The sequence below is a fragment of the Psychromonas aquatilis genome, from assembly GCF_038155185.1.
Lineage (GTDB): Bacteria > Pseudomonadota > Gammaproteobacteria > Enterobacterales > Psychromonadaceae > Psychromonas > Psychromonas aquatilis.
The window spans coordinates 1-57671 of record NZ_JBAKAZ010000011.1; the positions used below are offsets into that span (position 1 = coordinate 1).

Annotated in this window: 51 protein-coding genes and 1 riboswitch (1 of these 52 running past the window's edge); of the genes, 26 read left to right on the plus strand and 25 right to left on the minus strand. The window is 37.2% G+C overall.

The window, feature by feature from the left end; all coding sequences use genetic code 11:
• The first annotated feature begins 312 nt into the window (after positions 1 to 312).
• Both V6256_RS04565 and V6256_RS04570 read left to right on the plus strand, forming a co-directional pair.
• Entirely contained in the window at positions 313 to 1641 is a 1329-nt protein-coding gene (locus V6256_RS04565; RefSeq protein ID WP_341596891.1) for a Na+/H+ antiporter family protein, read from the plus strand.
• A 282-nt stretch (positions 1642 to 1923) separates the two neighbouring features.
• On the plus strand, positions 1924 to 2265 hold the full coding sequence (locus V6256_RS04570) for a DUF3316 domain-containing protein (protein ID WP_341596892.1): 342 nt from the start codon (positions 1924 to 1926) through the stop codon (positions 2263 to 2265).
• Positions 2266 to 2338: 73 nt separating this feature from the next.
• On the opposite strand, the gene V6256_RS04575 is transcribed toward V6256_RS04570, so the two are convergent.
• The 4 genes from V6256_RS04575 to V6256_RS04590 form a co-directional block, all read right to left on the minus strand.
• Positions 2339 to 3280, minus strand: coding sequence for a LysR family transcriptional regulator (locus V6256_RS04575; protein ID WP_341596893.1), 942 nt, complete (start codon positions 3278 to 3280; stop codon positions 2339 to 2341).
• Positions 3281 to 3392: 112 nt separating this feature from the next.
• Positions 3393 to 4046 carry a lysophospholipid acyltransferase family protein gene (locus tag V6256_RS04580; RefSeq protein WP_341596894.1) on the minus strand — a complete coding sequence of 218 codons (654 nt, stop codon included), beginning with the start codon at positions 4044 to 4046 and terminating at the stop codon, positions 3393 to 3395.
• Positions 4047 to 4065: 19 nt separating this feature from the next.
• Positions 4066 to 4998 carry a phosphatidate cytidylyltransferase gene (locus V6256_RS04585; RefSeq protein WP_341596895.1) on the minus strand — a complete coding sequence of 311 codons (933 nt, stop codon included), beginning with the start codon at positions 4996 to 4998 and terminating at the stop codon, positions 4066 to 4068.
• Positions 4998 to 5663, minus strand: coding sequence for a CDP-alcohol phosphatidyltransferase family protein (locus tag V6256_RS04590; protein WP_341596896.1), 666 nt, complete (start codon positions 5661 to 5663; stop codon positions 4998 to 5000). The genes V6256_RS04585 and V6256_RS04590 overlap by 1 nt, the downstream gene beginning before the upstream one ends.
• A 150-nt stretch (positions 5664 to 5813) precedes the next feature.
• Here V6256_RS04590 and V6256_RS04595 point away from each other — a divergent pair, with 150 nt between their 5' ends.
• Complete coding sequence (locus V6256_RS04595) at positions 5814 to 7691, plus strand: DUF294 nucleotidyltransferase-like domain-containing protein (RefSeq protein WP_341596897.1); 1878 nt, start codon at positions 5814 to 5816, stop codon at positions 7689 to 7691.
• 9 nt (positions 7692 to 7700) lie between these two features.
• Positions 7701 to 8417, plus strand: a complete 717-nt coding sequence (locus tag V6256_RS04600) for a 3'-5' exonuclease (protein ID WP_341596898.1) — start codon at positions 7701 to 7703, stop codon at positions 8415 to 8417.
• A gap of 119 nt (positions 8418 to 8536) precedes the next feature.
• Here the strand turns inward: V6256_RS04600 and V6256_RS04605 are convergent, their stop codons facing one another.
• Positions 8537 to 10111: a BCCT family transporter gene (locus V6256_RS04605; protein WP_341596899.1), complete on the minus strand. Its 1575-nt coding sequence runs from the start codon at positions 10109 to 10111 to the stop codon at positions 8537 to 8539.
• 290 nt (positions 10112 to 10401) lie between these two features.
• Here V6256_RS04605 and epd point away from each other — a divergent pair, with 290 nt between their 5' ends.
• Positions 10402 to 11421, plus strand: a complete 1020-nt coding sequence (gene epd / locus V6256_RS04610) for an erythrose-4-phosphate dehydrogenase (RefSeq protein WP_341596900.1) — start codon at positions 10402 to 10404, stop codon at positions 11419 to 11421.
• Positions 11422 to 11470: 49 nt separating this feature from the next.
• Here the strand turns inward: epd and V6256_RS04615 are convergent, their stop codons facing one another.
• The 10 genes from V6256_RS04615 to moaA all read right to left on the minus strand — a co-directional run bounded on the left by V6256_RS04615 (position 11471) and on the right by moaA (position 17932).
• Positions 11471 to 11761 carry a YkgJ family cysteine cluster protein gene (locus V6256_RS04615; protein ID WP_341596901.1) on the minus strand — a complete coding sequence of 97 codons (291 nt, stop codon included), beginning with the start codon at positions 11759 to 11761 and terminating at the stop codon, positions 11471 to 11473.
• A 210-nt stretch (positions 11762 to 11971) separates the two neighbouring features.
• Entirely contained in the window at positions 11972 to 13027 is a 1056-nt protein-coding gene (modC, locus tag V6256_RS04620; RefSeq protein ID WP_341596902.1) for a molybdenum ABC transporter ATP-binding protein, read from the minus strand.
• Complete coding sequence (gene modB / locus V6256_RS04625; RefSeq protein WP_341596903.1) at positions 13020 to 13706, minus strand: molybdate ABC transporter permease subunit; 687 nt, start codon at positions 13704 to 13706, stop codon at positions 13020 to 13022. The genes modC and modB overlap by 8 nt, the downstream gene beginning before the upstream one ends.
• Complete coding sequence (gene modA, locus V6256_RS04630; protein ID WP_341596904.1) at positions 13706 to 14425, minus strand: molybdate ABC transporter substrate-binding protein; 720 nt, start codon at positions 14423 to 14425, stop codon at positions 13706 to 13708. Before modA ends, modB begins: the two co-directional genes overlap by 1 nt.
• Before the next feature lie 157 nt (positions 14426 to 14582).
• Positions 14583 to 15029, minus strand: coding sequence for a molybdopterin synthase catalytic subunit MoaE (moaE, locus tag V6256_RS04635; protein ID WP_341596905.1), 447 nt, complete (start codon positions 15027 to 15029; stop codon positions 14583 to 14585).
• Positions 15030 to 15278: a molybdopterin converting factor subunit 1 gene (moaD, locus tag V6256_RS04640; protein WP_341596906.1), complete on the minus strand. Its 249-nt coding sequence runs from the start codon at positions 15276 to 15278 to the stop codon at positions 15030 to 15032.
• Positions 15275 to 15769, minus strand: coding sequence for a cyclic pyranopterin monophosphate synthase MoaC (gene moaC / locus V6256_RS04645; RefSeq protein WP_341596907.1), 495 nt, complete (start codon positions 15767 to 15769; stop codon positions 15275 to 15277). The genes moaD and moaC overlap by 4 nt, the downstream gene beginning before the upstream one ends.
• Positions 15769 to 16287, minus strand: a complete 519-nt coding sequence (moaB, locus tag V6256_RS04650; protein ID WP_341596908.1) for a molybdenum cofactor biosynthesis protein B — start codon at positions 16285 to 16287, stop codon at positions 15769 to 15771. Before moaB ends, moaC begins: the two co-directional genes overlap by 1 nt.
• 1 nt (position 16288) lies before the next feature.
• Entirely contained in the window at positions 16289 to 16915 is a 627-nt protein-coding gene (mobA, locus tag V6256_RS04655; protein WP_341596909.1) for a molybdenum cofactor guanylyltransferase, read from the minus strand.
• Between the two features lie 39 nt (positions 16916 to 16954).
• Positions 16955 to 17932 carry a GTP 3',8-cyclase MoaA gene (gene moaA / locus V6256_RS04660; RefSeq protein WP_341596910.1) on the minus strand — a complete coding sequence of 326 codons (978 nt, stop codon included), beginning with the start codon at positions 17930 to 17932 and terminating at the stop codon, positions 16955 to 16957.
• Positions 17923 to 18074, minus strand: a riboswitch (molybdenum cofactor riboswitch). (Overlaps the previous gene by 10 nt.)
• A 133-nt stretch (positions 18075 to 18207) precedes the next feature.
• Here moaA and V6256_RS04665 point away from each other — a divergent pair.
• From V6256_RS04665 to V6256_RS04690, 6 genes are all read left to right on the plus strand, one after another.
• Complete coding sequence (locus V6256_RS04665) at positions 18208 to 19830, plus strand: histidine kinase (protein WP_341596911.1); 1623 nt, start codon at positions 18208 to 18210, stop codon at positions 19828 to 19830.
• Positions 19831 to 19923: 93 nt separating this feature from the next.
• Positions 19924 to 20559 (plus strand): response regulator, encoded by a 636-nt coding sequence (locus tag V6256_RS04670; protein WP_341596912.1) that lies wholly within the window; start codon positions 19924 to 19926, stop codon positions 20557 to 20559.
• 361 nt (positions 20560 to 20920) lie between these two features.
• Positions 20921 to 22978 carry an ATP-dependent DNA helicase DinG gene (dinG, locus tag V6256_RS04675; protein WP_341596913.1) on the plus strand — a complete coding sequence of 686 codons (2058 nt, stop codon included), beginning with the start codon at positions 20921 to 20923 and terminating at the stop codon, positions 22976 to 22978.
• Position 22979: 1 nt separating this feature from the next.
• Entirely contained in the window at positions 22980 to 23762 is a 783-nt protein-coding gene (locus V6256_RS04680) for a TSUP family transporter (protein WP_341596914.1), read from the plus strand.
• Positions 23747 to 24310, plus strand: coding sequence for a primosomal replication protein (locus V6256_RS04685; RefSeq protein ID WP_341596915.1), 564 nt, complete (start codon positions 23747 to 23749; stop codon positions 24308 to 24310). The genes V6256_RS04680 and V6256_RS04685 overlap by 16 nt, the downstream gene beginning before the upstream one ends.
• Positions 24303 to 24470: a YbaM family protein gene (locus V6256_RS04690; protein WP_341596916.1), complete on the plus strand. Its 168-nt coding sequence runs from the start codon at positions 24303 to 24305 to the stop codon at positions 24468 to 24470. The genes V6256_RS04685 and V6256_RS04690 overlap by 8 nt, the downstream gene beginning before the upstream one ends.
• Before the next feature lie 90 nt (positions 24471 to 24560).
• Here the strand turns inward: V6256_RS04690 and cysS are convergent, their stop codons facing one another.
• Positions 24561 to 25961: a cysteine--tRNA ligase gene (gene cysS, locus V6256_RS04695; protein ID WP_341596917.1), complete on the minus strand. Its 1401-nt coding sequence runs from the start codon at positions 25959 to 25961 to the stop codon at positions 24561 to 24563.
• Between the two features lie 129 nt (positions 25962 to 26090).
• On the opposite strand from cysS, the gene V6256_RS04700 reads away from it, so the two are divergent.
• Both V6256_RS04700 and V6256_RS04705 read left to right on the plus strand, forming a co-directional pair.
• A complete protein-coding gene (locus tag V6256_RS04700; RefSeq protein ID WP_341596918.1) occupies positions 26091 to 26585 on the plus strand; it encodes a peptidylprolyl isomerase in 495 nt (164 codons plus the stop codon).
• 7 nt (positions 26586 to 26592) lie between these two features.
• Positions 26593 to 27333 (plus strand): UDP-2,3-diacylglucosamine diphosphatase, encoded by a 741-nt coding sequence (locus tag V6256_RS04705; protein WP_341596919.1) that lies wholly within the window; start codon positions 26593 to 26595, stop codon positions 27331 to 27333.
• Between the two features lie 5 nt (positions 27334 to 27338).
• Here V6256_RS04705 and V6256_RS04710 read toward each other — a convergent pair whose 3' ends face one another.
• The 3 genes from V6256_RS04710 to proQ form a co-directional block, all read right to left on the minus strand.
• Positions 27339 to 29006: an AMP-binding protein gene (locus V6256_RS04710; RefSeq protein ID WP_341596952.1), complete on the minus strand. Its 1668-nt coding sequence runs from the start codon at positions 29004 to 29006 to the stop codon at positions 27339 to 27341.
• 274 nt (positions 29007 to 29280) lie between these two features.
• Entirely contained in the window at positions 29281 to 31272 is a 1992-nt protein-coding gene (prc, locus tag V6256_RS04715) for a carboxy terminal-processing peptidase (RefSeq protein WP_341596920.1), read from the minus strand.
• 10 nt (positions 31273 to 31282) lie between these two features.
• Positions 31283 to 31912 carry an RNA chaperone ProQ gene (gene proQ / locus V6256_RS04720; protein WP_341596921.1) on the minus strand — a complete coding sequence of 210 codons (630 nt, stop codon included), beginning with the start codon at positions 31910 to 31912 and terminating at the stop codon, positions 31283 to 31285.
• A 267-nt stretch (positions 31913 to 32179) separates the two neighbouring features.
• On the opposite strand from proQ, the gene trhP reads away from it, so the two are divergent.
• From trhP to V6256_RS04770, 10 genes are all read left to right on the plus strand, one after another.
• A complete protein-coding gene (gene trhP / locus V6256_RS04725) occupies positions 32180 to 33523 on the plus strand; it encodes a prephenate-dependent tRNA uridine(34) hydroxylase TrhP (protein ID WP_341596922.1) in 1344 nt (447 codons plus the stop codon).
• Position 33524: 1 nt separating this feature from the next.
• Positions 33525 to 33773 (plus strand): YfhL family 4Fe-4S dicluster ferredoxin, encoded by a 249-nt coding sequence (locus V6256_RS04730; RefSeq protein WP_341596923.1) that lies wholly within the window; start codon positions 33525 to 33527, stop codon positions 33771 to 33773.
• A gap of 126 nt (positions 33774 to 33899) precedes the next feature.
• Positions 33900 to 35504 (plus strand): ABC transporter substrate-binding protein, encoded by a 1605-nt coding sequence (locus V6256_RS04735; RefSeq protein WP_341596924.1) that lies wholly within the window; start codon positions 33900 to 33902, stop codon positions 35502 to 35504.
• A 1-nt stretch (position 35505) separates the two neighbouring features.
• Positions 35506 to 36480 carry an ABC transporter permease subunit gene (locus V6256_RS04740; RefSeq protein ID WP_341596925.1) on the plus strand — a complete coding sequence of 325 codons (975 nt, stop codon included), beginning with the start codon at positions 35506 to 35508 and terminating at the stop codon, positions 36478 to 36480.
• Positions 36470 to 37360 carry an ABC transporter permease subunit gene (locus V6256_RS04745; RefSeq protein WP_341596926.1) on the plus strand — a complete coding sequence of 297 codons (891 nt, stop codon included), beginning with the start codon at positions 36470 to 36472 and terminating at the stop codon, positions 37358 to 37360. The genes V6256_RS04740 and V6256_RS04745 overlap by 11 nt, the downstream gene beginning before the upstream one ends.
• The gene (locus tag V6256_RS04750) at positions 37360 to 38373 is read left to right on the plus strand and encodes an oligopeptide/dipeptide ABC transporter ATP-binding protein (protein ID WP_341596927.1); all 1014 of its coding nucleotides are present in this window, start codon (positions 37360 to 37362) and stop codon (positions 38371 to 38373) included. The genes V6256_RS04745 and V6256_RS04750 overlap by 1 nt, the downstream gene beginning before the upstream one ends.
• On the plus strand, positions 38373 to 39155 hold the full coding sequence (locus V6256_RS04755) for an ATP-binding cassette domain-containing protein (RefSeq protein WP_424141046.1): 783 nt from the start codon (positions 38373 to 38375) through the stop codon (positions 39153 to 39155). Before V6256_RS04750 ends, V6256_RS04755 begins: the two co-directional genes overlap by 1 nt.
• Positions 39156 to 39344: 189 nt before the next feature.
• A complete protein-coding gene (gene ttcA, locus V6256_RS04760) occupies positions 39345 to 40274 on the plus strand; it encodes a tRNA 2-thiocytidine(32) synthetase TtcA (protein WP_341596929.1) in 930 nt (309 codons plus the stop codon).
• Between the two features lie 183 nt (positions 40275 to 40457).
• Positions 40458 to 41210 (plus strand): triose-phosphate isomerase, encoded by a 753-nt coding sequence (tpiA, locus tag V6256_RS04765; protein WP_341596930.1) that lies wholly within the window; start codon positions 40458 to 40460, stop codon positions 41208 to 41210.
• 196 nt (positions 41211 to 41406) lie between these two features.
• Positions 41407 to 42063 (plus strand): Bax inhibitor-1/YccA family protein, encoded by a 657-nt coding sequence (locus tag V6256_RS04770; protein WP_341596931.1) that lies wholly within the window; start codon positions 41407 to 41409, stop codon positions 42061 to 42063.
• Between the two features lie 1121 nt (positions 42064 to 43184).
• Here V6256_RS04770 and lolE read toward each other — a convergent pair.
• From lolE to V6256_RS04785, 3 genes are read right to left on the minus strand one after another with little or no spacing between them, the layout of a single operon-like run.
• Positions 43185 to 44426, minus strand: coding sequence for a lipoprotein-releasing ABC transporter permease subunit LolE (lolE, locus tag V6256_RS04775; protein ID WP_341596932.1), 1242 nt, complete (start codon positions 44424 to 44426; stop codon positions 43185 to 43187).
• On the minus strand, positions 44419 to 45108 hold the full coding sequence (lolD, locus tag V6256_RS04780; RefSeq protein WP_341596933.1) for a lipoprotein-releasing ABC transporter ATP-binding protein LolD: 690 nt from the start codon (positions 45106 to 45108) through the stop codon (positions 44419 to 44421). The genes lolE and lolD overlap by 8 nt, the downstream gene beginning before the upstream one ends.
• Positions 45101 to 46327: a lipoprotein-releasing ABC transporter permease subunit gene (locus V6256_RS04785; RefSeq protein WP_341596934.1), complete on the minus strand. Its 1227-nt coding sequence runs from the start codon at positions 46325 to 46327 to the stop codon at positions 45101 to 45103. Before V6256_RS04785 ends, lolD begins: the two co-directional genes overlap by 8 nt.
• Before the next feature lie 439 nt (positions 46328 to 46766).
• Between V6256_RS04785 and mfd the strand changes: the two genes are divergently transcribed.
• Positions 46767 to 50246 (plus strand): transcription-repair coupling factor, encoded by a 3480-nt coding sequence (gene mfd / locus V6256_RS04790; RefSeq protein WP_341596935.1) that lies wholly within the window; start codon positions 46767 to 46769, stop codon positions 50244 to 50246.
• Between the two features lie 766 nt (positions 50247 to 51012).
• On the opposite strand, the gene V6256_RS04795 is transcribed toward mfd, so the two are convergent.
• The 3 genes from V6256_RS04795 to rluC are packed head-to-tail and all read right to left on the minus strand — an operon-like array spanning position 51013 to position 53602.
• Positions 51013 to 51984 carry a glycosyl transferase family protein gene (locus tag V6256_RS04795; RefSeq protein WP_341596936.1) on the minus strand — a complete coding sequence of 324 codons (972 nt, stop codon included), beginning with the start codon at positions 51982 to 51984 and terminating at the stop codon, positions 51013 to 51015.
• A 33-nt stretch (positions 51985 to 52017) separates the two neighbouring features.
• On the minus strand, positions 52018 to 52662 hold the full coding sequence (locus V6256_RS04800; RefSeq protein WP_341596937.1) for an HAD family hydrolase: 645 nt from the start codon (positions 52660 to 52662) through the stop codon (positions 52018 to 52020).
• A gap of 1 nt (position 52663) precedes the next feature.
• The gene (gene rluC / locus V6256_RS04805) at positions 52664 to 53602 is read right to left on the minus strand and encodes a 23S rRNA pseudouridine(955/2504/2580) synthase RluC (protein WP_341596938.1); all 939 of its coding nucleotides are present in this window, start codon (positions 53600 to 53602) and stop codon (positions 52664 to 52666) included.
• A gap of 318 nt (positions 53603 to 53920) precedes the next feature.
• Between rluC and rne the strand changes: the two genes are divergently transcribed.
• Both rne and trxB read left to right on the plus strand, forming a co-directional pair.
• Positions 53921 to 57025, plus strand: a complete 3105-nt coding sequence (rne, locus tag V6256_RS04810) for a ribonuclease E (RefSeq protein ID WP_341596939.1) — start codon at positions 53921 to 53923, stop codon at positions 57023 to 57025.
• A 192-nt stretch (positions 57026 to 57217) separates the two neighbouring features.
• On the plus strand, positions 57218 to 57671 hold the 5' portion of the coding sequence (gene trxB, locus V6256_RS04815; RefSeq protein WP_341596940.1) for a thioredoxin-disulfide reductase. 497 nt of this gene lie beyond the right edge of the window; only the first 454 of its 951 coding nucleotides appear in the window; it begins with the start codon at positions 57218 to 57220; its stop codon lies off the right edge, out of view.

Consider the following 57671-nt stretch of genomic DNA (forward strand, 5'->3'; position numbering starts at 1 on the left):
AAAACGAAATAAAATCAATCTAATCTTGATTGACAAAGAGTGACCATATATGTCCTAGAATTATTTAAAAAGAAAACTTATGGGTGTCCTAGAATTATTAAGAATTATTAAGAATCAAGAATTAACCATATATATCCTAGAATCACTATAATCATCTAGAATCACCTAATATATACCCAAAATCACTACTAAAATCAGGTAAAACCTGAGGCTTTAAATTTATTTGTAGTTTTTTCTGCAAAAGTACAACCTATCTAGTAGAATGCCTGCGATTTTTACCCTTTCACCCAATTGTATTCACAAGGAAGACATATGTTTAACCCGGTTTTACTCGCAGTTTGTATCATGCTGATATTATCAATGATGCGAGTCAACGTTGTTATCGCTTTAACCCTCAGTGCATTAGTAGGCGGCTTAACTGCTGGACTATCTGTGCAAGACACTATCTCAGCTTTTGAAGGTGGTCTAGGCGGCGGTGCTACTATTGCATTAAGTTATGCAATGCTTGGTGCATTTGCTGTTGCCATTTCTAAATCTGGTATTACTGACTTATTATCACAAGCAATTATTAAACGACTTAATACACAATCGACTACACCAACACATACTACTTCGGTCATGATCAAGTACGTCGTGTTTACCATTGTTTTATTAATGACTATCTCTTCGCAAAACATTATTCCAGTTCATATCGCCTTTATCCCTATTTTAATTCCACCGCTACTTGGGGTTTTTAATAAATTGCGTGTTGATAGACGTTTAACAGCTTGTATTTTAACTTTTGGTCTAGTGACACCTTATATGGTGCTGCCTGTTGGTTTTGGTGGTATTTTCTTAAACGAAATTCTACTGAAAAACTTACATGACAATGGCTTAGATATAGTTGCTAGCCAAGTACCAACAGCAATGTTATTACCGGCGCTTGGTATGGTTATCGGCTTGTTAACTGCTGTATTCATCAGCTACCGTAAACCTCGCGTATATGAAGAAAAGCAACAAGCAACCAACGAGTTTAAAAAATTGAATACTGCTCATATTATTGTGGCATTTATAGCAATCATTGCGACGTTAACAGTTCAAATCATCACAGGCTCCATGATCATTGGCTCGCTGGCTGGTTTCACTATCTTCACATTGGGTGGTGTTATCGCTTGGAAAGAAACGCATGATGTATTCACTAAAGGAGTACATATGATGGCGATGATTGGCTTTATTATGATTACCGCTGCGGGTTTTGCTGCTGTAATGAAGGCTACTGGAAGCGTTGATACTTTAGTACAAGGGTTATCATCTTCAATCGGTGATAATAAACCATTAGCAGCATTACTAATGTTAGTTATTGGTTTATTAGTTACGATGGGGATTGGCTCATCTTTTTCAACAATTCCAATTATCGCGACTATTTACGTGCCTTTGTCTGTCGCCTTTGGCTTTTCACCAATGGCGATTGTAGCCTTGGTAGGGACTGCTGCAGCCTTAGGTGATGCTGGGTCACCTGCTTCAGATTCAACCTTGGGACCAACATCAGGTTTAAATTCCGACGGTCAACATGACCATATTAGAGATACCGTTATACCAACCTTTTTCCATTACAACATTCCGTTGATTGCTTTTGGTTGGATAGCGGCAATGACGCTATAATTTAAAATTAAGCTATTAAAGGAAAAGGTTTTCTTTCCCTTTCTTCTACTTTTTCTACGTTAGATCTCCAATCCTCATAATATACACACCAAGCCGTACACCTGCCGATAGGTTTTCAACCCCTTATTGTTGCCAAAAAGTCCATAATGAATGGAAGATAAGTGTGATGACGATCACATAAATAGATTGCATAATAGATTCATCGAGTGGGGCAATGAGGCCAAGACAAGAATGTTATTCACTCTACCAAACAGTATTAAAAAATATTATATAGGTACTATCATGAAAACATTAACAACTTTAGCAGCAACTTTATTAATCAGCACAAGCGCATTTGCAGGCACTCAAATCATTCATTCAGACAAAAACTTTAATACTGAATATTTCGCTGATAAAACCGCTGCTTATGACGCAGGATTTGATTACATTGACAGCTTAAATGATTTATCAAACTCTGCTTTAAAACATAAATTAGCAATCATTACTCAAAACCAAGTTAAAGATCTTAACATTGATGATTCTGAAGTTATGATCGAAGAAGTTGCTAAAAAACGTGGTGAAGTAGCTTACCGTGCTATCATCAATGTTGATTACCACTTCTCTACATACGATAACAAGAAATAGAAGCACTAGATTCAGGAGGCTACCCTCCTGATAGTCGACTTCAATGTTATTTACAATAAAACATACAAAGGTTTTATTGGTACATATCTTCAAAGCCATCGATATAACTATCCCAGATCGGTGGCTTTCCTATTAACTCTTGCACTGCATCGATAAATAATTTCACTAATGGTGTTTGGTTTCGATGAGGATAGAGCGCAGAAATCCCCCAGTCACGATGTGATAATTTATAATTTGTTAGCAAGGGAACAAGTCCCATCTCTTTAATATTTCTATCTAATGTAAATATCCCTCGCTGAGAAAAACCTAAACCAGCTTTAACCGCCTCTAATACTGAGCTTAACTCATTCACCTCAAGTTGCCCTTGTATATTATAGCTTTTCATAATATCGCTGCCGGGTGCTTCAGAGATCAATATTTTGTTAAATTTTTGCTCGGTATTATTATAAACAACAGAAGGTAATTTAATGAGCTCTTCAGGTGTTTTAGGATCCCCATATTTTTTAATAAAGCTCTCAGAGGCCAAAATGGCAACCTTAGCATCGCCAAGTTTACGAGCAATTAAGTTCGAATCTCGTGCTGGGCCAATACGAAAAGCAATATCGAAACGCTCACCAATAATATCACTACGAGTATCATCAAAAACCAATTTAATATGAACATCGGGGTACTTTTCCATAAATTGAAAAGCCGCTTTTTCAATATAGAGCCGCCCAAATAAGCTTGGACTAGTCACTCTTAATAACCCTTTTGGCTGAGATTGAAAAGACTCTGCTAGGCGTCGTGTATTGGCCAATATTTCTCGTACTGATTCAGCCTGGGTTAATATTTCTTTACCCGCATCAGTTAATGATATTGCCCTCGTTGAACGATTTAATAAACGTACGCCTAATTCATCTTCTAGTATTTTGATCTGTTTTGATAATGCAGAACGGTCAATATTACGAATACCTGCGGCTTTTGCAAATGAACCTTGTTGAGCTACGTCTATAAACAAGTCTAGTCTCGTCGACATTCCCATCTTTTATGTATTACCTTATTTATATTAGATTGGTATAAAAAACCAAGAGCTTAGAATGTTTGTGAATTGCTTTCAATAGTCTAATGAAAAGCGACCAAAACACTTATTATTCATCTACAACCACTGTTTTTCTGGTCATGCATAAAGCGAGCAGTTCATTAAATGACGCTGATACTGCTTCAATGTAACATCGCGCATCCTCGTTAAATTCTATCTTTTCACCAATCACCACATCACAATTATAAGGCACAAAAACCGCTTCACCTTTTGGTAAAGCTCGTCCTAAGCCATGTAACATCACGGGCACCACAGCTAATGCTTTTCTTTGTCTAATAATATGGTGTATTCCACGTTTTAATTCACTCAATTGCTCTGGTTTACCGCGTGACCCTTCTGGAAAAATTAATAATATATCATCATTGTCCAGTGCTGCATGACAAGCTTGAAAAAGTGCCTCTTTGTCTCTGATATGTTGGCGCTTAATAGGAATAATACCGATAATATTCAACGAAAACCAAGCAAGGCATTTATTCGATAAAAAATAATCTGCCGCGGCAACTGGCCTTACTTTATGAATTTGACGTAATGGGTATAGACTCATTAACACCATGGTATCCAAATGACTATTATGATTTGCTACAACTATCGCCGGACCTTCTGTCGGCAACCTTTTTTTAAAAAAAACATTTAACCCCAAGCCCAATAAAACTAAAGGTTTAATAAAAATGGCAAAAAATAATACTTTCAAAAAACGATGCATCACAACCTCTATCATGAATCTAGTAGTGTAAGTAATAGACAAAGTGGAAAAACAGTGGCGCAGTATAAATCAGACTATCTATTCTATCTAATAACCCACCGTGACCGGGAATAAGCGTCCCACTGTCTTTGATCGCTAAATCACGTTTTACGGAAGAAATAACCACATCACCAATAAAACCACTAATTGCAATTAAGCAACCTGCGACTAAACCCTGTCCTGTTGTTAATGGCGTTAAGTAAGGTGCCAATCCACCTGAAATAAGGGTAACGGTGAACACGCCTCCAATGAAGCCTTCCCAAGTTTTCTTAGGACTGACCTTAGGGATAATTTTATGCTTACCTAATGTTTTACCCCAAATATACTGGCAAACATCATTAAACTGCGTAATAAAAATAATAAATAACACTAAGCCTAATGCACCGCCTTGTTCATTAAGCACTGGTAATTTCAATAAATAAGCGAGATGACTAACACACAATACACACAACATGACCGCCCAATGAATGGTGCCTAGTGAGCGAATGAAGCCTTTCGTTTCACCAATAAATACGGCACGCATCGGTAAAAACAAAAATACATATATAGGGATGAATATCAAGAACATGCCATACCATTCCGAGGCAACCCAATAATATTGCAGCGGAATAGCAAGGTATGCCCATAACAAAACCCGTCTATCCGCCTGGCGTGTAGGCATTATTGAAAAAAACTCTTTCAAGGCTAAAAAACTTAACAACGCAAAGAAAGAGATCCCGACCGGTGTGGGCGCTAGTAAAATCCCGAAAATAATCGCAATCATCCACCACCATGATTGAATACGTTGCTTTAATTCTGTGTAATCACGATCTGGATTTTTTAACGTTAGGCGGTAACAAACAAGTGAACCAACCACTAACAAAAATACAACAAACATCATCATATAAAAAGAATGTAATGGTACGTTCCACATTATTTAGTCTCCTTATCTTGTGGTGTTTCTAAATAAACATAAGCAGCTCGTGAACGATTATAAAGCGTTAATAAACATCCAAAAAAAATCACCATAAGAGCAAATAATAAACTATAACCTTGTGTATTAAATAACATGTATTCAAGTGGCATAATAACTAATGCGCCAGTCATAATTGCCATACGATGTTGTTTTGCCATCGGCCCTTTAAATAAAGTAGGCGCACCTATTGATGACGCCAGTACACGTACATAAGCAGTTTTCACCGCAAGCAAACCAGCCAACCAGCCCAGTTCAACGGCCCAAGGACAAAAAGTAATCGCATACCCAGCACTCACTAAAATCAATGGGTCAGCGATGCGGTCAGGAATATCATTAAATAGCTCCCCAGAAGCGGTTGACTTGCCGCCTTCCATTGCCACCATTCCATCAAATAAATTACATAATAATCGGCATTGAATGAATAACGCAGCTAACCAACAAAACCAGATATTGGCGTCCAATCCAACGGCTATCAAACAAATAGCAGCTAACAATGCAAATAATACACTGGTGATTGAAATTTGATTAGGGGTAATATTTTTCTGCGCTAAGTAACTGGCAATGTTATTTATTATGGTTAATTCCCGGACTTTTAGTGGGCGACGTGCATTGTCTTCACTCATTATTATTCCCTTTTATAAACTATTGTTTACACTCAATCATTTTTATTACATGAATAGCAAATTTTATTGCTTTTGTTATACATCACTAACATCGTTTACTCTAGTGGTGTAAAATATTTCTCTATCTATTTACTTTAAATCGAGCTCATTATGGAAGTTGAATTACTAGAAATTAAAGATTTTATCAGTCAGTACGCCCCTTTTGATCAACTTCCAGAAGAAGCTATTATCGAAGTCGCACAAAGTATTGAAATATCTTACCATCGCGCTGATGCGAACGTCATTGAATTTAAAGATGATATCAATGAATTATATATGATACGCAGCGGTGTTGTTGAGATATACCGTCGAAATGGCAACCTTTATAATAAGCTTGATCAGGGCCACACCTTTGGCCAAATGGGTTTATTAACTAATAATAAAGTAAGGTTTCCAGCCAAAGCCGTTAAAGATACCTTGCTCTATTGTATCCCAGGTGAAATTTTTTACAGTCTATGTGATCGCTTTGAGTATTTTGCTGACTTTGTTGAAGCAGAAGATAGCGCACGATTGAAGCATGCCTTCGAGAGCACCACTGACAACAATAATGATTTAACCACTTCAAAGGTGAAAACATTGATCACGCGTGAGCCTTTGATGTTACCAAGTGATACGAGCATCCAAGCAGTGGCACAAATCATGGCACAAGAATATCAATCTGCGGCTTTAATTACCGCTATTGATGGAGAAGATGACCCTTCTGAACAATTTGTCGGTCTGATCACTGAACATGACCTCTGTGCCAAGGTGATCGCCACAGGGTTAAGTGTTGAGAATTCCGTCTCAGAAATTATGTCTACTGAATTGATCTCATTAGATCATAATGCTTATATCTTTGAAGCTATGCTATTAATGCTTCGTTACAATGTACATCACTTGCCTATTTTAAAGAACAAATCCCCTATTGGCCTAATTGAAGTGTCAGATATTGTGCGTTACGAATCTCAAAATAGCTTATTATTTGTCAGCAGTATTTTTCAACAGCAAACTCCTGAGGATCTGGCTCAACTATCCGAACAATTGAAAGATTGTTTTATGCGCATGGTAAATGAGGATGCTAACTCGCATATGGTCGGCCGTGCAATGTCTGAAATTGGTCGTAGCTTTAAGCAACGTTTATTAACACTTGCAGAAGAAAAATTTGGTCCTCCACCTATTCCTTACTGTTTTTTAGCATTAGGCTCAATGGCTCGTGACGAACAGTTATTGGTAACAGATCAAGATAATGCCTTAATTCTTGATAATAGTTACGATGAAGCATTACACGGTGATTACTTTAAAGCGCTAGCTGAATATGTATGTGATGGGTTAGCTGCTTGTGGTTATAGTTACTGTACTGGCGATATTATGGCGACAAACCCAGAGTATAGAAAAACTCAATCACAATGGGAGGCTTGTTTCTCTGATTGGATAGATAACCCCAACCCGCAAGCTTTACTAAATTGTAATATTTTCTTTGATTTAAATGGCGTTTATGGTCGTATCAAATGGGCTGAGCAACTGAATGCATTTATTCTCCGTCGAGCGAAAAAGAATAACCGCTTTCTAGCATGCCTAGCGAGAAATGCGTTAAACAGAAAACCACCGCTGGGATTCTTTAGAGACTTTGTCATGGAAAGCGATGGTCAACACAAAAACTCTATTAACTTAAAACGTCGTGGAACTGCACCACTTGCGGACCTAATTCGCGTCCATGCATTAGCAATTGGCTCTTCTTCGCAAAACTCCTTTCAGCGCTTAGAAGATATCATTGAATCTGGTATTTTACCGCACTCTAAAGGCGCTGATTTGCGTCATGCCATGGAGTTAATATCCTTAGTGAGGCTACGCCATCAAGCATCTGATGTGGAGATGGGTCTTGAACCAGATAACAATATTGAACCTGAGAATATGTCGGACTTAGAACGACGCAATTTAAAAGATGCATTTCTCGTCTTAAGTAATGCTCAAAATTTCTTAAAATTCCGTTATACCGCGAATAAGTTTTAGGGAGTCACTATGCCAGGACCTATTCATAAAGAGATCTTAAATTGGAGTGCATTTTTGCAGATGCAATCTCAACTTTGTAAGGATACTCGTCTAAAAAAATTCTATGATCAAGGGACTTACCCTAATGATACAAAATTAAAAGACATAGAGTTTGTCGCACTAGACTTTGAAACCACTGGGTTGGATGCTAGACAAAACAGCATTATTAGTATTGGTTTGATCCCTTTTAATTTACAGCGTATTTTTTGTAATCGCGCCAAGAAATGGTACATCAAGCCCGAGGATAAGCTACAAGAAGAGTCGATCATTATTCATGGTATAACACATTCCGACCTGCAAGGTGCGCCTGATTTATTAGGAGTATTAGCGCCCTTACTCGATGAGCTAGCAGGAAAGGTTGTGGTAGTACATTACCGTAATATTGAGCGTGACTTTTTAGATCGAAATCTTCGATCAATGATTAAAGAAGGTGTGGTTTTTCCGCTTATTGACACGATGCAAATAGAAGCGAATATCCAACGCCAACAAAGCGCTGGACTACTAAATTGGTGGAAAAAAAAGAAACCAAAATCAATTCGTTTGGGAAATACTCGTTGGCGTTATAACTTACCAAGTTATCAGCCTCATGATGCGCTGACCGATGCTATTGCAACTGCTGAATTATTTCAAGCTCAAGTAAGCTACCACTATGACCCTGAAATGCCTATTCAAGAGTTATGGCTGTAAGTTATCTCTAGAAATGAGATTAGAGCTAACAATAAAAAAGCCGATTAATATACATTAATCGGCTTTTTTGTTTTTACTTATTCGCCGCACCTGATGGTTAACGGTGAATAGAGATTAGTTTAGCGTTTTTCTTCTGTTTTCATTCCCATTACCAAGCTGATACACATGATCAACAAGATAAATGTAAACGGTAACGCAGTTGAAATAGTACCGGCTTGTAATGCTTGTATCGCATTTGTACCACCAACCCATAACAGTGCAATTGCGATAGCACCTTCAATGCTTGCCCAAAAAACACGTTGAGGAACAGGTGCATCAACTTTACCGCCTGCGGTAATACTATCAATAACTAATGAACCAGAATCAGAAGAAGTAATAAAGAATACTAATACTAATACTACGGCTAATATCGACAAAATATTACCCATTGGTAATTCATCAAACATTTGGAACATTGCCAGCGGTACTTCAGTTAAACCATTAGCGCCTAATTCACCAACATTATTCATGATTTGTTCAATCGCAACGCCACCAAATACAGACATCCAAATGATCGTTACCAAAGTAGGTATAATCAACACTGCAGTTAAAAATTCACGTACTGTACGGCCTTTAGAGATACGCGCAATAAACATACCAACAAATGGGGACCATGAAATCCACCATGCCCAGTAGAACACAGTCCAACCATGCATCCAAGCTTCATCTTCACGACCATGCGGATTACTTAATGGAATTAGGTTTTCAATGTAGCCCATTACCGTTGTTGGAATAGTGCCCATTGAAACAGCAAACGTCACTAAAGCAACGAAGACAACTAATGCTAATGCTAATAACATATTAATGTTACTGATTAGTTTTACACCGCCATCAATACCACGAATAACTGAAATTACTGCTAACATAGTCACGCCTACGATCACAGTAACTTGTGTGGTGATACCCGCACTGATACCGAATACATGATGTAGACCACTCGCAGCCTGTTGTGCCCCCAAGCCTAATGATGTAGCTAAACCGAACAGAGTAGCAATAACCGCAAGGATATCAATGATGTGACCAGCCCAACCCCAAGTACGATCACCTAAGATTGGGTAAAAAACAGATCGCATTGAAAGTGGTAATCCTTTGTTATAAGCAAAGAATGATAAAGATAATGCAACAACCCCGTAAATTGCCCATGGGTGTAATCCCCAATGGAACATGGTTGCACCAAGCGCTAATTTTGCCGCTTCAGGTGTATTGGGTGTGACATTTAATGGTGTTTCATACCAACCGGTAAAGTAAGCAGCGGGCTCCGCTACCCCCCAAAACATCAAACCAATCCCCATCCCAGCAGCAAATAACATTGCTATCCATGACAGTGTTGAATAATCGCTTTTTGCATCATGTCCACCAATACGAATTTTACCAAAAGGGGTTACAATTAATGCAATACAAAAAATCACAAAAATATTTGCAGACCACATAAACAGTCCATCAAAACTACCGATGATATTCCATTTCAAGCCATCTAAAGTCGCTTTAGACACTTCCGGGTCAATTAACATAATGGCTAGTAAGAAAGCAGCTACTAACCCTGCACTTGTTCCAAATACAGGGTTATGAACATCAAACCCCCATTTTTGAACGTTATCTTGACCTACCGTGTAATCGGTATTGTCGATACTGTACTTATCCTTTTTAAGACTCATTCATCCTCATTTAGAGCAACATACTCTGTTTGTGTATTTAATTTTAAAAGTATATTAGCAAATTAAAAATGACATTTCAGGTTTGTTATTTGATGTTTTTTGTTAAAAATTTATGAAATCCTCAAAAACAGAGTCATTTTTATGTAATCTATTGGTTTTTATCAGCGATTAAGGTTATTTTGATTTACAATACCGCCTCTCTTATTTGTATCAAATAAAGTCAACTGATTTGCTTTTAAATAACTCAGTGTAATCGGTACAAATTTACTCTTATTATTATGGAATTATTGATGTCTCTTCGCATTGCAATTAATGGATATGGACGTATTGGTCGCAGTTTAGTACGCGCTATATTCGAAGCAAACCAGCAAACACAAATTGAAATAGTCGCCATTAACGAACTCGCTAAAGCAGAGGCTATTTGTCACCTTACTCAATATGATTCAACGCATGGCCGCTTCCCATTCCACGTTGAGCAACGCGATAATCAATTAACGATTGAGAACCATACAATTGCCCTATTAGCCTATGAAGATATTCAAGCTTTACCTTGGGACGCATTAGACATTGATATCGTGATTGATTGTACTGGTATTTTTGGTAGTAAAGCAGATGCCGAGGCGCATTTATCAGCGGGTGCAAAGCGCGTTATTTTTTCACACCCTGCGGATCACGATGTTGATGCGACGGTTGTTTACGGTATCAACCACCAGCAATTAACAGGTGAGGAAACTTATATTTCAGGCGCATCATGCACTACAAATTGTATTGTGCCTGTGATTGCGAGTTTGGATGCAGCTTTTAATATTAAATGTGGCACAGTCACTACAATTCATTCGGCAATGAATGATCAGCCTGTTATTGACTCTTACCATAACGACCTTCGTCGCACCCGTGCTGCAAGCCAATCAATTATTCCAGTAGATACTAAATTAGCTGCCGGCATCGAAAGAATACTACCCAAATTTGCCAATAAATTTGAAGCCATTGCCGTACGTGTCCCTACTATTAACGTTACTGCAATGGACTTAAGTGTCACCGTTGATACAAATGTTTCTATTAATGATATTAACGATTGCCTAAAAGTGACAGCACAAGGAGAGCTTAAGGGAATTTTAGGTTATACAGAAGCGCCATTGGTTTCTGTCGATTTTAACCATGACCCACGCTCTTGTATCATAGATGGTACACAAACACGAGTTAGTGACGGGAACTTAGTGAAGTTATTAGTGTGGTGTGATAATGAATGGGGTTTTGCTAATCGTCTATTGGATACCTGTTTGTATTTGAAAACACTCTCAGAAAAATAACAACGAAAATAAACAGGTTTAACTAACAGTCAAACCTTGAATACAGGCATTATTTTGCAGCGATGAACTCTTCGCTGCATTCATAAGACCCCATCTCAAAGATCCGACATACCCAAGGTCTATTTTCGTAAATAGTGCATAGTTTTGTTTCTCTATCGACACAAATACACCAGCCGTCATCCAATCGTTTCATGGTTTCTCCACCCCACTGGTCACGCTCTATATATTGCTCTGGTACACCCGTGTCCGTGATCAACATCACCTCTAATTTGCAACAAGCTGCACTACACTTTGCACAAGTCAGTTGATTTTCACTGATCTCTTTTACTGGTATTGTCATTGATACTTTACCTTTAAAAAATTTGAAGGAATAAGCCTATAGACCTTGAGCAACAAAAGATACAATAAAGTTGCTTTTATCTGCTAGTTAAGATTTTAACTATCATGATGAAAAAGCAGCACGGGACATTGCTGTTAATCATAGATAATTGATAAAAATAATAATCAAAAGAAAGTGCTAAACGTGGCGCACTTTAATATAAAGCCGCAGTTAGTTAATAATACTCATGGTTTTAACATGCGCGTAAACTTGACTGCCAATACTTAAGTTTAAGTTATTGAATGACCTTAACGTAATGTAAGCATAGATAAACTGCTGTTGTAATTTTAATGTTAATACGACAGCTTCCGGCTCTTCTCTATAATCAACGACCTCTGTCAGTAAACAATTTAATAACGAGCTTTCCTGTATCGGTTTCATCGCAACAATCACATCCCGACTGTTTATTTTAACCTGAATACTATCCCCTAATGGAGGATGTTCAGCTGATACATATAAAGGCTGTCCATCTACATCTCCTTCAATAAGCGCTTCTTGTGAATCAAAACGATTAACCTGCACATTCAAAATTAAACCTTGTTGAGCAAACTTTATTAATGATAGCTGGCTATCTAAAAAAAGTTGATGCGGTTGCCCTATAGCCTCTACAGCACCTTCATGAATTAAGATCATTTGTTTACTCAAATAAAACAGTTCATGCTCTGAATGAGTCACATAAAGTATTGGAATGGTTTCACTTATCTTTTTTAAAAAAGGTAATAGCTTCTTTTTACTACTCTTATCCAATGATGAAAGTGGCTCATCCATTACCAGTAATTGCGGGTTTATTAATAAAGCACGAGCAATTGCTATTCGCTGCTTTTGTCCACCAGATAGCTGTGTTGTTTGTTGTGTTAGCAATGATTCAAAGCCTAAGTCTTTAGCAAGCTTGTTGATAGTAAATACACTTTGATTGCTTTTATTAACAGCTAATTGTAAGTTCTGCTGTACATTTAAGTGCGGAAAAAGTCGAGGCTCTTGAAAAACAACCCCAATCCGTCTGCGCTCTGCAGGGACAAGGCACTTATCACCGGTTAACCAAGCTTGCTGATTAATATTAATGTCTCCAAAACAAGGTTCTAACCCCAGCAAACAACGCAGCAAGGTCGTTTTACCTGCGCCTGAATCACCAAAAATAGCACAGACACCAGAGAGCTTAATTTCACCTTGAAAATGCAGTTCTTTGCGTGAATGCTTAAACTTTTTAATAACATCAAATTTAAGCATTTAATACTCGCTGCTGTCGTTTTTGTAAGAAACCGTAAATGATCACTAATAATGAAATAGAAAAGGTTAATAAGATAAAAGAGAGTTGATGGGCAGCGCCATATTGCAATGATTCAACATGGTCAAACAATAAAATAGACAATACCTGTGTTTCACCAGGAATATTACCACCAATCATTAATACCACACCAAACTCACCTATGGTGTGTGCAAAACCTAACGCACTCGCAATAATGAAACTAGGTAATAACATAGGGAATATGATTTTGTATAACCGTTCATACTTTCCGTATCCCATTGTTAATGCAACTTCTAAATAACTTTTATCGAGGTTGATAAATGCACTCTGTAAGGGTTGCACCACAAAGGGCAAAGAATAAATAACCGATGCAATGACTAATCCAGTAAAAGAAAAAGCCAAAGAGCTATCATTAAATGTGAGCCACCACTCCCCTAAAAAATACTCAGGTGAAAAGGCGATTAATAGATAAAAACCTAATACTGTCGGCGGTAAAATAAGTGGTAATGCCACTAAGGATTCAATTAAGGGTCTAATTTTAGCTTGACTACGAGCCAGCCACCATGCCAGTGGCGGCCCAACCAACATCAAGATCAAAGTGGTTAAGCTAGCCAATTTAAGTGTTAGCCCTATCGCTTGGTAATCCCCTGTTGAAAGCATCACTGGTAACCTTGTTTTTGAATCTGTTGCTGAGCCTGTTTAGATAACAGAAAATTTACAAACTGCTTTGCTTGTTGCTGATTTTTAGTGGTGACAATAATTCCTGATTGAATTAAAGCTTGATGCCAACTCACCGGAATCAAAAAGTAATTAGCCTGATTTTTTTGAATTAAGGCAGCATAGGATACTAACCCTGCAGGTACATTTTTAGACTCTACAAATTGAAAGGTTTGATTAATATTATTACCTTGAATTAAGTTTGCAGCTTCCCATTTGTCAGCAAACCCTAACGCTTGTTGAGCAGCGATACCATAAGGAGCAAATTTAGGATTTGCGATTGCAAGTCGCCCTGTATAATCGATAAAGTCCTGTGCTGTTGGTGTTTGTAATGCATCAGGTTGCCAAAAAGCAAGACGTCCCTGAGCATAAATAAAAGCCTCGTTATCACCAACTTTGTGTTTCTCTTTTAACAAATTAACGTGTTTTTGATCTGCTGATAAATATATATCAAAAGGCGCCCCATGTAATATCTGCTGATAAAGCGTCGCTGTAGAGGCACTGGAAATAGTCACAGCTATATTGGTTTCTTGCGTAAATTGTTCTGCTATTTGTTGCGCCGTTATTTTAAAATTACTGGCAACCGCTATATTTAAACTGGCATAAGCAGGAAGACTTAAAGACGTAACCAAGAATAGCACTATCCAAATCATAAACCGCATAACTTACCCTTTATATTAAAAAAACAAAAATGGCGCCATAAGCTGCCGTTATATTTAATGCACCATTCAATCTCATCACCAAATTCAATTCATCACTAATGGTTAATTGTAGGATTACACACAACGACTCAAACTACCGCCTTTTTTGTTTTATTCATTATGCCCATTTGTTCAGCGCTAACTGATCATCTTCTCTTGCGTCAACCCACTTTGTTTGGCCATCAGCCATGGTTTCTTTTTTCCAAAAAGGCGCTTGTGTTTTTAAATAATCCATCACAAATTCACAAGCTGCAAAAGCATCGCCTCGATGTTGGCTGGCAATCCCTACATAAACAATTTGTTCAGAAATAGCAAGCTGACCGACACGGTGGATAATAGTAGATTCAATAATATCCCAACGTTTTTTTGCTTGCTCAACAATCTCTACTAAACATTTTTCGGTCATCCCAGGGTAATGCTCTAATGATAAATCACTAACGCTTTGCCCTTGATTGATATCCCTTACTAATCCTGTAAAAGTTACAATCGCACCAATAGACGTTTTACTTCTCAAACGTTCGTATTCAATTTGTTGATTAAAGTCTTGCTCTTGAACTTTTATCATTTAGCCACCTGTCACCGGAGGAAAAAACGCGACTTCATCACCACTGTTTAATGGCACATTATGATTTACCATATTTTGATTAACCGCTTTTAAACAGGGTTGAGCACTTAGCACTTGCTCCCATTTCGGATCATATTGCTTTAAATAATCCAATAATTGATCTGTATTTTCAGCTGCTGAAGCTGCAACTTGTAATTCACGCAGGCCTAATTGCTCGCTTAATTTTGCAAAAAAGAGTACTTTAATCATGAACAAACCTTATCAACTGCTTTAAAATGACCGGATTTACCACCCTTTTTCTCCAATAACTTAACCGCTGAAATAACCATGTCTTTTTGTATTGCTTTACACATATCATAGATAGTTAGTGCGGCGACCGATGCGGCAGTTAATGCTTCCATTTCAACACCCGTCTTACCTGACAATTTACACAAACTTTCAATTCTCACTCGGTTATTTTCTTTATCAGCTGTAATATTCACTTCAACTTTGGTTAATGCTAATGGATGACAAAGCGGTATTAAATCTGCGGTTTTTTTAGCGGCCATAATCCCAGCAATACGCGCAGTAGCAAAAACATCGCCTTTATGATGCTGACCATTAACAATCAACATTAATGTTTCTTCGGCCATCTCAACATAGGCTTCTGCAACCGCTTCGCGCACCGTCACCTCTTTTGTTGTGACATCAACCATATTGGCTTTACCTTCTTGGTTGATGTGAGTAAAAGTAGCAGACATTATTTTGCTCCTACATGCGGCATGAAGTTACAAGGTTTATGCTGTGAATTAATTTGCTCTTGAATTATCTTTGTCCATGCTGTTTTACAAGCACCAGTTGAACCTGGCATACAAAAAATAACAGTATTATTAGCAAATCCAGCTAAGGCACGACTTTGAATCGTTGATGACCCTATCTCTTGATAAGAAACCGCGCGAAATAACTCGCCAAATCCTTCGACATGCTTATCAAATAAAACAGAAACAGCTTCAGGCGTCGTATCACGAGCAGTAAAACCTGTCCCGCCAGTAATTAAAATCACTTCAATTGACTTATCGGCGATCCATTGTGAAACGATGGCTCTAATTTGATAAGGGTCATCAATTACAATTTGCTTATCTGCTAATTTATGGCCTGCTTCCGCTAGTGCTTTTACTAGGTAACCACCAGATGTATCTGTTTGCTCGTCACGAGTATCTGATACAGTTAAAACGGCAATGTGTGCTGAACTAAATTCTTCGCTTGAAAGGTGATTCATATTAATCCTCTTTTTTTGTTTTTTTAAGATCATAATTAATGGCTTGCTGTTGCAATGTGTTAAAGGTTGCTAAGCAATCCTGAAATTGTGTTGGGGTATTGGTATTTTTAAATCGGTATTGGTTGGCTGTGGTTAATGGCACCCCTTGCATATCAAGTGATTCGAATAATCGAAATAAGGATCTTGACTTTTTATGCTGGGAGTTCACAACATTGGATAAATAATCAGTCAGTGGCTCAGTTAATGCGAGCAGGATTGGGAAGATCGCTGCTTGATAGTACAAGCCAGCCGCATTGTTTGTTGCTTTATAACAATTTAGTAAATGGGTACAGTCTTGCACAGCTAATAACGGCATATCAACGGGTATAATGAGCATGGCATCATATTGCTCATTCAAAAATGAAGCGCAAGCGGCAATCCCTGCGATTGGTCCTAAATTGCAGTGCTGATCTTGAATACAATTAAACTCAGGATAATCACCACTAACATAACAATCACTTAAGCCGGCTTCCTGCAATAAATTTACTGCACGGGTTAGCAAGCTATTTTGATCAATGATCAAGTTAGCTTTGTCTTCACCCATACGTTGCGATTGCCCACCAGCTAGTACTACGCCTGCTATCTTCACATTTCCTTCCTACACTTAATACACTATCAATCGTCGCTATTATCCGCCAATAGAGGCGAGATGTGGCGTGCCACCGGTTAAGCCTAATTCAAGAAAATGTGATGATTTTTTATCGTTTAATGCGTCGAGAATAGTTGATTTAAGTTGTTCTTTATCTGAACTACTTTGTAACAAATGCCGTAAATCAACACCTTCTTCTCCAAATAAACAAAGATGTAAACGCCCTACTGCCGAGACCCGTAAACGGTTACAGTTATCACAAAAATCTTTGCTGTAAGGCATTATAAGCCCGATTTCTCCGACATAATCAGGATGTGTGAATACCTCTGCAGGGCCATCATTAACTTGACGTAATTTAGGGATCCATTGTTGGCTTAATAAGGTTTCCTTAATACTTTGACCTGATAAATGGTAGCGGTTAAAAAATTCATTATTATCCCCTGTCTGCATCAATTCAATAAAACGCAGTTGGATAGGCTGATTTTTAATCCACGCTAAAAAAGTCACCAAATCATGATCATTTAAACCTTTCATTAATACGCTATTTACTTTCACTTGCTTAAACCCAGCGGTAGAACAAGCTTCCACACCTTGCATCACTTTATGGAATAAATTTTTCCCCGTGATCAAATTAAATGTATTAGCATCTAAGCTGTCAATACTAACATTAATAGAATCTAAACCTGCCTCAAACCAGCTTTTAGCATTTTTCGCTAAACTAAAACCATTAGTAGTAGTCGCAACTTTTTCTATTCCATCCGTATCGCTAATTTGTTTGATAATATCTGGAAAATCTTTGCGTAAACTCGGTTCCCCTCCTGTGATCCTGATTTTACTGGTACCTAACTCTGCAAAAGCAGTAATCAGATTATTTATTTCTTGTTGTGATAAAAATTGCTTTTGATGAGTTCGTTGATACCCATCCGGTAAACAATAATTACATTTAAAATTACATTCATCTGTTATTGATAAACGTAAGTATTCAAATTTTCGATAATACTTATCGACTAGTTTCATGGTCAGTTCCTTTCCAAACACGGGAGGCAAACCCATTTCTAGGTTTACCCTTCTTAACCAACTTAGGGTTAAGCGGCTTGCATCACATATTTACTTTAAAAAAAGTAAACTTAGTGATACAAGCTCGGAGCTAATTTATATATTATACGTTATTCAAACCTCTTTTTAGGAAACTTAAATATCATGCAAAACAACATTCTCAACTAAGTATGAAGATTAATCCACTACTTCATTCAATTTCAATTGCAAAAGTTATTACGACAACCGTTATTTTAATGATGATAATATCGGGTACGCACCTTTTTATCTATTTAACCAATACACATAGCCAAAATTATAACAATATTGCCATTGATAAATTGATTGATATAAGAGAACAGACTAAAGCATTTTTAATATCAGACGATTTAGATACAAGAAAGCTCAAAGAGATTTTTAATTTATACTCTCCTGAAAAACAAATTATCTTATTAAAAGATAAATTTTTTGATGTTAAAGAGATATGTGAGGCTAATACTGAATTACAAATTATTATTGATAAAATAATAGAAAATACTGATGTTATAGACCAAGAGCAATTGATCTATAACATCAGTAATTTACGCAATACAAGTCAATACGCTATCACGAAATACAGGGTATTATTAGATAAAGAAACCACCGCAATTTTTATTTCACAATTAATATCCTTTGCTTTATTTCTTTTGCTGGTCGTTTTTTTACTTTGGTATTGCCATCGATTTATTATTGCGCCTCTAAGACAATTAGAAGAGAATGTTCGCTCTATTTCTAATCATCGCTTTCATGTTAACTTCATGGAAAGTAGCAATGAAATAGGGCTACTTTCAACACACCTTAAAAGCATGTCTGCTGACTTAGAAAACTTAATCACTGCAATGCAACAAAAGGTATTTGATAAGAATTTACAGCTAATAGATGCAAATAAAAATATACAATTTTTATTTGATACCTCTCAAAAGCTCAATACAGTAGAGCTGTCTATCCCGATTATTAAAGAGTCGCTCAATGCGTTAGCCAAACAAACTAACTTAAGCAAACTTTGTTTAGAGTTAGCTAATGGAACGCAAATTAGAAGTGATCACGCTGATTCTGATAATCATATCAATAAACACAGTATCCCAATACTGTTAGACAATAAGCCCTATGGTCAATTGAATTATATTGAAAAAGTACCCGGTGCTAGTAATAACTCTGTGATTGCTAGTTACAGCCACTTAATTGCACAAGCTTTACACCATAAAGAGTACACTTTACAAGAACAGAAGCTGCTATTAGTGGAAGAACGTGGGGTTATTGCAAGAGAGCTGCATGATTCTATTGCACAGGCGTTATCTTTTTTAAAAATACAATGTACTGTTTTGAAAAGACAAATAAGTAATCATGATAATAACAACCAAGATGTGATTGATTCAGTCAACAATATTAAAGAAGCCATTGATGATGCTTATATTCAACTGCGTTCATTATTATCAACTTTTCGTTTGAATATTAATATTGCTGACCTGAAAGAAGCTGTTTTAGCAATGGTCACTCAATTACAAAAACAAACCACATCACATATTACATTAGGGCATTTTGACTCAAACTTTCAAATGCATGCCAATCAACAAATTCACTTATTGCAGATAATAAGAGAAGCAACGGTTAACGCAATGAAACATGCTAATTGTAATAACATTGTCATTACTTCTACCGTTAAAGACGGTCAAGTCTGTATCTGTATCACTGACGACGGTATCGGCGTATCCAATACCCCACAAAAAGACAATCATTATGGAATGGAAATAATGACGCAACGTGCTACTGAGCTAGAGGCCTCTATAGAAATATATGACATAGGAGATGGCAGTAAAGTCGAGCTTATTTTCGATATTTAAGTGTTGAATGACGATTTACGAACATTTCACGTTTTAATACTACCACTATTCCTGTATAAAGATTAATTAAGAAGAAGTAAAGGAACTTTATAAATGAGCAATGTATCCACTGTTATTGTTGTTGATGATCACCCGCTAATGCGCAAAGGGATCACACAATTATTAAGTATTGATCCAAATTTTGTCGTTCTTGATGAAGCGACAAACGGCATTGAAGCCGTCAGTATGGTTAAAAAACAACACCCAGATATGGTATTGCTAGATTTAAACATGAAAGCAGTCTCTGGTTTAGAAACATTAAAAGCACTACGTAATGATGGCATTGAAAGTAAAATAGTTATATTGACTGTTTCAGATGCCAAGCAAGATGTTATCTCTTTAATTAATAATGGCGCTGATGGTTATCTGTTAAAAGATACTGACCCAGAGATATTACTTGAAAGCCTATACCAGATTCAACAAGGTAAAGTAGTTGTAAGTGAAAACCTACAGCATTACCTTGAATGTTTAGGTGAAGAAGATAATATTCGCGATAAAATGGCAACACTAACCCGCCGTGAAAATCAAATCATGCATGAGATTTCAAGAGGTTTAAGTAATAAAGAGATCTCAGAAAGTTTGAATATCTCAGAAGGCACTGTGAAAGTACACGTTAAAAGTCTACTTAAAAAACTAGGCATAAAATCACGTGTTGAAGCGGCCGTTTTATTCTTAGAACAACCTAAATAAAGTTAGTCTCTATAAGCACATCAGACATAACTTATGTCATTATTGTCGCTGATTTAAGGCCACTATTTTGTTAAACTAGCAAAATAGTGGCTTTGTTTTATTGTTATAAGAATATATTTGTTTACAAAGAAAATGTTCATCAATAACAATAAAGATGAGAGATAATCAACCTATGACTTAGTGAATCACTAAGTACGTCAAAGATTAATTTCACCTAGAAAAAACAACTAAAGACTGATTTGATCTCAACAATTATATTGTTAAACAAACTTACAATACGCAATAAATTATTTTTACCAGTAAAATAGATCACTCAAATAGTGTGATTAGTATTATTACATCATGAGACTCTTACTTATTTATGCTGTCAGATTCATTAAAAAAAGAAATTCGAGCAAACTATGAACTAATCACTCAAGCATTGCCTCAATTCAAAGCACGTAAAGCGCAAAACTATCTTGTCGCTGAAATAGCTAAAGTATTGGCAGGTCATTACGATAAATCTCGTCGTATTTTGGTTGCTGAAGCAGGAACAGGTATTGGTAAGTCATTAGCTTATATCCTAGCTGGTTTACCCGTTGCTTTGCGCTCGAATAAAAAGCTCGTCATTTCAACGGCAACCGTTACTCTACAAGAACAACTAATTACTAAAGATTTGCCATTTTTTCTTCGCCATAGTGATTTTAAATTTACCTTTACACTTGCTAAAGGGCGTCAGCGTTACTGCTGCGAACATAAACTACTAAAGCAACAGGACGATGAAGCTCAACAAGCTGCTTTATTTACTGAGAAACCACAAGCTGGTGATAAAGCGTTACTTGATAGATTAAGAAATGCCTACTTAGATGGTAAATGGACTGGCGATCAAGATAGTTGGCCAACACCTATCCCCCATCGAGTATGGCAGCAAATTGTCTCTGATAAATACAGTTGTAAAAAAGCACTGGCCAACCATCGTCAATGCCCTTTTCATCGCGCTAGGGATAACATTAACAAAGCAGATGTTATTGTCGTTAATCATGCCCTCTTATTAGCTGATTTAGAGCTTGGTGGCGGTGTTATTTTACCTGAGCCTGATGCTTGTTTTTATGTATTAGATGAAGCGCATCATCTGCCGAAAATATCACGTGATTTTTCCAATGCCAGTGTCAATATTAAGACTAGCCAAGAGTGGCTTAAAAAAATCAAGCAAGTCAGTACGCATGTAAATCGTGTAGTGCATCGCCAAACGACCATTACTCCTGGCCTTACCATGCTTGATAGTGCTAATGAAATGGTAAATGATTTAAAATCCATTGAATTATATTTTAGAAATAACCCAGTAGAATATAACAAATCTAATCAACACCGCTTTGCCATGGGCGAAGTACCTGATGGTATTGTTAATGCATTGATCAATTTGAAAGAAGAAACTAAAAAATGTTTAAGTGCAGTCAATAAGCTTTCAAACATTACTTCTGAAGAATTAAAAGATGCCAATATCAAATTATCAGATGCTGAACCAATCTTAATTGAAACAGGTGTCTTCATTCAGCGTTTAGAAAACTTAGCCGCATTGTGGAAAATGTTGTTGAAGGATCGCAGTGAAACACAAGCACCGATTGCCGCTTGGGTGAATAATGAAAATGAAGGGTTCACCTTGTGTGCCAGCCCATTAGAGGTTGGCGGCTTATTAGAATATATGCTGTGGTCACAAGCAGCAGGTGTTATTTTATGTTCTGCAACATTAACTTCCTTAAATAGCTTTGATTATTTTAAACGCCAAGCAGGGCTTAAGGATAATGATGGAACGCAATACTTAAAATTAACCTCCCCTTTTGATTACCCTGCAATTAAACTAATTGTTGCAAAAATGAATAATGAGCCAACAGAATCCGGCTTTGATAATGAATTAGTAGATAATATTGCACAAAGAATAGAAGAAAAAGAAGCGAATTTAGTCCTCTTTGCTTCCTATTGGCAAATGAAATTAGTTGCAGAGAAATTACGACGAAAATTCCCTAATGCCTTATTTGTTCAAGGAGAAACTTCCCGTACTAAGATGATTGAAGCGCATAAAAAGAGATGTGATCAAGGGCTAACCAGTATTTTATTCGGCACAGGCAGTTTGTCTGAAGGGCTAGATTTACCTGGTCATTATTTAACGAATTTAATGATTACTAAGTTGCCTTTTGCCGTGCCTGACTCGCCTGTCGAAGAAGCACACGCAGAGTGGATCACCTCAAAAGGAGGGAATCCATTTATGCAGATAACAATTCCAGAAGCGAGTAAAAAATTAATACAGTCCTGTGGGCGGTTAATACGTAAAGAAACCGATACAGGAAAGATTACCCTTTTAGATAAAAGAGTAATTACAAAACGTTATGGCAAAAGTCTTATTGATTCACTGCCCCCTTTTGCACTAACCATAGAGAAATAACATGACAGAATTTGTATTAGATCCAAGCAGCTTAATGATACTTGGATTAGTTGGTTTAATAGCCGGGTTCATTGATGCCGTAGTTGGCGGAGGGGGAATGTTAACGGTACCAGCCTTACTCAGCGCAGGATTACCGCCGCATTTAACCCTAGGCACTAATAAATTATCAGCCAGTTTTGCTTCAGGTGCAGCGGCCTATACCTACTTTAGAAAAAAACTATTTGATCCTATTTTCTGGAAACAGTCATTTTATAGTACGTTAATTGGGGCTTGCATTGGCACAATCATGGTTAACTATATCTCGACAGAGTTCTTGAATAAATTTTTACCGTTAATCATTTTAGTCGTGGCGCTCTATACATTATTCAGTCGCGTTAAAGAAATAGACAACGATAAACTTCCTGAAAAGTCGGTTCGCTTAACCGCTATACAACGTCTACAAGGCTTTATATTAGGATTTTATGATGGTGTTTCCGGGCCTGGTACAGGGGCATTCTGGGTTATTTCAAATATGCATTTATACCGCTTAAATATTCTGCTTTCTAGTGGTGTCGCTAAAGCGATGAATTTCACGAGTAATATCACGGCACTTGCAACCTTTATCTATTTTGGGCAAGTAAACTGGTTTATTGGGTTAACTATGGGTATTTGCTTGATGCTTGGCGCTTTTATTGGTGCACACTCTGCAATACATTTTGGCGCGAAGTTCATTAGACCTTTGTTCATTATTATCGTCTTAGCCATGGCCATTAATCTAGGGTATTCAGCATGGTTCAGTCAGTAGACTCTCAACATTTAGCAACATTATCTACACAATTGAAGCTATTAAATACGCGCTGTCTTGAGTGGGATAAGAAGCTGACCTTAAACGACAATAAGTCTTTCCGTTTTGAAGCGCATTTGTTTGCTATCAGCAGCCTCACTTTGACTGGCTATTTTGAACAATTAGCGGCGACCTTTTCCCACTTAGAATATGTTATTAATAAGTCTATGGGAAAAACCATTATTAATTATGAGTGTGAAAAGTTTGTAAATCAGTTTTCGGCTTTATTGAATATTGTAAATCAACTTGATGCAGGAAAAGCGGAAGGCTTATATAAACGCTACTCGACGCAACAAGAAAAAGTATACCAACAACTGCAACGTCAATATGATTATGAAAAACGCTTATTAAGCATGATTGATGCGGAAATAGACTTATATGAAAATGCACAAGGTGAACAAAAGCTTCATCATAAAATGCGTATCACCGCGCTTAAAGAACGTTATCAAAAATGTAATGAATTCACTCAATCTTTAGAGTTTAAAATGGAAGGTTTAGATAATGACTAACGATATCAACTCAGCAGCATCCAGTTTAGAAGATGCCCCATTGGAAATTAAACTAGCAGTAGATCTAATTCAACTATTAGAAGAAAACGATTTTCCATTAGAAACAACCATAAATGCGTTAGAAATTGTATTAAAAGATTTCAAAAATAAACGTACTTAACAATCAAAAATAAATGCACATAACAAAAAGGGAAGCATTAATGCTTCCCTTTATTATATTAAGCGCTTGTACGTTACAAACTGTTTTATCTTAGACTTTACGCCACGTTGTTCCGTTAGCACCATCTTCTAAAACAACATTTAATGCCGCTAACTTATCGCGCGCATCATCAGCACTAGCCCAATCTTTATTCGCTCTTGCAGTGTTACGCTGTACAATTAAAGCTTCGATTTCAGCCACTTGATCATCAGAACCGGTATCACCTTGTAAAAATTGATCAGGGTCTTGTGATAACAAGCCAAGTACATTAGCAAATGTAACCAGTAAGCTTGCTAATTGAGAGGCTTTAGCAGTATCTGTTGCTTTAACGCGATTTATCTCTTTAGCTAAATCAAATAAAACAGCTAAGGCTTCAGGCGTATTAAAGTCATCATCCATCGCTTTAACAAAGGCTTGATAGAATTTACTTGCTTTAGCTTCTTCATCAAACGTCTCTATTAATGCAACATCTGCTACATCACGAATGGCCGTGTATAAACGCTCTAAACTTGCTCGTGCTTGTTTTAAATTATCTTCAGAGTAATTTAATTGGCTACGGTAGTGACCAGAAATTAAAAAGTAACGTACCGTTTCACTGTCATACACATCCAATACATCTTTAATGGTAAAGAAGTTATTGAGTGATTTAGACATTTTCACTTTATCAACTTGCACCATACCTGAATGCATCCAAGTATTAACGTACTGCCCATGATGAGCACAACATGATTGAGCAATCTCATTTTCATGATGCGGGAAACTTAAATCAGAGCCACCACCATGAATATCAAAGACTTCACCAAGGTGTTTTTTATTCATCGCAGAACATTCGATATGCCAACCAGGGCGACCTTCTCCCCATGGTGATGACCATGATGGTTCACCTTCTTTAGCCATTTTCCATAACACAAAGTCTAATGGATCATGTTTACTATCTTCCACTTCGACACGTGAACCTGCTTGTAGCATTTCAAGGTTTTGACCACTTAGTTGTCCATACTCTGGAAATGATGAAACAGAAAATAATACATCACCTGAATCAGCAACGTAGGCATGGCCTTTCTCGATCAATTTTGCCACCATCTCAATGACATCTGGCATATGATCAGTGACTCGTGGCTCAATATCTGGACGAATCATATTAAGTGCATCAAAATCAGCATGCATCGCATCAGTAAATCGCGCTGTTAATTGATCACAGGTTTCACCATTTTCGTTAGCACGTTTAATAATTTTATCATCTACGTCAGTAATGTTACGAATAAAGCTTAGATCATACCCACTAAAGCGGAAGTAACGAGCAACAGTATCAAAAGCAACAAACGTACGGCCATGACCAATGTGACAATAATCGTAGATGGTTACTCCACACACATACATACCCACTTTACCAGGGACAAGGGGTTTAAATTCTTCTTTAGCTCTCGTTAACGTGTTGTAGATTTTTAACATTTTCCATCCAAATGCGATTATTGTAAAAATAGCTATTCTAACCTGCAAACGGCACAAATTCACCCTTTGTATTTAATGAATTGATAACATAAGGTATGATAACGCTCTTTTTGCGAACAGGATTTTATAATGATTACTTTACATACAAACTTTGGCGATATTACTCTAGAAATGAATGAAGAAAAAGCGCCTAAAACAGTGGCAAACTTTCTTAAATACGCTGAAAGCGGTCATTACGAAAACACTATTTTTCACCGTGTTATCGACGGTTTCATGATTCAAGGCGGTGGCTTTGCACCAAACATGGAAGAGAAAGATAGCTTGAAGCCAATTAAAAATGAAGCAAACAATGGTTTATCAAATGTTAAATACTCTGTAGCAATGGCGCGTACTATGGAACCGCATTCAGCTTCAGCACAATTTTTCATTAACGTTGGCGACAACAAATTCTTAGACTTTAAATCAGAAACAACTGATGGTTGGGGTTACTGTGTATTTGCTAAAGTAACAGAAGGTCAAGATGTTGTTGATAAAATTAAAGGTGTTGCGACAGGTAACTCACACTTTGTACACCAAGATGTACCACTTGAAGATGTGATCATCGAAAAAGTAACGGTAGCCTAAGCTCCTTATGCGCACTTTATTCATTGCAGACCTACACTTAAGTGAAAAAAATCGCCATATAACGGATGCTTTATTTGCTTTTCTTGATAAAGAAGCAACTAATGCAGAAACCTTATATATTTTAGGTGATATGTTTGAAGTTTGGATCGGAGATGATGAACACACTCCGTTAATGGATGAAGTTGCGCAAAAGCTAACTCAATTTTCTGAAAAAAATAATATTAAGATTTTTTATATTCATGGAAATCGAGATTTCATGGTCGGAAAACGCTATTTAAAACAATCGTCGATGACGCTATTACCAGAGCACTGTGAAATTGATTTATATGGTACAAAAACCTTAATTCTTCATGGTGATACATTGTGTTTAGCTGATAAAAATTATCAACGCATGCGCAAAGTAATCCACAACCCTATCATGCAATTTATTTTCAATGCTTTACCACTTAAATTTCGTAAACGTATTGGTTGGAAAATTCGTAGCGCAAGTCAATCTAAGAAAGTATATAAAGATAATAATATAATGGGTGTTACAGAATCTGAAGTGATCCGCTTAATGGAATTACATGGTGTCCAACGTATGATCCATGGACATACACATCAAGCATATACCCATAATATTGTTGTTAATGACCAGCCTGCACAACGCATTGATGTAGGAGACTGGTATACAAACCTTAGCTTTGTTGAAGCTAGTCATGAAGGGGTTAACTTAGTGGTATTACCGATTAACTATTATCAACAATAATTAAATTAACTTAACCTTTCTTTTAATAAACGACGTAATACTTTACCTACATTATTCTTAGGTAGCTCACTCACAATATCAATTTTAATAGGTTGCTTATAAGCCGTTAGATGTTGTCGGCAATGCTGTCTTATATCTTCAACAGTAACGTGCGTATCATTGATAACAACAAATAGTTTAACACGCTCTCCCGTTTTTGAATCTTCAATGCCAATTGCAGCAGCCTCTAACACGCCCTTTAACTGTACAACCACACCCTCAATTTCATTAGGATAAACATTAAATCCAGACACTAAAATCATATCTTTTTTGCGATCCACCAAATATAAAAGACCTTGCTCATCAAATAAGCCAATATCACCACTTTTAAACCAACCGTGATTAAAAGCTTTGTCAGTTTCACTGTCATTTTTCCAATATTCTCGCATCACTTGCGGGCCTTTTATCTCAATTTCACCAGGTGAATTGAAGTCGGTAATTTGATTACCTTGATCATCAATTAACCTCACTAACGTGCTAGGTAAAGGCAAGCCAATAGAGCCATTATGGACGGTTGAATTATAAGAATTGACACTTACCATAGGGGCACACTCTGTCAAACCATACCCTTCTATCACCGTACTACCCGTTACTTTTTGCCATTGCTGAGCCACTTTTGTTTGTGTGGCCATACCACCCGCTAGCGTAATTTTTAACTGAGAGAAATCAACCTCATTGATTTTGGGGTGGTTAAGTAATGCATTAAATAAGGTATTTAATGCGGTAAAGTAAGTGAACTTGTGATGACTTAAAGTTTTAATAAATGTATTAATATCACGAGGATTAGTAATTAATAGATTGGTTGCGCCTTTTTTAATAAAATATAAGCAATTAACCGTCAACGCAAAGGCATGGTAAAGTGGTAACGCAGTGACGATGGTTTCATCGCCTTCATTAATTGCAATAGAAAAAACCGCTTCAGCTTGAGCAAGACTGGCCGCCATATTACGATGTGTCATCACTGCACCTTTCGCTATCCCCGTTGTACCACCCGTATATTGAATAAATGCAATATCATCTAATTTAATAACCGGTCGAATATACGCAGCCTTCTCACCTTTTTTTAAAGCTGAGTGATAACCTCTTGCATTGGGTAAAGTAAAAGCCGGCACCATTCTTTTAATATATTTAACAATAAAGTTAACAAATGCCCTTCTGAATAAAGGTAGTGCATCACCGACTTCAGTTAAAACCACATGTTTGATTTGAGTTTCTTTGACTATACTCTGTAAGGTACTAGCGTAATTCGCTACCATAAAAATAGCTTTTGCACCTGAGTCATTTAATTGATGTTTTAACTCGGAAGCGGTGTAAAGCGGATTTACATTTACGACCACTAAACCTGCCCTTAATATCCCCATTAAAATAATCGGATACTGTAATAAATTAGGCATCATTATCGCAACACTATCACCTTTTTTTAGGTGTGTTTTTTGTTGTAAATAAGCAGCTATTTTTTCTGACTCAATTGCTAACTCAGAAAAGGTAAGGGTTTTATCCATATTAATGAATGCAGTGTTATTAGGGTATGATGCGACACTGTGTTCAAACATTTCGACTAAGCTAACCAGTGTAGTTTCATCTATTTCACTATCGACTCCTGCAGGATATTTATCAATCCAAGGTTGAAACATCATCGTCTCCTTTTAGCCCTAAACAACATAACTCTACAATGATTAAATAGGATAGTTCACTTGCTAAATACCTATTTTAAATTAATCGTGAGTAGGATTGTTTGGTGCTATTAATATGAATGTTAGCAATAATGACAGAGGGAAGATTAATCAACACTTTGTTTTTAAAGCCTATTTATTTAACAATAACAAAATGATACTAATCACTATAGAGCCTATAATACAAAAAAACCGACTCTAAAGTCGGTTTTTTTAATAGAACATACTAGGCACATCACATATTAGCGTAATCCAAAGTAATATGTCCTGCTTCTACTAGGAATGCATCGATAGGCTCAAAATCATCAGGTACATCATCTAACGATTTAACTTCTTTTAAACCAGCTCTTTTAAGACGTTCATTAGTGCGTGCTAAATTCTCAGCTTCATTTTTTTCACGCTCTTTCACACGTACTGCTTCATTTAATGAAACACTGGTTTTATCTTTTTCAAGTTGGTATTCCTTAATATCATTTTCTAAGTAAGTAAATTCAACTTCATTTTTCATACGTTCTACATGAGCAGCATTAAGCTTATTAATATCATTGCTTAAATCCGTTAGCTCATTATATTCAGCAGATCTAATATTGTCCCATGGCAATGCATTATCCGCTAAGCTTTCGCCAGTATCTTCTGGATCAATAGCCGTTGGGAAAAAGATATCTGGGATAACACCTTTATTCTGAGTACTACCACCATTGATTCTGTAAAATTTTGCGATGGTATATTGAACAGAACCAAATACTTCGGAGTTTGCATCAAAAGCACGTGCAACCGAACGGTGTTGTTGCACCGTTCCTTTACCATAACTTTGCTCACCTAATATAATAGCGCGATCATAATCTTGTAATGCCGCAGCAAAAATTTCAGAAGCTGACGCACTATTGCGATTAATTAATACTGTTAATGGGCCAGAATAAGCAATACCAGGATCATCATCAACATGCACAATGATTCGACTTGTGTCTCTTACTTGTACAACAGGACCAGTTTTAATAAATAAGCCTGTTAATAATGTTGCTTCACTTAACGCACCACCGCCATTGTTACGTAAATCAATAACAACACCTTCTACGTTTTCTTTTTCTAATTTAATGAGCTCACGTTCAACATCTTTGCTCAAGTTAATGTAGAAGCTTGGAATCGTGATAACACCAATATTTTTACCATCAATCACTTCTACTGATGATTTTGCTTCTCTGTCTTCAAGATGAATTTTTTCACGGACAATTTCGATAATTTTATCTGTATCGCCATTTTTACCCGTTAAGATCTGTAACTTAACGACTGTACCTTTAGGGCCTTTGATTAATTCAACAATATCATCTAAACGCCAGCCAATAACATCAACGATTTTCTCGCCGTCTTGCCCAACACCAATGATCTTATCATTTTCAGACAATTGTTTAGACTTGTCTGCAGGACCGCCGGTAACTAAGCTACGAACCACTGTATAATCATCTTCGGTTTGTAACACCGCACCAATCCCTTCAAGAGACAGATTCATTTCCATATTAAAACGTTCTGCATTTCTAGGAGATAAATAGCTGGTATGTGGCTCTATCGTGTATGCATATGCATTCATAAAGGTTTGGAAAACATCTTCACTTTCAGTTTGTGTTAAATGTTTTAAAGAATAGTTGTAACGTTTAGTTAATAATTTCTTAATTTCAGGCCATTCTTTGCCTGTTAACTTTAACGTTAGCGCGTCAGATTTAACACGTGCTTGCCAAAGTGAATCTAATTCCGCTTTATCTTTTGCCCAAGCGGCATCACTTCTATCAAACTGATACTCTTCTTGCGTATCAAAAGTCATCTCTTTATCTAATAAAGACAATGCATAAGTGTATCGTTCATAACGACGCATTAAACTTAATTGGTAAATATTGTAGGCAGGATCTAACTGGCCAAATTTTAAATTATCATCAAAAATGTATTGATACTTTTGCATTTCATCAATATCACTTTGCATGAATATTTGTTTATTATAATCCAGTTGCTCAATATATCGGTCAAAGACTTGTTTTGATAATTGATCATCTAATTGTACAAACTTATAGTGTGAACGCTTAAATAAGTCGCTAACTCTTTTCGCCACTTTGGCATGTTGCGGCTCTTGCTTTAACTGCGGGATATCTTTTAATTCAATTGAATCAGTAGCGGCCAGTGAAGCCCCTACTATACATATCTGAGATAGAATTAATGCATGACGAAAGAGTTTTATCATTAAAAATGCCTTATACGATTAAATGTTTAGCTTTTACCTTTACAACCATTCCAGAGTCTAGTTGTACTTGAACTTCTTCTTTTAAGATTTCAACAACGGTAGCGGAAACAGGAGATTTACCTAACAGCACTTTGACTGGCTGAGAAACTTTTAGTTCACTGTGTGTAGCTTCTTTAAATTGGCTTAAGTCAATTTCTGCCTTTTTAGCTGGTTTTTTAGTATCAGCTTTTTTGCGGTTTGGTATTGAAACTTTTTTAGCTGCACGTGCTGGCGCTTTCTTAGCATCAGTCTTCTTTTTATTCGCGAATGCTTTTTCTTTACTCTCTTTTAGAGATTGCTGTGCATGGTCAGCGTGTTCTTGAGAAACTTCTTCACCTTCAACCCCATCTAAATCAACACGTTTTACGCCTACTTTAACGCAGTGAAGGTAACGCCAGCTCATTGTGTATTGACGCAATGCACCACGAAGCTGAGTTTTACTTACACGAGGCTCATTTTCTAAACGGGCAGCTAAATCTTGAAACACACCTATTTTTAATGGTTTTGCAGATTCAGATCCGGCAATAAAACAAGCAGGAAATTGCTCCGTTAAGAAAGTAATGATTTGTTTGTTATTTGTAAACTTTTCTGTGTTTTCCATGTAAAACCTAATATTTAAAAACGATGGTGAAAGATAGCCTGAGTAGTTCTCTGATTATCAATATAAATTAAGGGAGTAGTATAGTGTTGCGTTTATTAAATGTGAACATAATTATCAAGATAGCTGTCTTTTCAGTCTATTTTCGTCGCTTTTCTGCCTAATATTTAATATTTCACCACTTCTCCTACAACTTTTTGACTAAAAGAAGTAGAATCACACATTAATTTTACGTGATTAGCTCTTAATTTTTTATTTCAAGAGGGACAGATGAAACCTGAATTATTATCGCCAGCAGGCACACTAAAAAATATGCGTTACGCTTTTGCTTATGGAGCAGATGCTGTTTATGCTGGACAACCTCGCTATTCCCTTCGAGTTAGAAATAATGAATTTAATCTCGAAAAATTACAAGTGGGCATTAATGAGGCTCATGCACAAGACAAAAAGCTATATGTTGTGTGTAATATTCAGCCACATAATTCAAAGTTAAAAACATTTATACGTGATATGAAGCCCGTTGTAGACTTAAAGCCAGATGCTCTGATTATGTCTGATCCTGGTTTAATCATGATGGTACGCGATGTGTTCCCTGACATGCCTGTACATTTAAGTGTACAAGCAAACGCAGTAAATTGGGCAACGGTTAAGTTCTGGTATCAACAAGGTATTACTCGCGTCATTCTTTCTCGTGAGTTGTCATTAGATGAAATAGAAGATATTCGCTTTCATTGCCCTGAAATCGAAATCGAAGTTTTTGTACATGGCGCATTATGTATGGCTTATTCTGGCCGCTGTTTATTATCTGGTTACATTAACAAACGCGACCCAAACCAAGGTACTTGTACTAACTCATGTCGCTGGAAATATGACGCTCACGAAGCCCAAGAAAATGAAACGGGTGATATCGTTGCCATTCAACCAGCAGAACCAACCCTCGGTGTTGGAACGCCTACTGACCAAATGTTTTTACTTCAAGACCAAGGTAGACCAGGCGAATATATGCCAGCTTATGAAGATGAGCACGGCACTTATATTATGAACTCTAAAGATTTACGAGCGATTCAACATGTAGAACGTTTATTAGCAATGGGTGTACACTCATTAAAAATAGAGGGAAGAACAAAAAGCTTCTACTATTGTGCTCGTACTGCTCAAATTTATCGTAAAGCGATGGATGATGCCATTACAGGCAAGCCTTTTGATCCTTCTTTAATGACTTCTTTAGAGAACTTAGCGCACCGCGGCTACACAGAAGGATTTTTAAGTCGTCATACACATGATCAATACCAAAATTACGATGTCGGGTATTCAGTCAGTGAAACACAACAATTTGTGGGAGAGATAATGGGCCGAAATGAATCGGGCCTAGCAGAAGTTAATGTTAAAAATAAATTTTTAGTCGGTGACAAATTAGAGTTAATGACGCCACAGGGAAATATTAACTTTAAACTCGAAGAGTTACATAATAGAAAAGGTGAACTGGTTGATGTTGCACCAGGTTCTGGCCATACATTGTTTATGCCAATACCTAAAGAAATTGAATTAGAGCATGGTTTATTAATGCGTAATCTTGTCCAGGGTAATGATACCCGTCATCCACATAGTAAATAATATGGCTTTATTAATTGAAGATAGTTGCATCAATTGCGATATGTGCGATCCTGAATGCCCTAATGAAGCAATTACATTTGGTGAAGAAATCTATGAAATAAATCCAGATTTATGTACTGAATGTGTGGGTTTTTATGAAAAAGCAACTTGTGTTGCAGTTTGCCCAATCAATTGCATTATTGTTGATCCGAACCATCAAGAAACACAGGCAGAATTACTTGATAAATTTGCAAATTTACATGTTAATTAAATTTCATATTTAACAACTAGCCGATCCATGTTTATATTATGATCGTTCACAAATAGTATTTAACAGCTAAACACATTGCTTAGCTGTTAAATTATTTTTACTAGCCTAATGGAATAGAATCGCACTATGCGCTTAATATGCTTATTGTTCTTAGTTATCAGCCTAACTGGTTGTTATCAAAATAAAGCGTTAACTCAAAACACCCTGATTTATTGTACAGAGAGTTTACCTAGCTCTTTTAATCCCTTGATAAGTCATGATGTTGCGAGCTTAGATGCAACTACTCATCAGCTTTTCAATCGCTTGGTAAAAATCGATGAAGAAACCAATCAATTTGTACCTGATTTGGCCGAAAAGTGGGAACAAAGTGAAGACAAACTCCGATACCGCTTTACATTGCGCTCGGATGTGCACTTCCATCATACCGACTATTTTACACCGACACGTACTTTAAATGCCGATGATGTATTATTTAGCCTAAATAGAATGCTAGATAAGAATAATCCTTACCACTTTATTAACAACCAAGGTAATAACTTTTTTTATAACCACCCTTTCACAAACCTTTTGTCTGAAATAAATAAAATAGATGATCTCACCATTGAGTTTGTTTTATTAAAGCCTGACGTGACATTATTGGCGAATCTTGCAGCACATTATTCGGTTATTCACTCTAAAGAATATGCTGATCAACTATTAGCGCAAGGCACACCTAAAAATATCGATTTTGAGCCAATTGGTACTGGTCCATTTAAATTTAAGCAATACGATAATAACGGTACAATTCGCTATTCAAAACACAGCTTATTTGCACAGAAAACCGGTAATATTGATAATTTAATCTACTTTACTAATACCAGTGCGAGTAAACGTTATACCAAACTATTATCAGGGGAATGTGACGCTATTTCATATCCAGCTGCGAGCCAGTTAGAAACGATCAGTGAGAACGAAAATGTCAGTATTATTAGTAAGGTATCTGCTAATTTGGCATTATGGGCATTTAATACAAGTAAACCAACGTTACAAGATCACCGAGTACGACAAGCGATCTCAAAAGCTATCAATGTAAAAACAATTTTAAATGCGGTTTACTTCCAAAGTGCCTTACAGACAAAAACGCTGCTAAATAAACAATCTTGGGCGCTAAAGGCAAATATAGACGAGACATTATTTGCACCAGAGCAGGCTCGACAAACATTGCAGTCGTTGGATTATGATTTTTCTAAAGTACTCACTATTCTCGTTCCAGAGAGCGGTGATACGTTCAACCCTAACTTTCATAAAACCGCTGAGTTAATTCAAGCAAATTTAGCAGCAATTGGTATACAAGCTCAGATTATTAATTTAAGCGGTAAAGCACTTAAAGATAGATTGAAAAATGGGGACTACGATACTTATTTAACCGGCATTAATGTTCATATCAATGACCCAGATAGTATATTCAGACCTTTATTAAGTTGTAATTCGACCCCTAATACAGGAAACAGTAGTCATTGGTGTTCCGATGAGACTCAATCATTGTTAGACGCATCTTTAACTGAGCCGGATTTTGCACAACGCATCAAGAATTACTATAAGATTCAGGTTATTACACGTGAGCAACGACCTTATTTACCTATTGCACATGTATTAAGGTTAGATGCCGTTTCTAATACCATTTCAAATATAGAAGTTAATCCATTAACTGGTATAAATTTTCAATATGCCATTAAACAGGATCTAAAATAATATGTTATCTTTTTTACAGCGACGTTTAACTCTGCTATTCATTACTGCATTTATTTTAACAATCATCGCCTTCATTGTTGATCGCGTATTAGTTGCTAGTCATAACCCAGAAGTCATTAACCATCAAAACTATTTTTATCAGTATAGTAATTACCTATGGCATATCCTAAACGGTAACTTTGGCTATTCTTCATTAGACAACAAAGATCTAATCAAAAGAGGCTTAGTGTTCTTTGCTTCTACATTGGAGTTATGCTTTGTAGCACTAATATTTTCCAGTTTCTTTGCGATACCAATGGGGATACTTGCGGGCTTATTTAGAAACTCACGCCTCGATTATGTGATTATGACCATCGCCATTGTCGCGCTAGCTTTACCGGTTTTCTGGGTAGGCGTGATGGCTGTCTTATTACCGAGTGTTTGGGGCGACCTATTACCTGTCGATGGCAATTTAAGTTTAATTTATGATGTGCCAGTCGTGACCGGATTCTTATTGATCGATACGTTATTTGTTGTTGATAAATATGATTTATTTGCATTTATCGATCGAGTTGCACACTTGATTTTACCGGCATTAACCTTATCTTTTTTCTTGATCACAGAAATTGTTCGTTTAACACGTAGTTCAATGACAATGGTAATGCGTTCAAACTATATTCAAGCTGCTTATGCTAAAGGCTTCTCAAGAAGAAAGATTGTGGTTGCTCATGCTTTAAGAAATGCCCTTCCTCCTATTATTCCGCAATTGCGTTTACAAATGAGCACTATTTTTTCTTTTGCGATGACCATCGAAATTGTATTTAACTTAAATGGCATCGGAAAATGGTTGTTTATATCCTTAAAATCAGGCGACTATTTAGTATTACCGGTGGGTATTTTAATTATTTCTGGCTTCATTTTAACATTTAGCATTTTTATAGAAATTTTCATGGTTATCATCAGCCCTTTAAGAAGGAGCGCTTTATATGCTGATTAACAATGGTTTTGATGAAGATAAAGTTCAATCGCCACTGCATTATATCTGGTCAATATTCAAACGAAAATCGATCGCGGTGATGGCGATGTGGTTAATGATCTTCTTTATTGCATTATGTATCTTTGCACCTTGGTTTGTGCCTCATTCTCCGTTATCACAAAATCCAGAAAAAATGCTATTACCACCCTATTGGATTGAAGGTGGGGATGTTAATCATATACTAGGCACCGACGATTTAGGCCGAGATTCATTATCTCGATTATTTTATGGTTTACAGCTTACCTTAGGCGGTGCTGTGTTAATCACTGTATGCGTCACATTATTGGGGATGTTTATCGGTGCCAGTGCAGCGCTAGCAAAAGGCATTAAAGCGAGTATTTTGCACCACCTCTTGGATACATTACTAGCGATTCCCGCGCTATTATCAGCCCTCATTTTAATTACCATATTTGGTCCTAGCTATGTGAATTGTTTAATTGCCATTGGACTGAGTTTATTACCTCAATTTGTGCGTACTAGTTACCTCTTTATAAAACAAGAATTATCTAAACAATACGTTATTGCTTTACGCTTAGACGGGGCAACCAAGTTGAGATTGTTTAAATACGGTATACTACCTAATATTTTGGAGCCTACGGTCACCGTTATAAATCGTTTATTCACATTAGCAATTATTGAAATTGCAACCTTAGGCTTTTTAGGTTTTGGCGCGCAATTACCACAAACAGAACTTGGCTCATTAATTGCGAGCAGCATGGAACTTGTTTATCTTTCTCCATGGTTAGTCGCATTACCAGGGCTTGCTATCTTTTCTGTTATCATTATCGTCAATGTTTTCTCTGAAGGTTTACGCCAAGCAATTATTGAAGGGGAAAGTTAATGGCTTTGTTAGATGTAAGAAACCTGAGTATCGATATTGAAACAGCGCAAGGTAAAATTCGCGTCATTGATAAAGCATCGTTAAGTATTGTTGATGGTTCAATTCATGGCTTAATTGGTGAGTCAGGATCGGGTAAAACACTGATTGCCAAAGCTATCTTAGGTTTACATGCAAGTAATTGGACTGTTACTGCGGATCGGTTATTTCTAGGTCAAACAGATTTAACTAAACTCTCACCAAGAGATAGACGTAAAATTTTGGGTAAAGAAATTTCAACGATTTTCCAAGAGCCTAGTACTTATTTGGACCCTAGTCAGAAAATTCGAGTGCAAATAGAATCTGTTTTACCTAAAAAAAGCTGGAAACAATACTGTCGCGGCTTATTAAAAAAACTAGGTTACTCCAATGTACCTTCATCAAGACGTTTACAAATTAAAGAATTACTGCACAAAGTAGGCATACAAAATCATGTTTCAGTTTTGAATTCATATCCTCATCAATTATCTGAAGGTATGTGTCAAAAGGTAATGATCGCCATGGCAATAGCGAATAATCCACGCTTGATTATTGCCGATGAACCAACAACGGCAATGGAAGCGGTGACACAGTCACAAATATTTCGACTGTTATATAAGTTAAACCAGTTAAATAACACAACGTTATTAATTTTAAGTAATAACTTTGCACACACGTCAAAGATATCAGACTACATGACCTTAATTTATTGTGGTCAAACGGTGGAATCAGGGTCTTATAAACACATTATAGAAGCTGCTATGCACCCCTATACTCAAGCCATGCTAAAAACCATTATGTATGATGGTAAAGAGCACGGACATAAACAAGAGATCTATATTTTGCCCGGTAACATCCCTTCATCAAACCAGTTGCCAATAGGATGTAGACTAGGTCCTCGATGTCCAAGAGCACAGCGTATTTGTGTTAAAAACCCGACCATTACCACTAAAAAAGGTCATAGTTATCGCTGCCACTACCCGATTAAGTTGAGTTAATTATGCAACCAATATTAAGTGTTAGTAATTTATCAAAATGCTTTAAACAAGCAGATGGTTTATTTAGTAGCCGTACTATAACGGCATTTGGCGGAGTCGATTTCACATTAGAAAGAGGCCGAACCTTAGCTATTGTCGGAGAAAGTGGCTCAGGAAAAAGTGCACTGATCAGAACCCTTGCCGGTTTATTAACAGCCACCTCAGGTAGAATTTACATTGATGGGAAGCCGATTGGTACATTAAGTTCGCAACAGCGTTGTACAACGATTAGAATGATTTTCCAAGATCCTAATTACTCATTAAACCCTAAAATCACCGTTGGGAAGATATTAAATGCGCCATTGGAACTAAATACAGATCTAAATAAAGAAGAGCGCCACCAACAAATTCTTGAAACCTTAAAATTGGTTGGCTTATTACCTGATTATTTGGCTTTCTACCCAGATATGCTTTCTAACGTCCAAAAACACCAAGTAGCGATAGCCAGAGCGATGATTTTAAGCCCTGACATTATCATTGCTGACGAAGTTTTAGCCACTTTAGATATTTCACTACGCTTTAAAATAGTGAATTTATTGATAAAAATTCAAAAGATAAAAGGCACCAGTTATATTTTTGTTGCCCATAATATGCACCTAGTGAGACACATTAGTGATGACATTATGGTCTTACACCAGGGCAGTATTATTGAAAAAGGCCCGTCTGAGGAAATTTGTGAAAACCCTCAACATGAGCAAACTAAGTATTTATTACTGACTCATCAACCTAATTTTAGAAAATAGCCGAAAGGTTAATTCTTAACAAAAGTATCGTTAAAAAATAACGCCATGAAGATTGGTCAGCTCCTGACCAATCAAGCCCCCTCTTTAAATCAAATTTAAAACTACGTAAAGGTTGACGTAAGGCTTTCATATTGCCTACTCTTTTTATACAATGCGCCTTGTTTTTACTCCCTATCTACAAGGTTCACCATGACGCAACAACTTTCAGACAAAGACAAATTTACCCATAAAAAACTAAACAAGCTGTTGCGTAGACAAACCGGCCAAGCCATAGCAGATTATAATATGATCGAAGATGGCGACAAAATAATGGTTTGTTTATCAGGCGGTAAAGATAGCTACACGTTATTAGAGATGCTAAGCCAACTTAAAGCTGTTGCACCTATCGATTTTGATATCATTGCTGTCAATTTAGACCAAAAACAACCGGGCTTTCCTGAGCATATTTTACCTGAATACCTTGATACACTTGGTGTTGATTATAAAATAGTTGAGCAAGATACCTATAGCATCGTCAAAGAAAAACTAGAGCCAGGTAAAACCACTTGTAGTTTATGTTCTCGTTTACGCCGTGGTATTTTATACAAAACAGCCAAGGAACTTGGCGCAACTAAAATAGCGCTCGGTCATCATAGAGATGATATGTTAGCAACCATGATGCTTAACCTATTTTTTGCAGGAAAAATGAAATCAATGCCTGCCAAACTTGTTTCTGATAATGGTGAACATGTCGTGATACGCCCACTGGCATATTGTAAAGAAAAAGACATAGAAGCATTTTCTAAACTACAAGGCTTTCCAATTATCCCGTGTAACTTATGTGGCTCACAACCTAACTTACAACGCCAATTGACCAAAGACATGCTAAACGAATGGGATGTTAAATATCCAGGGAGATTAGAAACCATGTTTACGGCATTACAAAATGTTGTCCCTTCGCATTTAGCAGATACTAACTTATTTGATTTCAAATCAATTAATAAAGATTCAGGGATAATAGATGGTGGTGATACTGCATTTGATACCGAACAGTTTAAACCACAACCAATTGAAGATGAAGAAATGCACAACGATTATTACAAGCAGCATTCACCAGTTCAATTTACGGAAGTCAAATAAGTCATTATTTTAAAACTTAAAAATAAAGATAGGTTTTTTGATCTAGTTATCCTTGTATTTACGCACAATAACGGATAATTTGTTCGCAGAATAAAATAAGCAATAAGTTGAAGCGTGTCACACGCCTTTAACTGACTGTAAAAGATTATAGAATTTAATTTTAATAAAGCTATGGAGTCAAATATGAGAACACCTCTAGTAATGGGTAACTGGAAATTAAACGGAACTAAAGAGTCTGTTTCAACATTAATCAAAGGTATTGAAGGTGCAGCAGACGCAGCATCAAATGTTGAAGTTGCCGTTTGCCCACCAGCTATTTTCATTGAGCAAGTTGCTAATTTAACAGCAAGCAACAGCATTGAATTTGGTGCTCAAGATGTAAGCACTAATGTTTCTGGTGCATTTACAGGTGAAACTTCACCAGTAATGGTTAAAGAGTTCGGTGCTAAATACAGCTTGGTTGGTCACTCTGAGCGTCGCCAATACCACAATGAAACAGATGCAGTTGTTGCAGCTAAATTTGTTGCGATTCAAGAAAATGGTCTAGTACCTGTTCTTTGTATCGGTGAAACACTAGAAGAGCGTGAAACTGATAAAACATTCGCAGTAGTTGAAGCACAACTTAAAGCTGTTATCGACGTTGCTGGTATCGCAGCAGTTGAAAACTCAGTAATCGCATACGAGCCAGTATGGGCAATCGGTACTGGTAAAGTTGCAACTTCTGAGCAAGCACAAGAAGTTCACGCTCATATCCGTTCATGGTTAAAAGCACAAAGTGAAGTAGTTGCTGAAAAAGTACAAATTCTTTACGGCGGTAGTGTTAAAGCAAACAGTGCAAAAGAACTATTTGCTCAAGCTGATATCGATGGCGGTTTAGTAGGTGGTGCAGCATTAATCATCGAAGAATTCGTTGGTATCATCGAAGGTGCTAAATAATAAAATAAGCTAATCAGTTTATTTTAAATAAAAGGCACATTATGTGCCTTTTTGTTTTTTACAGCTAAATTAATTAACTAATCCCCACTTTCTGTCCTATCGTTTATTTTCTAAAATATGACATAAAAAGACTTCACAAGCCCCATTCAAATGTTATGATGATGTAAATTGTAATTTAACCAATCTGGAGTAAAGTATGAATTCTACATTCAACACACAGACTAAAAGTACAGGTATATCGATAAATAAAGTATTGAAAAATACATATATGTTATTAGGTATGACTTTAGCTTTTAGTGCATTCACTGCGACTATCGCAACAATGATCGGGATAGGTCCAATTGCATCATTAGTATTAATGCTTGTGGCTTTTGCACTATTATTTGTTGTTTCAAAAACAGCTGATACAAGTAAAGGTCTATTCTGGGTATTTATGTTTACTGGTGCAATGGGTGCATCACTAGGTAATATGTTAAATCACTATTTAACAATGCCAAATGGCCCAGCATTAATCATGCAGTCATTAGGGACAACTGCCCTTATTTTCTTTGCATTATCAGCATATGTATTAAGCACCAAAAAAGACTTCTCATTTATGGGCGGGTTTTTAATGGCGGGTATGATTGCTGTTGTTGTAGCAATGATTGCCAATATCTTTTTACAAATCCCACTGATGCAATTAGTTATCAGTAGTGTGGTTGTATTAATCATGTCTGGTTTGATTTTATTTGATACGAGCCGTATCGTAAATGGTGGTGAAACTAACTACATTCGTGCAACGGTTTCTTTATACTTAAACATCTTTAATATCTTTGTTCACCTACTGAGCATTTTAGGTATTATGGACGATTAATCATTGTATCTAATTCCATTAAGCGTGCATTTATGCGCGCTTTTTTTTGCTTAAAATTTATCCCCCCTTCTCACAATCAAATAAACAACTCTATACGCCTGCACCATACCAATCTAAGTAAAAATATGATCTAATTGATTTATCTATTGCGGTTAAAACAACTCAAGATAGAGTATATAAAAAAGACAGACTTCAAAGTATTTACCCGTAAACAAACTTCATTACCAATGAAAATGCGTTTACTGGCTTTAGCACATTTTCAAGATGACTATTCAAGAATCCAAATTACTCAGCCCCTAAAAGTGAGTAGACCTAGCGTTAATAAATAGATAAGTAACTATCTAAGCGGAGTCGTATTAACGTTCGCTTCGGGGCGGTGACTTTAGTCTCCCTGCTTGCATCAAAATAAAAAACCAAAACAAACTTCATCTAAGTAAAATACAATAAGGTAAAGAGTGAAGTGCTTTGTTTTATTAACTGTGCATCTACAAGGGAGGCTAAAAAAGAGTCGCAGAGCTTCTCCGCTCAAGATACTAAGCTGACGCTTAATTCGCCCACCGCCCCATAAGAACACTCAATTTCTGCCTCGGGGCGGTGACTTTAGTCTCCCTGCTTGCATCAAAGTAAAAAGCCAAAACAAACTTCATCTGAGTAAAATGCAGCGAAGTGCTTTGTTTTATTAACTGCATCTACAAGGGAGGCTGAAGCCACCGCCCCAAAGTCAAAGTAAGGTTCCTGAAAGTGAGTAAACCTAGTGTTAATAAATGGGTGAGTATCTATCTAAGCGGAATAGTATTGACGTTCGCTTCGGGGCGGTGACTTTAGTCTCCCTGCTTGCGTCAAACTAAAAAACTAAAACAAACTTCATCTAAGTAAAATGCAGCGAAGTGCTTTGTTTTATTGGCTGCATCTACAAGGGAGGCTAAAAAAACAAGTAACCGCGTAATAAATGTATTAAAGAATAAGCATTCACATAAGAAGCAAACACCAAAATGGTAGCTTTGGCTTAATAGCCAATTAAGGCAAGCTCTAGGCTTATCTGTATTTAGTAGGAGATACTTTGGTAGTAAGTAGTTGGAAGTAGCTCAAGCGCACATTATGCTGTGCGCTATCAGCTAATATTAATGGCTATAACCGAGTTCTTTCGCAGGCTCTATATTACTTGCGGTCCATGCAGGGTAAATGGTCGCCACAACACTCATCACAAAAGCCACCAGACTGATCACAGCGACTTGTTGATAATCAATTTGAGAAGGCAAGTAATCGATGAAATAGATATCGCCAGACAATAGTTTTCTGCCTAACATTCCTTCAATCGCACTAAAGACACTACTCAGATTAATGGCAATAAAAGTCCCTAATAATGCACCGAGTACCGAGCCAATAAAACCATTAAAGGCTCCTTGCACCATAAAGATAGTTCTTAGTGACCACTTATTGGCCCCCATGGTTTTCAAGATAGCAATATCACCACGTTTTTCGTTTACAGCCATCACTAATGTCGACACGATATTAAAACAAGCTACAGCCACTACTAATAGTAAAATGACATACATTAATGACTTCACCATTTGAATATCTCGGTATAAGTGACCTTGAGATGTGATCCAACTTTTAACGTACATATAAACTTGTAAACTATAACCAACCTCACGAGAGATAACTTGCGCCTGTAAAACATCGTCAACTTTAAATGCAATCCCCGTTGCATGTTCAATATTCAACATCTGTTTCGCTTTATTGATATGGATAAAACCTAAGGTCGTATCAACCTGTCCACCCATTTTGAAAGTACCCGTTAAAATAAACGAGAACTTACGCGGTGCTTTTAATTTCGTTTCACCCTCTTGCGGCAATAATAAAGTGACGCGTTGCCCTACTGATAAACCTAATTGTTTGGCCACCGGTTCACCTAAAATTAATCCATTTTCGGTTGTCGTTAGTAACTCCCATCCACCCTGCTTGATGTATTTCTCAATGGAAGTCACTTGTGTTTCTGATTCTGGCTCTATGGCACGCATTTGCAGAGCTTTCATCTTAATATTATTTTGCAACAGTCCATTGATCACTATATATGGACTAGCACCGACTACGCCTGGGTGAGACCTGACCGCCGTTAATACTTGTTGCTCATTGGTAAACTCACCTTGCACTGTTTCCAGTTCACCATGTGGAATCACTGACAAGAGTTTATCTCTCAAGGCACTTTCAAAGCCATTCATGGTAGACAAACCGATAATCAATACTGCAACGCCTAATACAATGCCAAAAATGGAGGCAACAGAAATAAATGATACAAACTTATTTTTATGTTTTGCTTTGCTATAACGTAAACCAATAAATACTGATAAGGGTCTAAACATCACTTTTTTCCTGTAAAACGCCACTTTTCATATACAACTGCCTATCCAGCTTATTAGCAAGTTGCTGATCATGAGTCACAACGACAAACGCAGTGCCTAATTCTTTATTTAGCTCTTTTAATAATTGATAAACAGAATCGGCACTTTTTGCATCTAGATTACCCGTAGGTTCGTCTGCTAAGACTAAAGAAGGCTTATTGATCAAGGCTCTGGCAATTGCAACGCGTTGTCTTTCTCCGCCCGATAGTTCTGCTGGACGATGTTCAATACGATCACTCAATCCCACTCTTGCTAATAATAATTCAGCCTTTTTTTGTGCTTCTTTAATCGGCTCGCCAGCAATGAGAAGCGGCATTGCTACATTCTCTAATGCGCTAAACTCAGATAAAAGATGATGAAATTGATAAACAAAACCTAACTCTTGGTTTCGCCATTTCGCCTGTTGTTTAGTAGATAGTTTATGAACATCATTACCATTAAAAACCACATCACCTGACGTTGGAACATCTAACGCACCTAATATATGTAATAAGGTACTTTTACCTGAGCCCGAAGTACCCACTATCGCCAGTAATTCTCCTTTAGAAACGCTCAAGTTTACGCCCTGTAAAACAGGTGTTGCTAATCGCCCTTCTTGGTAAACTTTGCTTAAATTGTTACAAACTATAATTGAATTACTCATATCTTAATGCCTCTACTGGACTTACTTTACCTGCTCGATAAGCGGGATATAACGTGGCTAATAAACTTAAAAACATTGCGCCTAACATAATAGATACAATTTGTACTGGTTCATGCAATACAGGTAATAACCTAATATCGCTTGCTGCATTTTCTACTATATGCAAATTTAAAAAGGCAATAATTTCATTAATATAACTACTTAAGAGCAAGCCTAGCCCTGTTCCAATCAAAGCGCCGACGATACCGCTAAAAGCGCCTTGAATAATAAAAATACAATTAATTGTGCTAGAGCGAATACCTAAGGTTTTGAGTATCGCCACTTCCGCACTTTTATCGGTCACCACCATCACAGAAGAAGATAAAATGTTGAAAGCAGCCACAGCCACAATTAAACATAATAATAACCAAATCATGTTCTTTTCCATTTTAACCGCAGCAAATAACTCGCCATGAGTACTTCGCCAATCAGTAATTAATTCATCATCGGCTAGTGGTGGTTGTTGCCAAGTTTCAATGGCAAAAGGGTCATTGAAGTAAAAGCGCAAATCAGTGACTTGATCTTGTCCAATTCTGATTAATCGCGATGCATCTTTGACATTCATTAAGACAAGAAACCCATCGACATCAGAGCCTACACTGAAGATCCCAGCCACAGTAAAATTACGCTCACTAGGCACTTGACCTAATATAGAATAACGTGCACCTCGTGTTGAGATCACACGTACCTTGTCACCCACTCCAACATTTAATGTCGTCGCTAATAAGCTGCCAATAATGACCTTGTATTCACCTTCTTTGAGCCTATTAATATCCCCAAGGTAAATACCTTTCTTCACGACATCACCACTGTATTTTTCAGGGAATACACCTTCAATGGTCACACCTTGTAAAGCCGTTGGGCTTTGCACAATAGCTTCTGCGTCAATTAAAGGTTCAATGGCGACAATACTTGGATCACGAGGAAGGCTATCAATACGCTGCTGCCAATCGCTAAGCGTATGCGCTTGATTGGTGAGTTTGGCATGAGGTACAGCGCCCAATATTCGATGCTTTAATTCGCTTTCAAAGCCATTCATCACCGATAGCACAGTAACTAAGGCTAAAACACCTAAGATAATGCCACCGGTCGAGAATAATGAAACGAACGACACAAATTTATTATTACGCTTTGATTTTGTATAGCGTAATCCTATAAACACACTTAAAGGATAAAACATAGTTGCCTTTTTTATTAGTTGTCTTCTAAAACGAAGTTAAATGACTATTATTGTGGAAAAACCAAAATAAAACGCCATTCAACCTAGACTTAAATTAGACTTAACTTATTGATTACATTTTAATGTCGGTCATTCTAATGTATCTTTATTCACTAAGACAGACAAAACTCTTAAACAAAAGGTTTATGTATTGCAGCTTAAACTGCCATCGCTCATGCCTTATCAGATATTGCGATGATCAGCACACTAGCAACATCGTAAGATGGGTAACGTTTAGCAATACTCACAACACCAATAAGTTTGTCATGTAAGCGCACTTATAAAACATTATAATAAGCGCATTATGTTGATGCTAACAATGAACCAGTTAGAACATTTAAAGTCATAGCAACAGTTTACAATATCAAATAATAAACGAGTTAAAAGATAAGTTAACAATATGAATAATTTACTTAATATAGACCCGCTAAAATCAACAACAGATACTATACGCCTTGCTAATTTAGTCGGCAGTAGCCAAAGCTTTGTGGTTAGCCAATGTGCTCAATCAAACCCACAAAAGTCGCCTTTAATTGTTATTGTTAATGACAGCCCAAGTGCTATCAAGTTGCACCAAGAGTTACTTTATTTTGCAGAAGGTAAGTTTGACGTAAACCTCTTCCCAGATTGGGAAACTTTACCTTACGATCATTTTTCACCGCATCAAGATATTATTTCAAAGCGAATAGAGACCCTTTATCAATTACCGTCAATGAAACAAGGTATCTTGATTGTTCCTGTCACCACCCTCTTATTACGATTAGCGCCGCCAAGTTATTTAAAACAACATACCTTACTGGTTAAAACCGGCCAAAAACTTGATCTACAAATATTAAGAGATCAATTACAAGAGTCTGGCTACTATGCGGTTGATCAAGTGCGAGAACACGGTGAATTTAGTGCTCGTGGTTCATTATTAGATATTTATCCGATGGGAAGTAATACCCCTTATCGTATTGACTTTTTTGATGATGAAGTTGACTCAATACGTCCTTTTGATACTGAGACACAACGATCTGAACCGCCGATTAAAGAAATAAAAATGTTACCTGCGCATGAATTTGCGACAGATAAGCAAGCGATTACTAATTTCAAGCAAGCTTATAGTGAAAAATTTACAGCGAAAATATCGACCAGCAGTGACTCAATATATCAGCAAATTTCGCAAAGTAATTTACCTGCTGGTATTGAATATTATTTGCCATTGTTTTTTCAAGAAACGGCCACCTTATTTGATTATCTGCCTAAACAAAGCCGTTTATGTATCATCGGAGATATTAATCAAGCTATTGATGATTTTTGGCACACCATCGAACATCGTTTCGAGGAAAGAGGCGTTGATCTATTGCGTCCCCTTTTACAACCAATAGAGTTATATCAACGACAAGAGCAATGCTTTAAACGTATTAATGAATTTCCAAAGTACCAATTGCAAGCAACTTCATTTGCTTCACCCAAAGCAGGTAGAATCAATTTACCATTAACAACGTTACCTGATATTAAAATTCACCATAAAGCCAAAAATCCACTCGCTAATTTTAGCGAATTCGTGAATGGTTTTTCTGGCAAAATATTACTAACTGCAGAGTCTGCAGGCAGAAAAGAAGCATTATTAACCCTATTAGCACCGCTTAAATTATCCATAAAATCTGTTAATACCATTAGTGAATGTGAACAACTTGATGCACAGGTATTTATTACCGTCAGTCGAGTAGAAAATAGCTTTTTAATTATAGACAGCCAGTTTGCTTTTATCACTGAAACAGAATTGTTGGGCAATAGAATTAGCCAACGTCGACGCTTAGATAAAGATGGCCAAGACGATCAGCACTCAGAACATATTATTCGTAACTTAACGGAGCTGAAAGTAGGACAGCCCGTGGTTCATATTGACCACGGCGTCGCGCGTTACTTAGGCTTACAGACAATAGAAGTATCTGGCAACATCAATGAATTTGTTACCTTAGAATACCTACGAGGTGACAAGCTCTATGTCCCTGTTACTTCACTACATTTAATAGGACGATATAGTGGCAGTGATGTAGAAACAGCGCCTATTAGCAAATTAGGTAATGATACCTGGGCAAAAGCGAAAAAAAGAGCTGCTGAAAAGGTTCGTGATGTGGCAGCTGAATTACTTGAAATTTATGCACAGCGCGCAGCTAAAAAAGGTTATAGATATAAGCTAAATAAAGAAAACTATGCAGCATTTAGTAACGACTTTCCTTATGAAGAAACACACGATCAAGCAGTTTCAATCAATTCAGTGATCGCTGATATGTGTTCCTCACAACCGATGGACCGTTTAGTTTGTGGCGACGTTGGTTTTGGTAAAACAGAAGTGGCGATGCGCGCTGCATTTATGGCCACAGATAATGCTCGCCAAGTTGCTTTATTAGTCCCTACCACGCTATTAGCGCAACAGCATTTTGAAAATTTCCGAGATCGCTTTGCGAATTGGCCTGTCCGGATTGAAGTACTGTCTCGTTTCAAAACAGCTAAAGAGCAGAAACAAATATTACTTGAAGCGCAAGAAGGTAAAGTTGATATTCTTATCGGAACCCATAAATTATTAGGTGATGGGATAAAGTTTGACGATTTAGGCCTATTAATCATCGATGAAGAGCATCGTTTTGGTGTACGTCAAAAAGAAAAAATTAAACGCTTGCGTGCTCAAATCGATATCCTAACGCTGACTGCGACACCAATACCGCGTACCTTAAATATGTCAATGAATGGAATGCGTGATTTATCTATTATTGCGTCACCACCTGCTAAGCGTTTAGCCGTTAAAACGTTTGTGGAGCAACGCACAGATCAAACTGTTAGTGATGCGATTACACGTGAAATCATGCGTGGTGGTCAAGTATATTACTTACATAATAATGTTGATACGATAGGTAAAGCAGCAGAAGACTTGCAAGCGCTTTTACCTCAAGCTCGTATATCAATTGCACACGGACAGATGAACGAACAACAGCTCGAAAGAGTCATGTCAGACTTTTACCATCAACGTCAAAATGTATTAGTTTGTACGACCATCATCGAAACAGGGATCGACATCCCAACAGCAAACACTATTATCATTAATAGAGCTGACCACCTTGGTCTGGCACAGCTCCACCAATTACGTGGACGTGTTGGTCGTTCTCATCATCAAGCCTATGCTTATTTATTAACGCCTTCACCAAAACTAATGACTAGCGACGCGAAAAAAAGGCTGCAAGCGATAGGTTCCCTAGATACGTTAGGTGCAGGCTTTACCTTAGCGACACATGATTTGGAAATACGTGGTGCAGGTGAATTATTAGGTGATGAACAATCAGGTCAAATAACAAGTATCGGCTTTAATCTTTATATGGATATGCTTAACCAAGCCGTAGAAGCATTACGCAATGGTGAAGAGCCAAGCTTGGATCATCTCTTAGCTACACAAGCAGAAGTAGAACTGCGCATTCCAGCGTTGATCCCTGATGACTATGTTGTTGATGTTAATATGCGTCTATCTCTCTATAAACGTATTGCTAATAGTAAAAACAATGATGAGCTCAATGAAATACAAGTCGAATTAATAGACAGATTTGGCTTATTACCTGATTCGACAAAAAATCTCATTGCGGTGACAGAAATTAAACAACGTTGCTCAACATTAGGCATTGCAAAAATAGAAGCACATGCGTTAGGCGGTGCGGTAACATTTACTGAGCATACTAAAGTTGATCCAATGTATTTAGTTTCTTTATTACAAAAGCAATCTAATACCTTTAAATTAGATGGGCCAAGTAAATTGAAATTTGGCATTGATTTAGAAAATAGTAGAGAAAGATTAAATTGGTTAAAACAGTTATTAGATAACTTTAAATCACATTTAGTTAAATAGAATAAATTAATATGATTGCAGCGATTCGGCTTATTTGTAAATAATCCGCATCGCTTTTATTGAATAAAGATCAAAGTTAATTAAATTTATACCAACCTAAGTAAAAATAGAAGCTAATTGATTTAACTATTGCGATTAACGCGATTCAGATCTAGCATATAAAAAGACAGATTTAAGTATTCGAGATTTATAGAACACTATCCAAATATTTCGGATGCTTTACTAGTAGTATTTTCGATCACTTCGGGGCGGTGACTTTAGTCTGCCTGCTTGCATCAAAGTAAAAACCAAAACAAACTTCATCTAAGTAAAATGCAACAAGATAAAGAGCGAAGTGCTTTGTTTTATTAACTACATCTACAAGGGAGGCTGAGAAAAGGAGTCGCAGAGCTTCTCCGCTCATAAGACTAAGCTGGCGCTTAATTCGCCCACCGCCCCAATAGAATACTCAATTTCTACCTCGGGGCGGTGACTTTAGTCTCCCTGCTTGCATCAAAGCAAAAACCAAAACAAACTTCATCTAAGTAAAATGCAACAAGATAAAGAGCGAGGTTGAAAAGTACGTACTTTAGGGATTAGACGGAACTGGCCAGTTAATTTTACAGGTTGGTATTAGATGTGCAATAACAGTAGATAGGGAAGTGAAACTAATAAAAGAGTTCACATAAGAACAGCTTATCAGTTTTATTCAGGACTAGTCACCTGTTCGTTATGATTTAAAAGAAACTACATGAGCCTCTTTTAAATCTAACAAAATAACCTACAGTTATCTAGCTAACCACCATTGTTTTGCTTTAAATAATGCTTCTTCCTGTGTACTTTCAGGGTGCATCTGCTTTAACACCATTGCAATGGTCGTGATCACAGCAGCATCTCCATAATCATCTTCAATCTCTTTATTCCACACTTTTAATAAATACTCAGCTGAAACTTCAGTGTGTGCTCCAGAAAAGTCAGATAAATAAGTTGGCCATTCTTGCTCTAAATACTGAGCTTTGCCATCAACTTGTATCACGCCACAGGCTAATGTAGAAACACGTGGATTGACTTCACTCTCTCCACCCTCACCTTTAAAAGCAATAATGCTATGCTCATTATTAAGTAATGCCGCTTGTGCATGAATCTTTTCATAACTTTTATGAAAAACGCCATGAATACTATAAGGGGCCTGGCTTGGATTAACGCTACGAGCAACAGTATTAAGAGGTGTACGTAATCCCACTTGTTCACGAATCGCCAATAACTCAATCAGTTCAGGGCAATAAGCTGAAAGTGGTACATAAACTAAGTTATTATTATCGAGTGCAACTTGCGCAGCATCAGGTGAGTTTGCGATTTCGATATTAAGTAATGGACAAGCCGATTCTACTTGGTACTTAACTAAATCCACTGTCATGTGACCATGAAGTAGAATTTTTACGCCATTCGCCGCGAGTACTTTAGCAGCCAACAATAACCAAGGTGGCTGTCTTTTTTTACCTGCAAAACACGGCCAATCTAGATCAACGGTTAATTGCCCCCACTGATCGTCTACTTTTTCTCGTAGTGCACTGATATAACCAGCAGCTTCTTCTGGTGTTTCGCAACGCACGCGTTGTAACATTAATAAAACGGCAAGTTGTAACAAGCTTGCATCACCATTTAGATAATCAGTTAATGCTTGTTTAGATTCTTCCATTGTTAATGGACGTCGGCCTTTCTCACCACGCCCAGTTAACTTTATATATTCGCTAAACATTAAAGCTCCTTTAATACTTTGTTATAATTAATGTTAAATATAATTTTCTAATTGTGTCGCTAGGCAATCAATAATTGTGACTGGTTTTGATGCAATCAGTGTTTGTGAACTGTGTACACCATAACTAACGCCTATGCTATCGACCCCAGCATTTGCTGCCATCTCTAAATCATAACAAGAGTCACCAACCATTAATGCTTGATCAGCAGTAAAATTTAATCGCTTTAATAATTGATTTATCATTGACGGATTAGGTTTGGAAAGCGCTTCATCGGCACAGATGGTGGCAGAAAAAAGTGTAGTCGTTGCAGATTGCTGCAACATGCGATCCAGACCATCGCGGCCTTTACCTGTTGCAACAGCTAAAGTATAACCTCGTGCTTTCAATCTAATTAACAGGTCTTTAACACCATCATAAAGTGGCGTTACTATATGGCGTGACTGTGTGTACTGGCATTTATAAGCAGCGACCAACGCCTCTTGTTCAGGCAAGCTAAGCGTTGGAAAAAGTTGTTGCATCGCTTTTAATAAACTTAAACCAATAATATTTTTAATCGATTGCTCAGTAGGAATCACTTGCTTTTCCTGTTCAGCTGCCGCTTGCATACAGATAACAATTTTATCGATAGAATCCATTAGGGTTCCATCCCAATCAAAAATAATTAATTGATAGTTCATATTAGCTTCGTTGTAGTTGGTCTAATAGTGCCTGTAATCGAGGATCGATAGGTGCACTTATCGTCATCTTTTTTTCCAACACAGGGTGGAAAAAAGTAATATGTGCAGCGTGTAAGAATAAGCGATTAAGCCCCAAGCCTTTCATTTGGGTATCGAATTCTGAATCGCCATAACGCTCATCGCAAGCAATATTATGGCCTTTACATGCACTATGAACACGGATTTGATGTGTTCGTCCTGTTACTGGGCTTGCTTCAACTAATGTGCAACCTTGATAACGTTGAATTATTTTAAAGTGCGTCTCAGAAGGTTTCCCCTGTGGGCTGACTTTAACCACTGAATCCTGTGGTATTTTTAAAAGTGGTTCTTTAACCAAACGATCTTTTTTGTCCCATTGACCTTTAACTAAAGCAAAATACTGCTTTTTCATGGTTTTTTGACGCAATTGCTCGTGCAATGCTCGTAACATACTGCGTTTTTTAGCAATTAATAAACAACCAGAAGTCGCTTTATCCAAACGGTGTGCTAATTCTAGAAAGCGAACATCAGGGCGAAGTGCGCGTAACCCTTCGATCACACCAAAATCTAAGCCACTACCACCGTGAACAGCAAGTCCTGATGGTTTGTTTAAAATAATTAAACCATCATCTTCATAGACAATTTCCGAAGCGAGGTTTTTAATACTATTTAATTTAGGTGAAGGTAATGCATTATCTGGCGTTACTCTTACCGGTGGGATACGAACACTATCGCCAACCTGTAATTTATAATCCGGTTTAATACGTTTTTTATTGACCCGCACTTCCCCTTTACGCACGATCCTATAAATCATGCTTTTAGGCACGCCTTTAAGATGTAAGCGAAGAAAGTTGTCAATTCGTTGTTGTGCATTTTCTTGACTGATGTCAATTATGCGTACTGAGTGATTTATCTGTTCCATCTGCTCAGTTTATCACGCTTAATCACATAATATATAAAAACTTTGTTGCTTGTAAGCCAATATAAATGCGACAATAGATTGGTTAATGCCTCGTGATTTTTCATATAAAATTCGCTGGTAGGCATAACATTATAAAAATAAATCACATGATTAGAATGTTCCGCTGAAATATTAGACTTTAATATTTTTTGTAACCGCTTTTTTAACGCACCTCTGAATACGCCAGTCGAGAGATTGTATAAACAGACATGAGGTCAAGCATGCAAAAGCAGCGAGTACATATTAAAAATAACGAAAAAATCACACAAGAGTTCACAAATGAAAAGAATGTTAATCAACGCAACTCAAGCAGAAGAGTTACGTGTAGCCCTCGTAGACGGGCAAAAACTGTATGATCTTGATATAGAAAGCCCAGGTCATGAACAAAAGAAAGCAAACATTTATAAAGGTAAAATAACACGTGTAGAGGCAAGCCTAGAAGCAGCATTTGTTGACTACGGTGCAGATCGCCACGGTTTTTTACCTCTTAAAGAAATCTCAAGCAGCTATTTTTCAGAAGGATACTCATTTAAAGGTCGCCCTAACATCAAAGAAGCGATCAAAGAAGGCCAAGAAGTTATTGTTCAAATTGAAAAAGAAGAACGTGGTAACAAAGGTGCTGCGTTAACGACTTTCATCAGTTTAGCTGGTAGCTACTTAGTACTAATGCCAAATAACCCACGTACTGGCGGTGTTTCTCGTCGTATCGAAGGTGAAGAACGCAAAAAGATTAAAGAGTGGACTGATAAATTACAACTACCTGTAGGCATGGGTTTAATTGTTCGTACTGCTGGCGCAGGTAAATCAGATGAAGAGCTAGAGTGGGATTTAAATATCCTTGTTAATCACTGGCGTGCCATTGATGAAGCATCAAAAGCAAAGCCATCACCTTTCTTAATTCACCGTGAAAGTAATGTAATTGATCGTTCTTTCCGTGATTATCTTCGTCGTGATATCGGTGAAATTGTTATCGATAACGCTAAAACTTACGAAGCAGCGAAAAAGCATATCGAACTGGTTCGCCCTGACTATGTTAATCGTCTGAAATTATACCAAGGTGAAATTCCACTATTTACTTATTATCAAGTAGAAAGCCAAATTGAATCAGCCTTCCAACGTGAAGTACGCCTACCATCTGGTGGTTCAATTGTTATTGACCCAACAGAAGCCTTAACTTCTATCGACATTAACTCAGCTCGCGCAACACGCGGCGGTGACATCGAAGAAACAGCCTACAATACAAACTTAGAAGCTGCTGAAGAGATTGCACGACAACTACGTCTGCGCGATTTAGGTGGTTTGGTAGTAATTGACTTTATTGATATGACACCAACACGTCATCAACGTGATGTTGAAGACCGCATGCGTGAATCTGTACGTCAAGACAGAGCACGTATCCAATTAGGCCGTATATCTCGATTTGGTTTAATGGAAATGTCGCGTCAGCGTATCCGCCCTTCTCTTGGTGAATCAGCTTCTCGTGTTTGTCCTCGTTGTCATGGTCAAGGTACTATCCGCGATAATGATTCTTTATCTCTTGCTATCCTTCGTTTAATTGAAGAAGAAGGTTTAAAAGAAAATACAACACAAATTCAAGCTCGCGTTCCAGTAGCAGTCGCTGCATACTTATTAAATGAAAAACGTAAAGCAGTTGCAAAAATTGAAAAGCGCCATGACTGTGATGTTTACATTGTGCCTGATGCGAACTTATTAACACCGCATTTTGAAGTAAAACGTACACGTAAAGACGGTAAAGAAGACATCAACTACGATGCACTAGAAAAACAACATACTGTTTATATACCAAACATGGCTAAAAAAGAGCATGAAGAGCTTGAAGTTCCTGTTTTAGATGGCTTTAGTGCACCAAAAATGCCAGCTAATAACAAGCCTTCTGAAACTAAAGCAAGTAAACCTGTTGAACAAAAACCGGTTTCTTTCTTTGCTAAGTTGTTTAGTGCTATTACTCGTTTCTTCAGTGATGACTCAAAACCTGCTGAGCAAACAACGGCTACGCCAAAAGAAACGGTAAAACAACCAGAACCAACGAATAACAAACGTACGGCTCGCAATTCAAGAAACAACCAAAACCGTAACCGCAATAACCGCGGAGAAAGAAATACGGACAATAATAACGAGCGTCGTAATAATCGTAAAAATGTTGAACGTAAGCCAAAAGCACAACCGAAAAAATACGACAATCAAAATACTCAAGATAATGAGAAGTCGAATGCAACTGAGGTTCCTGCAGTACGTAGAAAACGCCGTAATATGCGTAAAAAAGTACGTGTACAACAACCAGAAGTAGCAGAAACAAATGCAATTGAAGCAGAAGTTGCTCAACCAGAAAAAGTAGTAACTGAGCCTAAAAAGCCCAAAGCAAAAGTGAAAAAGACAAAAGCTCCTAAAGCTGAGTCTAAAGCTGAAACGGTTGCAGATGACACGAAAAAAGAGCAAAAAGTTGATGAAACAGCAAAAACTGCTGCATCAAAAACTGATGAAGCCTACAAACCTGTAGAGATCCCACAACGCCGCTCTCGTTACTTACGTAATGGCAGCCAGCGTAACAAACGTGATCAAGAAAACACAGAGCAACTTGATGCAGTAGAAAGTCGTTATCCAGAAGGCACAGAAGCAGAGCATAAAGTTAAAGCAACTGTCCCTGTTGCAAGTAAAATAACTGATATTGCAGACCCAAAATCACCGCAAAAAGAAGCTGAAAAACTTCAAAAAGTGATTGAGAAAAATAAAGTGCCAACAGCGAAAAACATGGCTCCTGCTGCGAAAAAAGCAAAAGTAGAAGCGGCACCTGCTGAGCAAGTGTCAGAAAAACTGTCTACTGCTGAAAAAGCACCGGTGAAGCAAACTGCTCCTGAAAAAGCTGTCGAAGAGGCACCTGCAAAACAAGCGGCACCTGCTGCAAGTGTTGAAGCAGCGCCTGTAAAACAAGCTACTCCAGAGGTTGCTCCTGCTACGACTGTTGAAGAAGCGCCTGTAAAACAAGCAGCTCCTGAGATTACAGCGGCAGTAGAAGAAACACCTACTAAGCAAGCTACTCAAGATGTAGCGCCTGCAGCGACTGTTGAAGAAGCACCTATCAAGCAAGCGGCACCTGAAGTTGTAGAATCAGCTTCTGAAGAGGCTCCTGTGAAACAAACGACGCCTGAAGTTGTAACAACTCAACAATTCGGAACCGTTAGTAATGCTAAAGGTAAGTCAACCTCTTCAATGGTTAAAACCATCTCTGAACCTTTAGACTTAACTAAAGAAATTAGCATTGTAGCTGCAACAGATCGCCCAACAATTGTGAAAGCATCACAACAAGCAGGTAGTTCATTTGCAAGTAACCGTGCAAGCAGTCAGACGGTAAAAACATCACTTTAATGATTAAGTAATGGCATACAACGGTAGTTAAAACCTATCGTTTAAAACGGATATTTCTATGAGATATCCGTTTTTTTTTACTGTCTTTTATGTTTCAAAAGTTTAGACTTACACAATTTATAAATGATCCACTAATCATTATCGTGTTATTTAAAATAGCACGTAGATAACTTTATTATTTAGGGTAACGATATGAGCGAAGTAAAACATCATAAATTATTAATATTAGGATCTGGGCCAGCAGGTTACACCGCAGCAGTATATGCAGCACGTGCAAACTTAAACCCAGTACTGATTACCGGTATGCAACAAGGTGGTCAATTAACAACAACGACTGAAGTTGAAAACTGGCCTGGTGGCGCTGCTGATATGACAGGCCCTGGTTTAATGGAGAGCATGAAAGAACATGCTTTACGTTTTGATACAGAAATTATTTTCGACCATATCAATGAAGTTGAATTTACTAAGCCGCCTTTCACATTAAAAGGTGATACTGGTGTTTATACTTGTGATGCATTGATCATTGCAACAGGTGCATCTGCTCGTTACTTAGGTCTTGATTCAGAAGAAGCGTTCAAAGGACGTGGTGTATCAGCATGTGCTACATGTGATGGTTTTTTCTACCGCAATCAAAAAGTTGCTGTTG

Bases quoted from the DNA above. Each gene is read 5' to 3' on its own strand.
- V6256_RS04665 (WP_341596911.1), top strand. From the start codon at position 18,208: ATGATGATAATATCGGGTACGCACCTTTTTATCTATTTAACCAATACA.
- V6256_RS04800 (WP_341596937.1), bottom strand. From the start codon at position 52,662: ATGAACTATCAATTAATTATTTTTGATTGGGATGGAACCCTAATGGAT.
- V6256_RS04570 (WP_341596892.1), top strand. From the start codon at position 1,924: ATGAAAACATTAACAACTTTAGCAGCAACTTTATTAATCAGCACAAGC.
- V6256_RS04615 (WP_341596901.1), bottom strand. From the start codon at position 11,761: ATGACAATACCAGTAAAAGAGATCAGTGAAAATCAACTGACTTGTGCA.
- prc (WP_341596920.1), bottom strand. From the start codon at position 31,272: ATGATAAAACTCTTTCGTCATGCATTAATTCTATCTCAGATATGTATA.
- cysS (WP_341596917.1), bottom strand. From the start codon at position 25,961: ATGTTAAAAATCTACAACACGTTAACGAGAGCTAAAGAAGAATTTAAA.
- V6256_RS04595 (WP_341596897.1), top strand. From the start codon at position 5,814: ATGGAAGTTGAATTACTAGAAATTAAAGATTTTATCAGTCAGTACGCC.
- V6256_RS04590 (WP_341596896.1), bottom strand. From the start codon at position 5,663: ATGAGTGAAGACAATGCACGTCGCCCACTAAAAGTCCGGGAATTAACC.
- rluC (WP_341596938.1), bottom strand. From the start codon at position 53,602: ATGGAACAGATAAATCACTCAGTACGCATAATTGACATCAGTCAAGAA.
- V6256_RS04740 (WP_341596925.1), top strand. From the start codon at position 35,506: ATGTTATCTTTTTTACAGCGACGTTTAACTCTGCTATTCATTACTGCA.
- V6256_RS04700 (WP_341596918.1), top strand. From the start codon at position 26,091: ATGATTACTTTACATACAAACTTTGGCGATATTACTCTAGAAATGAAT.
- lolE (WP_341596932.1), bottom strand. From the start codon at position 44,426: ATGTTTAGACCCTTATCAGTATTTATTGGTTTACGTTATAGCAAAGCA.
- V6256_RS04685 (WP_341596915.1), top strand. From the start codon at position 23,747: ATGGTTCAGTCAGTAGACTCTCAACATTTAGCAACATTATCTACACAA.
- V6256_RS04710 (WP_341596952.1), bottom strand. From the start codon at position 29,006: ATGTTTCAACCTTGGATTGATAAATATCCTGCAGGAGTCGATAGTGAA.
- epd (WP_341596900.1), top strand. From the start codon at position 10,402: ATGTCTCTTCGCATTGCAATTAATGGATATGGACGTATTGGTCGCAGT.
- V6256_RS04750 (WP_341596927.1), top strand. From the start codon at position 37,360: ATGGCTTTGTTAGATGTAAGAAACCTGAGTATCGATATTGAAACAGCG.
- V6256_RS04795 (WP_341596936.1), bottom strand. From the start codon at position 51,984: ATGTTTAGCGAATATATAAAGTTAACTGGGCGTGGTGAGAAAGGCCGA.
- V6256_RS04785 (WP_341596934.1), bottom strand. From the start codon at position 46,327: ATGTTTTATCCTTTAAGTGTGTTTATAGGATTACGCTATACAAAATCA.
- V6256_RS04575 (WP_341596893.1), bottom strand. From the start codon at position 3,280: ATGTCGACGAGACTAGACTTGTTTATAGACGTAGCTCAACAAGGTTCA.
- V6256_RS04705 (WP_341596919.1), top strand. From the start codon at position 26,593: ATGCGCACTTTATTCATTGCAGACCTACACTTAAGTGAAAAAAATCGC.
- moaB (WP_341596908.1), bottom strand. From the start codon at position 16,287: ATGAATCACCTTTCAAGCGAAGAATTTAGTTCAGCACACATTGCCGTT.
- proQ (WP_341596921.1), bottom strand. From the start codon at position 31,912: ATGGAAAACACAGAAAAGTTTACAAATAACAAACAAATCATTACTTTC.
- V6256_RS04745 (WP_341596926.1), top strand. From the start codon at position 36,470: ATGCTGATTAACAATGGTTTTGATGAAGATAAAGTTCAATCGCCACTG.
- rne (WP_341596939.1), top strand. From the start codon at position 53,921: ATGAAAAGAATGTTAATCAACGCAACTCAAGCAGAAGAGTTACGTGTA.
- modA (WP_341596904.1), bottom strand. From the start codon at position 14,425: ATGCGGTTTATGATTTGGATAGTGCTATTCTTGGTTACGTCTTTAAGT.
- V6256_RS04580 (WP_341596894.1), bottom strand. From the start codon at position 4,046: ATGCATCGTTTTTTGAAAGTATTATTTTTTGCCATTTTTATTAAACCT.
- V6256_RS04730 (WP_341596923.1), top strand. From the start codon at position 33,525: ATGGCTTTATTAATTGAAGATAGTTGCATCAATTGCGATATGTGCGAT.
- V6256_RS04605 (WP_341596899.1), bottom strand. From the start codon at position 10,111: ATGAGTCTTAAAAAGGATAAGTACAGTATCGACAATACCGATTACACG.
- mfd (WP_341596935.1), top strand. From the start codon at position 46,767: ATGAATAATTTACTTAATATAGACCCGCTAAAATCAACAACAGATACT.
- V6256_RS04670 (WP_341596912.1), top strand. From the start codon at position 19,924: ATGAGCAATGTATCCACTGTTATTGTTGTTGATGATCACCCGCTAATG.
- trhP (WP_341596922.1), top strand. From the start codon at position 32,180: ATGAAACCTGAATTATTATCGCCAGCAGGCACACTAAAAAATATGCGT.
- V6256_RS04770 (WP_341596931.1), top strand. From the start codon at position 41,407: ATGAATTCTACATTCAACACACAGACTAAAAGTACAGGTATATCGATA.
- tpiA (WP_341596930.1), top strand. From the start codon at position 40,458: ATGAGAACACCTCTAGTAATGGGTAACTGGAAATTAAACGGAACTAAA.
- V6256_RS04600 (WP_341596898.1), top strand. From the start codon at position 7,701: ATGCCAGGACCTATTCATAAAGAGATCTTAAATTGGAGTGCATTTTTG.
- modB (WP_341596903.1), bottom strand. From the start codon at position 13,706: ATGCTTTCAACAGGGGATTACCAAGCGATAGGGCTAACACTTAAATTG.
- moaD (WP_341596906.1), bottom strand. From the start codon at position 15,278: ATGATTAAAGTACTCTTTTTTGCAAAATTAAGCGAGCAATTAGGCCTG.
- ttcA (WP_341596929.1), top strand. From the start codon at position 39,345: ATGACGCAACAACTTTCAGACAAAGACAAATTTACCCATAAAAAACTA.
- V6256_RS04565 (WP_341596891.1), top strand. From the start codon at position 313: ATGTTTAACCCGGTTTTACTCGCAGTTTGTATCATGCTGATATTATCA.
- V6256_RS04680 (WP_341596914.1), top strand. From the start codon at position 22,980: ATGACAGAATTTGTATTAGATCCAAGCAGCTTAATGATACTTGGATTA.
- moaC (WP_341596907.1), bottom strand. From the start codon at position 15,769: ATGTCTGCTACTTTTACTCACATCAACCAAGAAGGTAAAGCCAATATG.
- lolD (WP_341596933.1), bottom strand. From the start codon at position 45,108: ATGAGTAATTCAATTATAGTTTGTAACAATTTAAGCAAAGTTTACCAA.
- dinG (WP_341596913.1), top strand. From the start codon at position 20,921: ATGCTGTCAGATTCATTAAAAAAAGAAATTCGAGCAAACTATGAACTA.
- moaA (WP_341596910.1), bottom strand. From the start codon at position 17,932: ATGAAACTAGTCGATAAGTATTATCGAAAATTTGAATACTTACGTTTA.
- modC (WP_341596902.1), bottom strand. From the start codon at position 13,027: ATGCTTAAATTTGATGTTATTAAAAAGTTTAAGCATTCACGCAAAGAA.
- moaE (WP_341596905.1), bottom strand. From the start codon at position 15,029: ATGATAAAAGTTCAAGAGCAAGACTTTAATCAACAAATTGAATACGAA.
- V6256_RS04585 (WP_341596895.1), bottom strand. From the start codon at position 4,998: ATGTGGAACGTACCATTACATTCTTTTTATATGATGATGTTTGTTGTA.
- V6256_RS04735 (WP_341596924.1), top strand. From the start codon at position 33,900: ATGCGCTTAATATGCTTATTGTTCTTAGTTATCAGCCTAACTGGTTGT.
- V6256_RS04690 (WP_341596916.1), top strand. From the start codon at position 24,303: ATGACTAACGATATCAACTCAGCAGCATCCAGTTTAGAAGATGCCCCA.